Origin of the sequence: Cryobacterium sp. TMN-39-2 (genome assembly GCF_004402745.1) — a bacterium.
GTDB classification, from domain to species: Bacteria; Actinomycetota; Actinomycetes; order Actinomycetales; family Microbacteriaceae; genus Cryobacterium; species Cryobacterium zongtaii.
Genome location: NZ_SOFX01000042.1, coordinates 111503 through 166635, shown reverse-complemented (window position 1 = coordinate 166635; position 55133 = coordinate 111503). Strand labels below are relative to the sequence as shown.

The window sequence follows — 55133 nt, the reverse complement described above, 5'->3', positions numbered from 1 at the left end:
GGCGCGCAGACCCCGGTCAGCGTCGCCGCCGCGGCCCCGGCCTCGCCCACCGTCGCCGCGCCCGCAGAACCCGCCCCGTCCGCCCAGCCCGTTCCCCCATTCGCTCTGCCCGGTGTTTCTCCGGCGGCTCGCCCGGCCGCCCACACGCCGCCGACCCCGCCGAGCACCCCCGCACCGGCGACGCCGACGGGGCCGACCCCGCACAAGCGCTCGAGCGTGCAGGTCGTGCTGCTGCTCGTGGGTGTCACCCTCGTGTCGGTCGCGGCGATCGTCTTCCTCACCGTGGCCTTCGTCGTCGCCGGCCTGGCCGTACGCTCGGCCATCGTGGGGCTCTTCACCGTGGCCATGCTGATCACGGCGGGGCTGCTGCGGCGCAAGGGTCTGGTCAGCACGGCAGAGGGCATCGGCGCCCTCGCCGTGGTGCTGGTGCTCCTGGACGCCTGGGCGTTGCGGGAGAACAATCTGTTCGGCTTCGGCGCCGTCGACGGCCTCCTCTATTGGGGCGTGACGCTGACGGTGTGCACCGCGCTGTTCCTGTTCTGGCACGCGGTGTCGTCGTTGCGGGTGGCCAGCGTGGCCGGTTTCGCCGCGGCCGCACCGGCCGTGGGTCTTCTCGCGGCCGGGTTGGCCGCGGATGCCGAGCCGGTCACCCGGGTGTTCCTGGCCGCGCTGGGCGTCGCAGCCGGCGCGCTCCTGCACAGGTTCACCCGGCCGGGAACGGCCTCGTTCTGGCCCGCCGTGGACCGCACGGCCGAGAGGATCGCCCTGCTCGCGCTGGCCGCCCTCGCCCTGGCCACCGCCACGCTGACCGCCGGATTCGTGGCTCCCGCCGAGACGTTGATTCCCCTGCTCACCTTCGGCGCCGTCGCCGCCGGCGCTCTCGCTCACACCGTCGTCGCGTTGACCGGGCGCACACCGGGTGCCCTCTACCGGGCTTTCGCCTACGCATCCGCCAGCCTGGCCACGCTGGCGGTGGTCTTCGGCATCGAGGTGTTCGTCTGGCGCACCGACGACAACACCCTGCTCGTGACCCTGCCGTTGCTGGCCATCGCCGCTCTCGCTCTGGGCCTCGAACTCGCCTGGCGGCGCAGGGCGACCGGCCCCGCCCGCATCGCCCTGCTCACCGCCGCGCTCACCGCCGCGTCGTTCGTGGCCGCGATCGGTGCGGTTGCGCTGGCCACAGCCGCCGCACCACTGGCCTCCACCCTGCTCTCGACGTTCACGACGTCGGGCGATCCGCTCGTCTCGGTGAACGAGATGAGCGTCTGGGCACTGGCCACGCTGACCGGCGTCGCCGTGCTGGTGGCCGGGTTCTGGCGGGCCGGTGCGGTGCTCGCCCCACGCCTGCGGATACTCGCCTGGTTCGGTTTGGTCATGGTACTGCTGGCCATGCCGTTCACCGAGGCGCTCTGGCTGGTGCTTCCGCTGTATCTGCTGCTGGGCGCCGCCGCCCTCACCGTGCTCCTGCTCGCCCGCGCCGGGCGTCTGACACTGGGCGGCTACCGGCCGATTGTCGTGACATTCTTCATCGCCAGCGAAGCGCTCGGTTACACCGTGAGCTGGGCCAGTAGCGCCAGTTGGTGGCTCGGCACGCTGTCGGCGGTGCTGACAGTGTTCGTCGCCCGGCTTCTGTTGAACCGCGAGTCTCAGGCCGGCAGCCGCGGTGCTCTGCTCTCCGGAGCGATCGCGCTCACCCTCGTCGGCGCCGCCGCCGCTCCGGAAGCGCTCACCCTGGCCGCGCCGCCCACTCCGGCCGTGCTCTGGCTGCTGGTGGCCCTCGCCGTGGCGTCGGCCACCGGTCTGCTCCAGCTGTTCCTGGCCCAGGGCCGGATCGGCGGATTCACCGCCGTAGAACGCCGAGCAGGATTCTGGACCCTGCTCGCCCCGACTCTGTTGGGCCTCCTACTGCCCACCGGGCGCATCATCGACGGCCTGAGCGGTGCCGACCGGGCGACGATGCTGCCTGCCGCCCCCGTCGCCGGCATCCTGGCCGCCGCGCTGACAGCGGCCGCGATGCTGCTCTGGACCCTGACCCGCGGCGGCGGCCTGCGCTGGGAGCGGTTCACCGGCGCGCTGCTCGTGGCCCCCGCCGTGCTCGCACTCACGGTGAACCTCATCTCCCTCACCGAGGCGCCCGGCACGGTGTCGGTGCTCGCCGCGCCGATCGCCGCTCTGCTCACGGTGGCACTGGCCCTGGTCCTCCGCACTCTCGCACGCACCACCGGCGGCACCACCGGCAGCTGGGCGCGTTCGTCGGCCGGCCTGGAGATCGGCGCCGCCGTGGTGCTCGCCTCCGTCTTCCTGCGGCCCGGACTCGCCGAGCTGAGCTGGCTGGTGCTGCTGCTCACCGCGGTGGCCCTGCTGCTCACCGCGATCGACGCCGACGGTCTCTTCGCCTCTGCCTCCTGGCGCCGCCATGTCGGCTGGCTCTCGCTCGTCGCGGCCACCGCCGGGCTCTGGTGGGGCCTGGCCCGCGCCGGCACCACCCCGGTGGAGGCCTACGTGCTCCCCCTGGCCGGACTACTGTTGCTGCTGGCCGCGTTGCTCTGGCGTTACGGCCGCATCGACCGCGCCGTCACCGCCAGCCCGGGCGCCGCGCTGCTCACCCTGGCCGGGCTCTCGGTGGCCCTGCTGCCCCTGGCCCTCAGCGTGCAGACCGGGTCGCCGGTGCGTCCGGTCATCGTCGGCGCGGCATCCGCGGTACTGCTCATCGGCGCCACGCTCGTGCGCTGGGCGCCGCCGCGCTCGGCCTACCTGGCCGCGACCGCGCTGGCCGGCGCTCTCGGGCTGCTCAGCACCGGCATCGCCCGCTCGTTGCGCCTGCTCGACACCGCGGGCGCCACGGGACCGCTGCTCGAGGCGTGGCTGCTGCCCACCGTGGTCATCACGGCCACCGCGGCGTTCCTGCTGGTGCGCCACCCGGATGCCCGCACCCGCCTGGCCAGAGACCGCGCCGCCGTCGTGCTCCTGGTCGTGGCCCTCGGCACCCTCACCGTGCTGGAAACGGCCTCGTTCGACACCTCGGCTCTGGCGGCCGGCCGCGCGATCGCCCTCGTGGGCGTTCTGGCCATCGGGCATGTGCTGGCGCTCTGGCGGCCGCAGGTGCCACTGGGCACCATCGCGGCGTGGACCTGTGCCGCCCTGGCCGGCTTCGCTGCCGGCGCCGCGCTCGTCGCCGGCACTGTGGAGCCATTCGAGCTCGTGACGGTGCCCGTCGGACTCGCTCTGGTTGCCGGTCAGCTCGTCACGGCCCGCCTCCGGGCCACGGATGGCGCCCGGCCCGCCGGAGCGTGGGCCTGGACCGGCACCGGACTAGCGCTGGCGCTGCTGCCCAGCGCCGTCGTGGCGGCCACACCCGGCGCCACGACCCTCGGTACCGCCGGCCTCACCGACGACGCCGTGCGCCAACTGGTCACCCTGACCCTCGGCGGCCTGCTCGCCATCGCGGGCGCCGTACTACTGGGCCGCCCCCGGTGGAGCCTGCTCGCCTGGCCCGGCCTGCTCGTGGGAACCGCGGCCGTCGTGGTCACGGCGACCGGGCGCATCCTGGCGCTGGTGACGGCGCCGGCGGCCGGCGCCGACTGGCGCCTCGAGGCGTGGCTGCTGCCCGCGGCGCTGCTGCTGGTGGTCACCGGCGGCATCATCATCCGGCACACGCCGTTCATCGTCTCCGTTGCGACGGCTCCGACGGCGACCCGTACCCGCACCGTGCGTCGGGGCTTCGGCTACAGCCTCGTCGGCCTGGCACTGCTCGGCATCCTCGGCGCGGAAACTGCGGCACTGCCGTTCGGTCCGTACGCCGAGGGACGCGTGATCGCCCTGGTCGCTCTGTTCGCCGTGCTGCACGTGGCCCTTCGCTGGTTCGATCGCAGCCCCGCGGGTACCGTGCTCGCCTGGTTCAGCTGGGCCGCAGGCCTGGTCGCGCTCGTGGCCGGCCTCGGGTTCGGCCTGCCCACCCCGCTCGAACTCACCACCGGTCCGCTGGGGCTCTCCCTGATTCTCGGGCAGCTCCTGGCCGCCGGGCTTCTCGGTCCGGCGCGGAACCCGGCGTCCCTGCGGGAGTCTGCCGCCGGTCCGGTTCTGCAGGCCTGGCTGGCCGTGGGGCTCGGTCTGGTACTGCTGCCCAGTGCGGTCGAGGGTGCCCAGGGCGCCCTGCTGCGACCGGTACTGGTGCTCACCGTCGGCGGCATCCTCACGGTCGGCGGAGCCTTGCTGATCAGCCGGCCGCGCTGGCGGGTTGTGGCCTGGCCCGGCGTCCTGGTCGGTGCCGTGGCCGTCACCGTCGCCGCGTCGGGACGCATCCGGCCGCTGCTCGGCTCGCCGGCCGGCCCGGACGGCCGGCTCGAGGCCTGGCTGCTGCCGGCCGCCCTGCTGCTGATCGGCGCGGGCTACGCCATCATCGCCAGGTCCCCGGCGCTGGTACGGCCGGTTCATGCGGATGCTGCCGTGATGGATGCCGCTGTCGCGGTGACCGTGGACCCGGCCGGTCCGCGCCGTCTGCTCGGCTACGGCCTCGTCATCGTCGCCCTCACCGGCATCCTCGGGACCGAAACCGCCGCGTTGCCCTATACGGCCTTCGCCGCGGGCCGGGTGATCGCCCTGATCGCGCTGTTCGCCGTGCTACAGGTCGTCGTGCGCTGGTTCGACCGCAGCCGCGCGGGCGTCCTGCTGGCCTGGCTGCTCGTGGCCGCCGGCTTCCTGGTGCTGGTCGCCGGTCTCGGCCGGGACCTGCTCGACCCCGTCGAGGTGGGCACCGTGCCTCTGGGGATCGCCCTGGTCGTCGGTCAGCTGATCTCGGCGCGGGTCATCGGCCGGGCGCGGGGTACCGCGTTCCCGGTCCCCTCGGCCCGTCTGGTGCAGTCCGGTCTCGTCGTTGGCCTGGCGGTGCTAGTGCTGCCCAGCGCTCTCCTCGGCGCCGAAGGCACCCCGGTGCGTGCGGTGCTCAGCCTGGCGATCGGCGGTGCCCTGGCCATCCTGGGCGCCCTGCAGACAACCCACCCACGCTGGACCCTGCTCGCCTGGCCGGCCTGCCTGGTGGGCACCCTCACCGTCCTGACCGCCGCGGGCCTGCGGATCCTCACCCTGCCCGGAGCCTCGGCCGGACCGAGCGGCCAGCTGGAGGCATGGCTGCTGCCGGCCGCCGCCCTCCTGGTGGCCACCGGAACCTGCCTGGTCTGGGTGGCCCGCAGCACCGATTCCGCCGACGCCACCAGCCTGCCGCTTCGCAGTGGGTATGGCCTCGTCGTCGCAGCCCTGCTCGGCACCGTGCTCGCCGAAGTGGTCGCCCTGGGCTACCCACCGCTGGCCACGGTGCGGGTGGTGCTGGTGGTCTGGGTCTTCGCGGCGGTGTTCCTGGCCGCGTTCTGGGGCGACCGTAGCCCGCTGGGCCGGCTCATCGCCGGGGCGGCCCTCGCGGGTGCCGCCGGGATGCTCGTTGCCGGCCTGTTCCACGACGTGCCGGACCCCGTCGAGATCGTCACCGTGCCGCTGGCGCTGGCGCTCGTGGTGGCCGGGCTGGTGCACCTGCGGCGGGTGCCCGCTGCGGGCAGTTGGCCCGCGCTCGCCCCCGGCCTGCTCCTCCTGCTGGTGCCGTCGCTGCTGCTCGACCTGAGCTTCAGCCCGGTTTGGCGCGTGGTGGGCCTCGGCGTGGTCGCCATCGCGGTGCTGCTGCTCGGCACCGCGCGGCGGTTGCAGGCTCCGTTCGTGCTCGGCGCCACCGTGCTGTTGCTGCACGCGCTCGCCCAGCTCTGGCCGTGGATCGCCCTGCTCTACGTCTCGGTGCAGTGGTGGCTCTGGCTCGGTATCGGCGGCGTGCTGCTGATCGTGCTCGCCGCGCGGTACGAGCAGCGCATCCAGAACTTCAAGACGGCGGCGCTGAAGATCTCCGCGCTGCGCTAACCGCTCCCCAGAGCGCCCCGCGCCCAGCCCGTCACAACGGGTGCGGGGCGCGGGGTGCGGGGTGCACAACTCCTGCGGGATGACCGGCGCCGCGCATCATGGAAGCATGGGGAGGTGCCCGAATCCAGCGCCCCCGAGTTCCTCAGCACGACCCGCCTGCGACTGGCACCTCTCGCCGCGGCCGATGTGGCCGAGGTGCACGCCATCTACGCCGACCCGGGAACCTGGCTGCACCTGCCGACCGGCCGCCACACGGCCCTCGCACAGGCCGAGCGGATGGTCGACGAGAGCGAGCAGAGCTGGGCGGCATCCGGTTTGGGGCGCTGGGCGATTCGGTTGCGGCACGACCTGCCCGGCACTGCACTGCCCGGCACTGCACTGCCCGGCACTGCACTGCCCGGCACCACCCTGGCGGCGGGAATCCTCATCGGGGTGGCCTCGGCGACGCTGATGGACTGCGGGGCGCACAACTTCGGCTACCGGCTGACCCCGGCCAGCTGGGGAATCGGACTGGCCACCGAGGCCGCGACGGTGGCCCTCGCCGCGGCGCAGGCCTCGGCGTATCCGGTGACCGCCCGCGTTCTGGCCGGCAACCCCGCCTCGGTGCGGGTGCTCGAGCGCATCGGGCTCACCCTGGTGTGGCGCGGGCAGGGGGTGGCCGGCACGGCGTCCGACCAGCCCGCCACCGCGGCGCTCGAACGGCTCATCTTCGCGGACCGGCCCCTCAAGCCCGATCTGCTGGCCGCGATCATCAATCTCGGCTGACCTGCCGTCCGCGCCTGCGGTCCAGGCGGAGATCTTCCGACCTTGCGGCGTGTCGTGGTCGCCGGCCCGGCGAGTCCCGAAATTCTCCGCCTTTAGATAGTCGCTCGGCCGCGCCGGAACCCGCTCAGGGCTGTTCGCCGAGCTCGGTGACCTGTTGGCGGTACTGCTCGCCCGTGAGCTCGCCGCGTGCGTAGCGCTCGTCGAGGATCCGTCGGGCGTCGCTCCTGCGCGGGCCCACCGGGCCGGGCGAGTCGTCGCGGAACACCCGCACGGTCCACACAATGAGCAGCACGACCGCGCCCAGCGATAGCAACCCGTAGAGCCAGAGCCAGGCCGGGTTCATTCCGTATCCCCACATCATCCAGGTTCCTTTCCTGACGAGCACAAGTGATCGTGCCCCCCACGGTAGTCTCATTGCCCTTGCCTGGTACCCCTAGGGGGTATAACGTGAGGGCATGCCTTCCCACCCGGATCACCACATCGACCAGCCCACCGACGGCGCCTCTCCGGCAGATCAGGCCGCGATGAATCAGGCCGACACGGACCACGAATCGATGAACCACACCTCGATGGACCACGGAGCCATGGGACATGCCGGGCACGGCGATCACGTCGCCCGATTCCGCCAATTGTTCTGGCTGATGCTGGTGCTTGCCGTTCCCGTCGTGGTCTTCAGCGGCATGTTTTCCATGCTCCTGGGCTATGAGTTGCCCAACGCCGCGTGGGTCGTCTGGGTCTCGCCGCTGCTGGGCACGGTGATGTACGTCTGGGGCGGCCGCCCGTTCCTCACCGGCGCGGTGGCCGAGCTCAGGCAGCGCTCCCCCGGCATGATGCTGCTGATCGCACTGGCGATCACCGTGGCGTTCCTCTCCTCCTGGGGCGCGAGCCTGGGCATCCTGGCCATGGAGCTCGATTTCTGGTGGGAGCTCGCGCTGCTGATCGTGATCATGCTGCTCGGCCACTGGATCGAGATGCGCTCGCTGGCGCAGTCCTCGTCCGCGCTCGAATCGCTGGCGGCGCTGCTGCCCGACGAGGCCGAGCGGGTGGATGACGGCACCGTCACTCTTGTCGCTCCCGCCGACCTCGAGGTGGGCGACCTGGTCATCGTGCGACCGGGCGCCCGGATCCCCGCCGACGGGCAGGTCACCGAGGGCACCGCCGATGTGGACGAGTCGATGATCACGGGCGAATCCCGTCCGGTGCGCCGCGGCCCCGGCGCCGCGGTCGTGGCCGGCACCGTCGCCACCGACACGGCCCTGCGGCTGCGGGTGACCGCGGTCGGCGACGACACCGCGCTCGCGGGCATCCGCCGGCTCGTCGCCGAGGCGCAAGCCTCGTCGTCGCGGGCGCAGCGCCTGGCCGATCGGGCGGCCGGCTGGCTGTTCTGGTTCGCGCTCGGTGTCGGTCTGCTCACCGCGATCGCGTGGACCCTGCTCGGCAGCCCGGAGGATGCCGTGATGCGCACCATCACCGTTCTGGTGATCGCCTGCCCGCACGCGTTGGGCCTGGCGATTCCGCTGGTGGTGTCGATCGCGACCGAGCGGGCCGCCCGCGGCGGGGTGCTCGTGACCGACCGGCTCGCCCTGGAGAGCATGCGTACCGTCGACACCGTGCTGTTCGACAAAACCGGCACTCTCACCCGGGGCGAACCCGTGGTCAGTCACGTGCACGCCGCCGCCGGTCACACCGAGGAGGACGTGCTCGCCCTGGCGGCCGCCGTGGAGGCCGACAGCGAGCATCCGCTGGCCACGGCCATCGTCGCCGCGGCCCGCGGCCGATCCGTTCCAGCGGCCACCGGGTTCCGGGCGGCCACCGCCGTGGGGGTGAGCGCCACGGTCGCCGGCCACGAGGTGGCGGTGGGCGGGCCGAGCCTGCTCAGCCGCCATCACGCCGAGCCGCTCGAGCACACCGACGCCTGGGCCGCCGAGGGCGCCATCGTTCTGCACGTGCTGCAAGACGGCCGCGTGATCGGCGCCATCGGCCTCGCCGACGAGGTGCGGCCGGAATCGACGAAGGCCGTCGCCGCCCTGCACGCCCTGGGCATCGCGGTGGTGATGATCACCGGCGACGCCGAGGCCGTGGCGCACAATGTGGCCGCCCAGCTCGGCATCGACAGGGTCTTCGCCGGCGTGCACCCCGACCGAAAGGCCGCCGCCGTGGTGCAGCTGCAACAGGAAGGTCACCGGGTGGCCATGGTGGGCGACGGGGTCAACGACGCCCCGGCTCTGGCCCAAGCCGACGTGGGCATCGCCATCGGCGCCGGCACGGATGTCGCGATCGCCTCCGCCGGCGTCATCCTGGCCAGCGACGACCCCCGATCGGTGCTCTCGGTGATCGAGCTCTCCCGCGCCAGCTACCGCAAGATGACGCAGAACCTGTGGTGGGCCGCCGGCTACAACCTGCTCGCGGTGCCGCTGGCCGCCGGAGTCCTCGCCCCGATCGGCTTTGTGCTGCCGATGGAAGTGGGTGCGCTGCTGATGTCGGCCTCGACGGTGGTGGTGGCCGTGAACGCGCAGCTGCTTCGCCGCCTCGACCTGCGGCCCGAGGTGAGCACAGCCCGGGTGCTCGGCGCCCGCCACCCCGACGCCACGCCGACACCGGTGTCCTGATGCGGGCGCCTCCGGCAGCACCCCGGAATCAGGAACCGCCAGCCCTGGCCCGCCCCGTCAGCCGGCGCACCGTTCTGGCCCTGGGCGGGCTGGGCGTCATTGCCGTGGCGGGCGGAGCGGCCGCGCTCTGGGCGACCTGGCCGTCGGGCACAGCCGGGTTCGTCGGCGGTGACGACCTGCACCAGCCCGACGAGCTGACGAGCAGCGGCGGGCTGCTCGATGTCACCCTCTCCGCCACACCGGCCACGACCGTGATCGGCGGGCGCAGCGCGAGGGTGCTCGGTTACAACGGCGGCCTGCCCGGCCCCACGCTGCGGCTCGTTCCCGGCGACCGGCTGCGGGTCACGCTGGTCAACGGCCTGGCCGGCCCGACCAACCTGCACGTGCACGGCCTGCACGTGTCGCCGGAGGGAAACGGCGACAACATGGCCGTCATGGTGAAGACCGGTGAGTCCTTCCACTACGAGTACCGGCTCCCGGCCGACCACCCGCCCGGCGTGTACTGGTACCACCCGCACCACCACGGCACCGTCGCCGACCAGGTCTTCGGCGGCCTGTACGGCACCATCGTCATCGACGACCCGGTGCCCATCGAGAGCAGCCGGGAACGGGTCCTGGTGATCTCGGACGTCACGCTCGACGGCGTCGGTGCGGTCGCGGACGCATCCGCCGCGGACCGGATGCAGGGCCGGGAGGGCGAGCTAGTGCTGGTCAACGGTCAATTGGCGCCTGTCCTGGCGCTACGACCCGGCGAGCGCGAGAGGTGGCGGATCGTGAACGCCTGCGTCTCCAGATACCTCCGACTGCGCCTCGACGGTCAACGGTTGCAGCTGCTCGGCATCGACTCCGGTCGCCTCGAAAGACCGGCGGAGGTGGACGAGATCCTGCTCGCGCCGGGCAATCGGGCCGATATCCTCGTCACCGCGGTGGAGGGCGGAACCGAGTTGCGCACCCTGGCCTACGACCGAGGCACCGCGACCTCCGGCGGCATGATGGGCGGCTCCGGTCAGGCCGCGACGGGCACCGAGGTCGCCCTCGCGACTGTCACGGTGACCGGGGACCCGGTGGCGGCGCCGGGGGCCCTGCCACGCCAACCGGCACCGCTCGACCTGCGCGGTGCGACCGTGACGGCCCGGCGCGAACTCAGCTTCGACATGGGAATGGGTATGGGCGGCGGCTCGATGATGACTTTCACCATCAACGGGCAGGAGTTCGACCCGGAGCGCCTCGACACGACTGTGCTGGCCGGCAGCGTGGAGGAGTGGACGCTGCGCAACACGAGCGAGATGGACCATCCGGTGCACCTGCACGTGTGGCCGATGCAGATCGTCGACCGGGGCGGCACCGCCGAGGCTGCAGTCGTGTGGCGCGATGTGGTGAACGTGCCGGCCCGCGGGCAGACCACAGTGCGCATCAGTTTCGCCGACTTCGCCGGACGCGCCGTCTACCACTGCCACATCCTCGACCACGAGGACGCCGGGATGATGGGGACGATCCTGGTGCGGTAAGCGGGTCCATCAGGCACGAACCCTCGCCGACGATTCGGGCGCAGTCGGCCCGATTGACCCGTTGGTCAGAGAACACGACTAGCCTCCATGGATGGCCGAAACACGAACACCCGCCGCGCCCCGCGCTGTGGAGCTCTACTGTCCCACCGCTGACGACTGGGCAGGCCTGCGCGATATCCGTCTCCGGTCCATCGCGAACTTCCCGTTGGGCTTCTTCGAATCATTCGCCGCCGTCCTCGCGCTCACCGAAACTGACTGGCGCCAGCGCGGCGCCCGGAACACCGAACCCACCAGCTTCCAGGTTGTCGCCCGCACCCCCGGCGAACAGTGGGTCGGCACGATGGCCGCCTTTGTGTCCTCCGGTCCGCCGAGCTACCGGCCGGGCGAGCCGCCGATCGGCGGCCCGGTTCGCGCCAACCTGGTGGGCGTCTGGGTCGACCCCTCCTATCGCGGCCGCACCGGAGTGGCCACGCGACTGCTCGGCGCCGTCCGCACCTGGGTCGCCGACGAGCAGCACCTCGACCGGATCTACCTGCACGTGCACGAGAGTAATCACCGCGCCATCCGCTTCTACGAGAAGAACGGCGCCCGCCCCACCGGCGACTACATCACGGACCCGCACCGCACTTCGGAGCGGCACCTGGAAATGGTCCTGGCCGCGAAGGGCTGAGATGGACCTGCTCCTCGAATTCTGGACCCGCGTCTCGGCCACGAACGCTCCCCTGCCGGCTCTGACGGTGTGGGTGACCATCGCCGCGGCCGCCCTGCTCGTGCTGGTGCCGCCGGCCTGGAAACTGACCCGGCACGGCATCACGATCGTGCACGAGGGCGGCCACGGGCTCGTCGCGGCTCTCGGCGGCCGCCGGCTGCAGGGCATCCGGCTGCACTCCGACACCTCCGGCCTCACCGTGAGCCGCGGCAAGCCGCGCGGGCCCGGCATGGTCTTCACCCTGCTCGCCGGGTACACGGCGCCGGCCCTGCTCGGGCTCGGGGCGGCGTGGATGCTCAGCCGCGGCCATGACATCGGCCTGCTCTGGGCGCTGCTTGCGGCGCTGGCGCTGCTGCTGGTGCAGATCCGCAACTGGTTCGGGCTGTGGTCGGTGGCGGTCACCGCGGCGGTGGTCTTCGCGGTCACCTGGTTCGGCTCGCCCACCGTGCAGAGCATCTTCGCCGTGCTGGTCACCGCGTTCCTGCTGCTCGGTGCCCTGCGCACCGTCGTCGAGCTGCAGGTCACCCGGTCGCGCCGCGGCGGCAGCGCCTCGGACGCCGACCAGCTGGCCCGGCTCAGCCACCTGCCCGGCCCGTTCTGGGTGCTGGTGTTCTTCGCCGTCGCCGGCGCCTGCCTCGTCGGCGCGGCGAGACTGCTCGGCCTGGTCTAGCCGCAACGTCTCGACTTACCGCAAAACGCCCCCTCAGACGCCCGGAGGGGGCACTTTGCGGCAACTCACGAACGGGCACTCCCGGCCGCGCGCGTGCGCCGCTAGAAGACGCTGGTGCCGAGCAGGGTGCCGACCAGCCAGGTGACGAAGAGTGCCGCGGCACCGCCAGTGACCACGCGCACGGTGGCGCGGGCGAGGCGACTGCCGCCGAGTCGGGCGCCGAGCGCGCCGGTGAGGGCCAGGGCCACCAGCACGGCGAGGAACGTCACCGGGACCCGGACGTTCTCCGGCGGCAGCAGGATCGCCAGCAACGGCAGGATCGCTCCGAGCGTGAAGGCCAGGGCCGAGGCGGCGGCGGCGTGCCAGGCGCTGGCCACATCCTCTTCGACGATGTTGAGTTCGAGCGAGAGGTGCGCCTTGAGGGCATCCTTCTCGGTGAGCTCGAGCGCCACCTGGCGGGCGGTGGCCGGGGCCAGCCCGCGCTCCTCGTAAAGGGTGGTGAGCACGTCGAGTTCGCCGGCCGGGTCGTCGCGCAGCTCGCGCTTCTGCTTCTCGATCATGGCGCGCTGGCTGTCACTCTGGCTGCTCACCGAGACGTATTCGCCCAGCGCCATCGAGATGGCCCCGCCGACGAGCCCTGCCGCGCCGGCCGCCACGATGGCCGGCGTGGAGGCGCCGGCACCGGCGACGCCGACCACGATCGCGGCCACGGACACGATGCCGTCGTTGGCGCCGAGCACGCCGGCGCGCAGCCAGTTGAGCCGGGTGGCCAGGCTGCCGCCCAGCGAAGCGCCCTCTGTTTGGGCGCGCGGTGCGGCATCCGGGGCGGCGTGAAAGGGCCTGAACAGCGGGGGCGAGAGGATGGCCATAGAGTCACCATAGGCACCCCCCGCCGACTCCGCCAGCCTGGAAAGCCTTGCCTAATCCCCCTGATCAGAGGATGGAAAGGCTAACCTAATCGGCGGCAATGCCCAGCTGTGGTCTGCGGCTGCCGCCTAGAACGGCACTCCGCACACGAGCGCGGCATTGGCGAACGCGGTGGCTTCCCCGGTGCGCACGAACACCCGCGCAGACGCCGAGAGCACCTTGAGGTCACCGTGTCCGATGTACTCGATGTCGGTGAAGCGCCCGCTCAGCCAGTCCCCGGCCTCCGTGCCCTGTGCCTCCGACGCGGCCACGCAACGCTCGACGACGAGTTCGCCCAGCAGCGCGTCGAGAACCTGCTCGAAGCGCGGCACGCCGTGCACCAGGGCAAGGTCGATCACCGGCACGCCGGCGGGTGCGGGCATGCCGCAGTCCGCGACGAGGACGATGTCACCGTGACCCAGGCGGCTGAGGGCCGCGTTCAGGTCGGCGTTCAGGATGCCGGCGCGTTTCACGGGTGTGCCTCGTTCTTCTCGGTGGCGGAGTCGACCGCCGAATCGGCGGCTGCATCGGGACGGACCTCGGGAAGGCTGTCGCCCTCGTGCGGATAGGACGGCTGCGTTCCCCGGGACTGCACTGCGAACGCCCCCACCCGCACGGCCAGCCGGGCCGCCTCGCGCAGGGTGTCGCCGGCGGCGAGCCGGGCGCTCACAGCGCCCACGAAGGCGTCGCCAGCGCCGGAGCTGTCGACCGCCTCCACGACGGGGGACGCCACCGTTTCGGTGCCCTCGGCGTCGGAGACGATCGCGCCGAGCGCACCGCGGGTGAGCACAACAGAGGCCACCCCCCACTCGCGCAGCCGGGCCACCGCCTCGGCGTCCGTCGCGGGTGGCGCTGTGCCGGGCGTGAGCTGCGCCAGGAGCAGCGCGGCCTCGTGTTCGTTCACGATCAGGGGGTCGGCGGCCGCGATCGTGGCGGGGTCGAGCTCGATCACCGGGGCCAGGTTGAGCACCAGGCGCCCGCGGGTCAGCCGGGCGGCGGCGGCGCTTCCTGCTGCGGGGATCTCGCCCTGCAGCACCACCACGGCGGCCCCGGCGATGAGGCCGGCGCTCTGGCCGACGACACCGGCATCCACCGCGGCGTTGGCCCCGGGGATGACGACGATGGTGTTCTCACCGTCGGCGGCCACCGTGATCAGGGCCAGGCCGGTGGGCCCGTCCACGGCCCGCACGCTGGACAGGTCGACCTGCGCGGATTCGAGGATGGCCGTGGCCGAGGAGGCCAGGGCGTCCAGGCCGACCGCGCCGACCATGCTCACCCGGGCGCCGAGCTGGGCCGCGGCGACGGCCTGGTTGGCGCCCTTACCGCCGGGCAGAACGGTGATCGAGGTGCCGATCAGAGTCTCGCCCGGCAGCGGATGACGCGCGACGGTGGTGACCTGGTCGGCGTTGATCGAGCCGACCACGACAACCCCGGTCAGGGTCGCCGCGGAGTCTGGGTGCGGGGTTGGCGGGGTCACTTGGAGAAGTCGCCCACGTTCGTCTTCGTGACGGCAACGACGTCGACGGGGACTGTCGCTTCGACATCCTCACCGTTGATGGCCTTGACGGCCAGTTCGATGGCGAGCTTGCCGAGTTCGGCGGGCTGCTGGGCGACGGTGGCGTAGAGCGAGCCGTCCGAGATGGCGGTCAGGCCATCCGCGGTGCCGTCGAAGCCCACAACGGACACCTCGGAGCCGGCGCGAGCGCCGAGAGCCTGGATGGCGCCGAGGGCCATCTCGTCGTTTTCGGCGAAGATGCCGGTGACACCGGGGTTGGCCTGCAGCAGGTTGGTGGTGACGTCGAGTGCGGAGGCCCGGTCGAAGTTCGCGGTCTGCTCGGCGACGACGGTGATGTCGGGGTAGGCGGCGATGCCCTCGTCGAAGCCGGCGCCGCGGTCGCGGCTGGCGGAGGTGCCCGATACGCCCTGCAGGGAGATGACGGTGCCCTTCTCCCCCATGGCTGCGGCGAGCTCGTCGGCAGCCTGCTTGCCGCCGGCGACGTTGTCACTGGCGACGAGGGAAGTCAGGTCGGCGTCGTTGACCGTGCGGTCGACGCCGATGACCGGGATGTCGGCGGCGATCAGCGCGTTCACCGAGGCGCTGGCGGCGTCGGAGTCGACCGGGTTGACGATGACGGCCTTGGTGCTTCCGGCGGTGGCCGTGGCCAGCTGGTTGGCCTGGGTGGCGGAGTCGTTCTGGGCGTCGACGATGTAGAGGTCGACGCCGGCCTCGTCGGCGGCGGCCTGGGCGCCGTCGCGCAGCTCGACGAAGAACGGGTTGTTCAGGGTGGAGATCGCGAGCACGATCTTCGGCCCGCTGGCCTCGTCGCCGCCGCCGCGGCCGCAGGCGGTGGTGCCGGCGAGGATCAGTGCTGCCGTGGCGGTGACGGCGGCGATACGGCGAAAGGAGGATGACTTCATTGTGTTTCCTTTGTTGTGGTGGGTCGGTGTGAGGTAAGTAGGGAAAAGGCTCAGCTGTTACGGGTCTTGCGGCGCAGCACGTCGGCGCCCACCGCGAGGGCGATGACCAGCCCGATGACCACCTGCTGCCAGAACGACGACACGTTGAGCAGGTTGAGTCCGTTGCGGATGACGACGAGCACCAGGGCGCCGATGAAGGTGCCGGAGATCTTGCCGAGCCCGCCGGAGAGCGACGCTCCGCCGATGACGACGGCGGCGATGGCATCAAGTTCGTAGCCGGCGGCGGCCTGCGGCTGGGCGGAGTCGAGCCGGCCGGCCAGGAGCAGTCCGGCCAGCGCGGCGAAGAGGCCGGCGAGGGCGAAGACCGTGACGATGATGCGCTTCACCGGCAGGCCGGAGAGCCGGGCGGCCTCGGCGTTGCCGCCGACGGCGTACATGGAGCGCCCGAGCACGGTGCGGTTGAGGATGAAGGAGGCCACCAGCGCGGCCAGGACCAGGATCACGATGGGCATCGGCACCGGGCCGATGTTGCCGCCGAGGAACGACACCTCAGGGGCGGTCTTGATCGGCCGGCCGTCGGAGATCACCAGGGTGAGGCCGCGGGCCACGCTGAGCATGGCCAGGGTGGCGATGAAGGAGGGCAGCTTGCCGTAGGCGTTCGCGGCGCCGTTGATGACGCCGGCGAGCAGGCCCACGACGAGGCCGCCGACGAGCGCCATCCAGCCGGGCAGGCCGGCGCTGACGAAGAACCAGCCGGAGGCCATGGCCGAGAGGGCCGCGACGGCGCCGACAGACAGGTCGATGCCGCCGGCGACGATGACGAAGGTCATGCCGAAGGCGAGCACCGCCACTGTCGACACCTGGATGCCGATGTTGAGCAGGTTCTGGCCGGTCAGGAAGTCCGGCGTGGCGATGACCAGGGCGATGCAGAGCACCACCAGGCCGACCAGGGCGCCGTTGTTGGCCAGGAAGGTCTTGTAGTCGAAGGAGCGTCGGGTGGGCGCGAGCGTGGTCGTGGACATGGTTTCAGTTCCTTCGGTTTCAGCGCTGCGCGGCGACGTCGCGGGCAGCAAGAGTCATGACGGTGTCTTGGGTGGCATCCGCTGCGCTGAGTTCGCCGGCCAGCCGGCCGTCGCGCATGACGAGGATGCGGTCGCTCATGCCCAGGATCTCGGGCAGTTCGCTGGAAACCATGACGATGGCTCCACCGGCTGCGGTGATCGAGTTCATCAGTTCGTAGATTTCGACCTTGGCGCCCACGTCCACACCGCGGGTCGGTTCGTCCAGCAGCAGCACCGTCGAGGCGGCGATGATCCACCGGCCGAAGACGGCCTTCTGCTGGTTGCCGCCGGAGAGTGAGCGGATCGGCTGGTCGATGGTGTGCATCCGGATGCGCAGCTTCTCGGCCACGGCCTCGGCGCGGCGGCGCTGGCCGGTGAAGTCGGCCAGGCCGAGCTTGGCGCTGGAGGCCAGGGTGGCGTAGCCGAGGTTGTCGTTGACCGAGGCGTCCAGCACCAGGCCCTGGCCCTTGCGGTCTTCGGGCACGTGGCCGATGCCGGCCCGGATGGCCGCCTGGATGTCACCCTTGGGCAGCTGCGCACCGCGTACGGCGACGGAGCCGGTGTCGTATTTGTCGGCGCCGGCGATGGCGCGGATCAGTTCGGTGCGGCCGGCCCCGACGAGCCCCGCGATGCCGAGCACCTCGCCGGCGCGCACGGTGAAGCTGATGTCGTCGAAGTGGCCGACGCTGGTGAGGTTGGTCACCGTGAGCACCTCGGTGAGCGCGGGAGTCTCGTCGGCGCGGCGCGGGAACTGGTCCTCGATGCTGCGGCCGACCATGAGCTTGACCAGCTCGTCTTCGGGAGTGGAGGCGGGAACCTCGGCGATGAAGTGGCCGTCGCGGATGACGGTGACGGTGTCACCGACCTCGGCGATCTCGTCGAGGTGGTGGCTGATGAAGAGCATGCCGACGCCCCGCTGGCGGAGGTCGGCCATCACGGCGAACAGGGCCTGGGTCTCGTGCCGGGTGAGCGCGGCGGTGGGTTCGTCGAGGATCAGCACACGTGCGTTGATGCTCAGGGCCTTGGCGATCTCCACCAGCTGCTGCCGGGCGATGCCGAGCTGACCGACCGGGGTGTCCACGTCGATCTCGAGGCCGATCAGCGCCAGTGCCGCGCGGGCCTGCCGGCGGAGTTCCTTGCGGTCGACCATGCCGAGCTTGGTGGGCATCCGGCCGAGCATCACGTTCTCGGCCACGCTCATGGTGGCCACGAGGTTGAGTTCCTGGTGGATGGTGGCGATGCCGTGTTCTTCGGCGGCGCGGGTGCTGGGAAGGCTGGTCACGGCGCCGTCGACGAGGATCTGGCCGCCGTCGGGCTGGTAGACGCCGGCGACCATTTTGATCAGGGTGGACTTGCCGGCGCCGTTCTCGCCGAGCAGCACCTGCACCTGGCCGGGGTAGACACTCACGGTCACGTCCTGGATGACGGTGACCTGGCCGAAGGTCTTTGTCACGTTCTGTAAGGTGATCAGGGGTTTCACGGTCATTGCTGGCTCCTTTGCTCAGGCTGTGTCGTGGGGCGGATGGGCGTGGCCGAGGAGGCCCGCACAATCAGTTCGCTGGGTAGCACCACCGACTCCGGGGTGTGCCCGGCGATCACCTGCAACAAAAGGTCAACGGCGATCCGGCCCATGTCTTCGACGCTGTGCGCGATGACGCTCAGCGCCGGGTTGAGCAGCGCGAACCACTCGATGTCGTCGAAGGCGACGAGGGCGATGTCGGTGCCGATTCGCAGACCGAGCCTGTGCAGGATGCTGATGGCGCCGACGGCCATCAGGCTGTCGGCGGCGAGCAGAGCGGTGGGCGGGTTGGTGAGGTCCATCAGGGTGTGCACGCCGGCCGAGCCGCTGGCGGCCTGGTAGTCGCCGAAGTAGACCAGCTCCGGGTCCTGGCTGAGGCCGGCCTCGGCGACGGCGCGGGTGAAGGACGCGAAGCGGTCCCGGCCGGTAGAGGTGGCCTGTGGGCCCGAGATGTAGCCGATCCGGGTGTGGCCCTGTTCAGCGAGGTGCCGCACGGCCTGGCGGATGCCGGTCTCGCTGTCGGTGGTGACGCTGGGCAGGTCGAGGCCGGGAACGGTACGGTCCACGAGCACCGTGGGAATCTCGCGCTCGATCAGGGCGCGCAGCCGGCCGCCGTCGTCGCCGACGGGGGCGACGATCACTCCGTCGACCCGACGGGAGATGAGGGTGTCGAGGTAGCGGTCCTGCTGGTCGTTACGCTCGTTGGCGTTGCCGAGCAGGGTGACGTAGCCGGCCGAGAGGGCGGCCTGTTCGGCGGCGTGCGCGAGGTCGGCGAAGAAGGGGTTGCGCACATCCGGTACCAGCAGGCCGAGGGAGTTGGACCGGGTGGACCGTAGGGCCTGGGCCTGGGCGTTGGGCTGGTAGTCCAACTCGGCGGCCGCGGCGGCGACGCGTTCGCGGGTGTCGGCCGAGGTGGCCGGGTTGCCCGACAGGACCCTGGAGGCCGTGCCCACCGAGACGCCAGCGAGGGCGGCGACGTCCTTGATCGTTACGGCTTCCACAGCCACTCCCTTGTGTGTGCGTGCTTGGTATTGCTGATGACTCCGGCGACCCGTGGAATCGTTTCCATGGAATCGTTTCCATCGTACGTCGCGGAACAAGACGTGTCAACCGGGCCGGCTGATCCGACCCGGGTGGACTGCGCAGATCCGGTCAGCGGCGCCCGACGAAGGTGTCCATCGAGCTGTACACGCCGAAGACCCGGCCGGCCACGACATCCCAGGCCGCCAGCGGCAGCACGCCGCGCAGTTTCTTGGAGAAGCCGACGGTCCACGGCATCAGCAGCTGGGGCGAGCCTGCGAGCATCGCCCGCCAGACCCGGTTGACCACGTACTCCGGGGTCATCACGGGGGTCAACAACGGGCCGCGGGCGCCGTCGAACATGCCCGTGGAGATGTAGCTGGGCGCGATGGTGCTCACCCGCACGTGGTCGAAGCCCTGCTGGGCGAGCTCGAGGCGCAGCGAATCGCTCCAGGTGATCACGGCGGCCTTGGAGGCCGCGTAGACGCTCATTCGCGGGTTGGAGAGCATCCCGGCGGCGGAGGCGATGTTGACGATGCGCGATTCGCGGTACGGGTTGCGCATCATGGCGGGCAGGAACTCCCGGGTGATGTACATCGGGGCCAGGGCGTTCACCTGCATCGTGGCGCGGGTGTCGTCGCCGTTGTCGTGCTCCCAGAAGAACGACCCGCGCACGATGCCGGCGTTGTTGATCACGATGTCGGGGTTGCCCACCTCGGTGCGCACCCGCTGGGCGGTCTGCGCGATCGCGCCGAGGTCGGCGATGTCGACGACGTATGGGGCGATCTGGGTGCTGCCGCCGGCACGTTCGGTGAGGATGGCGGCGGTCGCCGTGAGCGCGGCGGCGTCCCGGTCCCACAGGATCACGGCCCGTGCGCCCTCGGCGACGGCCCGCTCGGCGTAGAGGCGGCCCATGCCCACGGCGGCGCCGGTGATCAGCACGCGGGCTCCGGAAACGGTTCGAGTCATGGGTCAATCATCCCAACTCCTGGGCGTGAAGGCCGGCGTCCTCGCCCGCGCGCCCGACACCCGATTACTACGTTGCGTTGCAGAGGGGCGTGCGCCGGCCCGGCCGGCTGGATAGCGTCGAGAAAACGTCGACCTCCCAACCGATCGGACGCCCATGTCTGCCAGCACCGCCACGAGCACCGCCGCCCGCCGCGCCGCGGGGCTCGGCGGCGTGTCGGAGCGCGACCGGACCGTCCGGCCGGCGACCACCAAGGCGGCCCTCGCCGTGGAGTTCGCCGGGCTGGGGCGCACCTTCGCGCCGAGCAGCGGCACCGTGGCATCCGGTGCCGCCCGCCCGGTGCTGCGCGACGTGTCGCTCACCGTGCGTCCCGGCGAGGTCCTCGCGATCCTCGGCACCAGCGGCTGCGGCAAGTCCACCCTGCTGCGCATCGCGGGCGGGCTGGACTCCCCCAGCACCGGCTCGGTGCAGATCGACGGCACGCCAAGCACCGCCTTCGACACCCGCTGCGCGGTGGGGTTCCAGGAGCCGCGCCTGCTGCCCTGGCGCACGGTGGCGGCCAATGTGTCCCTCGGCCTGCCGCGCGGCACCGCACGCGAGGCCGGCCGCGCCCGCGTCGCCGAGCTGCTCGAACTCGTGGGCCTCACGGCCTTCGCCGGGCACCGGCCCGCCGCGATCTCCGGCGGCATGGCGCAGCGCGCGTCGCTGGCCCGCGCCCTGGCCCGCAACCCCGGCGTACTGCTGCTCGACGAACCCTTCGGCGCACTGGATGCCCTCACCCGGCTCAAGATGCAGGACCTCCTACTCGACGTGCACGCCGCCGCCCCCACCACGGTGCTGCTCGTCACCCACGATGTCGACGAGGCTCTGCAGCTGGCCGACCGGATCATCCTGCTCGGCCAGGAGCCGGCCTCGACGGGTGCCGCACAGGCCGTCGGCGGCGCCACGACACCCGGTGCCACGATCGTGCAGGAACTCACCGTGCCCGGCAACCGGCCCCGCGACCGCGGCTCGGCGGAACTCGCCGAGCTGCGCGGGCGCCTCCTCGCGGGCCTCGGCATCGACCGGCACGGCGAGGCCCGAGGTGTCGCCTCGAACACCGGCATCCCGCACTTCCCCTACTGACCAGCCCGACCCCCTCCACGTTCCACCGCACCACATCCACAGCATGGATGCCCGTTCCCCGCCCGCACCCAACGAGAGACTCGCCATGAAGAAACGCTTCACCGCCACCGCCCTGATCGCCTCCGCCGCGGCCGCCGCCCTGCTGCTCACCGGCTGCGTCGCCGGTGAGAACCAGCCCGCCGCCGAGGCAGCCGTCAGCACCGACGACGACGCCGGCATCGTCACCCAGGGCGGCGAGCTCAACATCGACTTCGCCACCTACAACCCGCTCAGCCTGGTGATCAAGGAGAAGGGTTGGCTCGAAGAGGCCCTCGCCGACCAGGAGATCACCGTCAACTGGGTGCAGTCCGCCGGTTCGAACAAGGCCAACGAGGCCCTCCGCGCCAACGCCATCGACGTGGGCTCCACGGCCGGCTCCGCCGCGCTGCTGCACCGCTCGAACGGCTCGCCCATCCAGGTCATCGACATCTACTCGCAGCCCGAATGGGCCGCCCTCGTCGTCCCGGACGGCTCCGAGATCACCTCCGTCGCAGACCTCAAGGGCAAGCAGATCGCCGCCACCCAGGGCACCGACCCGTACTTCTTCCTGCTGCAGGCGCTCGAAGAGGCCGGCCTCGGCCTGGACGACGTCACCGTGCAGAACCTGCAGCACGCCGACGGCTGGGCCGCCCTGCAGAACGGCTCGGTCGACGCCTGGGCCGGACTCGACCCGATCATGGCCGGTGCCGAAGCCGCCGGTGCGGAGCTCATCTACCGCAACGTCGACTTCAACAGCTACGGCTTCCTCAACGCCACCGAGGCCTTCATCACCGAGAAGCCGGATGTGGCCCAGACCGTCGTCGACGTCTACGAGCACGCCCGCGCCTGGGCGCTGGCGAACGAGGAGGAGACCGCACAGATCCTCGCCGACGTCGCCGGACTCGACCTCGCGGTCGCCACGAAGGTCATCACCGAACGCTCCAACCTCGACGTCGACAACGTCCCCGGCGACGCCCAGATCGACGTCCTCACCACGATCGGCCCGATCTTCGTCGAGACCGGCGACGTGCTCGAGCAGAGCCAGGTCGACGACGCCCTCGACAGCATCGTGAACGACACCTTCGCCACGAAGGCCGACCCGACGATCATCGAGTAGCCCGGTGGATGCCGCGCCGGCCGCACGCAGGCCGCCGCGGCATCCGCCTCACCGCCTCGGTTTCACCGCCACACCCATCCCGCACGAAAGGCCACCGATGACCGAGACCCTCGCCCCGGACACGGCGCCCGTCGTGCGCCGGCCGTTGACGTCGCGGCGGAGCGCACGCATCCTCGGCGGGCTGCTCCTGCCGGTGCTGATCCTGATCCTGTGGCAACTCAGCACCGCCCTCGGCCTGGTCACGGTGTCCCAACTGCCATCTCCGGCCATGGTCTGGATCGCCACCGTCGACCTCTTCGACCGCGGCGAACTCACCCTCTACGTGGCCATCTCCACCCAGCGAGTCCTCATCGGGTTCGCCATCGGCGCCGCGCTGGGCCTGGCCGCCGGGTCGCTGGTGGGGCTCTCCCGCGCCGCCGATGTGCTCTTCGCGCCCACCCTCGGCGCCATCCGGGCCGTGCCGTCGCTGGCCTGGGTGCCGCTGCTGATCATCTGGCTGAAGTACGGCGAGGAATCCAAGATCGTTCTCGTCGCCATCGGCGCCTTCTTCCCGGTCTACACCACGGTCGCGCAGGCACTGCGGCACGTGGACCGCCAGCTCGTTGAGGCCGGCCGCGCCTTCGGGTTGCGCGGGGTGCGGCTGTTCACCGCCGTGCAGCTGCCCGCCGTGATCCCGTCGGTGATCTCCGGGCTGCGGCTCGCGCTGGCCCAGGCCTGGCTGTTCCTGGTGGCCGCCGAGTTGCTCGGCGCGTCGATGGGGCTGGGCTATCTGCTCTCCATCTCGGGCACGAACGGCCGCATCGACCGCATCCTGCTCGCCATCATCCTGCTCGCTCTGCTCGGCAAGCTCACCGACGCCATCCTGGGCGTGTTCGAAAAGTGGGCCATCACCAAGTGGGCCTGACCGGCGCCCGCGGCACGCGTCAGGCGCCGCGGCACGCGGCAGGCGCCGCGGCACGCATCAGGCGCCGCGGCACGCGGTAGAGCCTGTGCCGCCGCGACGAAGACCTGCCGCGAGCGGCCACCCGCCCGGCCGCGCAGGTTACGCCGCATTGCGCCGCTGCCTGCAATGGATGCCCGCGCTGCGTAGCGTCGAAAGCGCCCGATAGTCCGCCATCAGAACCAGCCGCCGGAGTGTGCCCATGCCGAACCTCGACACCAGCACCAGCACCAGCACTCACGCCAACACGGACACCCACCCCCCGGCCACCCGCGCTGCCACCGCGGACTGGACCGACACCAGCGCCACCATCCGCAACCTCTCCACCGAGCACCGCCGCTACCCGGCGCCGGCCGCGTTCGCCGCGCGGGCCAATGTCGACGCCTCCTGGTACGAAAAAGCCGCAGCCGACCCGGTCGCCTTCTGGACCGAGCAGGCCAAGCGCCTGGACTGGGCCGAGCCCTGGCACACCGACCACACCTGGCAGCCGCCCGCCCCGGATGCCGACGGCGTCTTGAGCGTGCCGCGAGCGGAGTGGTTCGCCGGCGGAAAACTGAACGTGGCGGTGAACTGCGTCGACCGGCACGTGGCCGCCGGCCGCGGCGACAAGGTCGCGTTCCACTTCGAGGGCGAACCCGGCGACCGGCGCACCCTCACCTACGCCGACCTCGAAAGAGAGGTCGCCCGCGCCGCGAACGCGCTCACCGCCCTCGGCATCGAAAAGGGCGACAGGGTCGTCATCTACCTTCCGGTGATCCCCGAGACGATCATCATCACCCTCGCGGTCGCCCGCCTCGGCGCCATCCACTCCCTGGTGTTCGGCGGCTTTTCGGCCGAGGCACTGCGCTTCCGGGTGGAGGACACCGGCGCCAAGCTGCTCGTCACCACCGACGGCCAGTTCCGCCGCGGCCAGGCCGTGCCGGTGAAGGAAGCCGCCGACGAAGCCGTGTCGGGCACAAACCAGATCGAGCACGTGCTCGTGGTGCGCCGCACCGGCGACCTGACCCCGGACATCCCCTGGACGACCGGTCGCGACGTGTGGTGGCACGACACCGTCGACACGGCGTCCGCCACCCATGAGCCGGAGTTCTTCGACGCCGAGACGCCGCTGTTCATCATCTACACCTCGGGCACCACCGGCAAGCCGAAGGGCCTGGTGCACACCAGCGGCGGTTACCTCACCCACGCGTCCTGGAGCCACTGGGCCGTCTTCGACGCCAAGGACGACGACGTGCACTGGTGCACCGCCGACCTCGCCTGGGTCACCGCGCACAGCTACGTGCACTACGGCCCGCTCTCCAACGGCACCACCTCGGTGATCTACGAGGGCACCCCGAACACTCCGCACCCTGGCCGGCACTTCGAGATCATCCAGCGCTACGGCGTCACCACCTATTACACGGCGCCCACTCTGATCCGCACGTTCATGACCTGGTTCCCCACTGGATTGCCGAGCGAACACGATCTGTCCAGCATCCGTCTGCTCGGCTCGGTCGGCGAGGCGATCAACCCCGAGGCCTGGGTGTGGTTCCGGGAGAACATCGGCGCCGGCCACGCCCCGATCGTGGACACCTGGTGGCAGTCAGAGACCGGCGCCGCCGTGATGGCGCCGCTGCCCGGAGTGAGCACGCTCAAGCCAGGTTCGGCCCTGCGCGCCCTGCCGGGCCTGAGCGCCCTGGTGGTGGATGACGCGGGTCAGCCGGTTCCGCACGGCACCGGCGGCTATCTGGTGCTGGCCGGCACCTGGCCGGGCATGGCCCGCACGGTGTGGGGCAACCCGGAGCGCTACCGCGACTCCTACTGGGCACGGTTCGCCGAGCAGGGCTACTTCTTCTCCGGCGACGGCGCGAAGTACGACGATGACGGCGACATCTGGCTGCTCGGCCGGGTCGACGACGTGATCAACGTGTCCGGGCACCGGCTGTCCACCATCGAGATCGAGTCGGCACTGGTGTCGCACCCGGCGGTCGGCGAGTCCGGCGTGGTGGGCGTAGCCGATGCCACCACCGGCGAGGGCATCGCCGCGTTCGTGATTCCCGCGGTGGCCCCGGCAACGGATGACCCGGCCGCCTGGCTGGCGCTGGCGGCCGAGCTGGCCCCGCAGTTGCGGGCGCACATCACCCACGAGATCGGCGCGGTGGCCAAGCCCCGGGACGTGTTCCTGGTGCCCGACCTGCCCAAGACCCGCTCCGGCAAGATCATGCGCCGGCTGCTCGGCGACATCGTCGACGGCCGCCCGCTCGGCGACGTCACCTCGCTGCAGGACGACACCGTGCCCGGCCGCATCCAGTCGATCGTGGCCGCCGCCCGCGCCGAGCCATCACCCCGCGAAAGCGGTCGTGTGGCTGCCACCCCGCGCTGAGGCAGCACCACGGCCGCTCTCGCGGGCACCACCGCTCGCGCGGGTCAGGGGCGGGCGGCCGCCGCGAGCACCTGGCGAACGGTGTCGGGGTGGCTGAGGATGCGGAAGTGCCCGCCGGTGTCGATTCGCACGTTCTCGGCGCCCGTCAGGATGCTGCCATCCGGGATGTGCGGATCGAACCGCCCGAACACCGACACGATCCGGTCGTTCAGCCGGGCATCGGCGCCGAGGGCGGCGAGCTGCGGGTCGGTGCCGGCGAACGCGCGCAGGCTGGGAGTGGGCATGTACCTGGCGTATCGCGAGCCGGAGAACGGGGTGCTCACCGCCACCATCCGCTCGACACGATCGTCGGGGTCAAGCTGCGTCATCAGGTACTTGCCGATCAGGCCGCCCTTGCTGTGCGCCACGATGACCAGGCGGTTCAGCTCGCGATCACGCAGGTACTCGGCCACGATCTCGGCCGACGGCACCACCGGCCGCCGGTTGGTGTGCAGCGGCGTCACCACGTGCACCGGATGCCCGGCGTCATGCAGCGCCTGGATCAGCGGCCGCATGAAGTGCCAGCTCTCGTAGATCCCTGGGATGATCAGCACCGGCGCCGCCTCGCCCGAGGCGTAGTCGTCGGGGTGCGTGCGGGCGAGGGCACCACTCACCTGGGCGAGAACGGCGTACCGGTAGTCCAGCAGCCAGGAGCCGGCGTTCCGCAGGCCGACGCAGAGCAGGCCCCGCGCCGACCGACCAGGCTTGCGGGTCATGGCGTGACTGGCTCACCATCAGGAGCGGCCGTGCGGGCGTACTCCCGGATGCCGGCCGCCGTGTCGACCGCGGCGCTGAAGTGCACGAGGTGGCGGCCGGGCAGCTCGAGCAGCTTCCCGCGTGTAGCCTGCGCGGCGAGGTGCACGCCCCAGTCGTGGCGTGACACCGGGTCGTCCTCTCCCCGGATCACCAGGGTCGGCGCGTACACCTCCCGCAGCCGCAGGTCGGTGCGGTAGGCGAGCATCGGCCGCAGGGTGGCGAGGTACCAGCGCGGACCGCACAGAAGGTAGTCGCGCACCACGATCATGGTGCCGTTGACAGGTTCCTTCAGGGTGTCCCGGCCGAGGGCAAGAGCCTGGCGCAGCGCCGAAGATCGGGTGGGGTCGGTGACACCACCGATCAAGACGAGGTGGGCGACCACTGTCGGGTGGCGCACGGCCGTCTCGGTCACGAACTGGGCGCCCATCGAATGCCCGACCAGTACGACGGGCCGCCCGCTCAGCATCGGCAGCAACTCGCCGAGGTAGTCGGCGTACTGCTCGATCGACACCCCGTCCGCGGGCTTGGGCGAGCGGCCGAAGCCCGGCAGGTCCACCGAGTGCACCGCGCCCGTGGCGGCCAGCTCGGCGTGCATCCGGTCGAAGTAACGGTGCGACATGCCGATGCCGTGCACCAGGACGAACACCGGCGCATCCGGCGCTTCCGGACCCGGTGTCGAGCGCACAGTGACGGATGCGCCGCTCTCCGGCAGCAGCAGCTCACGCACGCGACCGTCTCCGCTTGCTCGACGTGGTCGTCGTGGGGACCTGCGGGTCATCGGGAGCATCGGTCACTCCTGCGGAACGCGCACGCGCAGGCCGCCGGGCAGCACCCGCGCCTTGAACGCCGTGGCGGTGCCGAAACCGTCGCCGTCGAGTTCGATCTCCTCGGGGTGGCTGAGCTTCACGGTGATCTGGCGGCCCTTGACGTAGTTGAGGGCCTCGACCTCCTTGGTCATCATGCGCCGGCCGAGCGGCGTGCGGCGCAGCACGCCGTTCTCCCACAAGACCTTGACGACGATCTGCACCCAGTGTACGAAGCCCTCCGGGCGCAGCATCAGCATCTCGAACTGCCCGTCGTCGATGACGGCCTCCGGCAGCAGCAGCACGTTGGCGGTGAGGGTACCGGTGTTGCCCACGATCACGGTGTGCGCGCGCACCGACTTGGTGGGGCCGCCGTCGAGGCTGTAGCGCAGGCGCAACTGGTTGCGGTCACGCAGGGCCGTGATGATCGCGCCCACATAGGCGAGCCAGCCGATCTTGGCCTTGAGCTCGTCGTTGGTGCTGGCGAGCATCTTGGCGTCCAGGCCCAGGCCGGCCATCACGAGGAACGCGTGCTTGCTGACGCTGTCGTCCTCGTGCCGGATCTCGATCCGGGCGATGTCGACCTTGCGGTCCTTGCCGCTGAAGGCCGTGCCGATCGAGTGTTCGAGGTCGTCGAGCGTGAGGTTGAGGTTGCGGGCCAGGAGGTTACCGGTGCCGGACGGCAGCAGGGCCAACGCCGCGTCACTGCCGTGCACGACCTCGGCCACCGCACGCACGGTGCCGTCGCCGCCGGCGGCGATCACCATGGTGGCGCCGGCATCGATCGCGGCCTGGGCTGCGCCCTGCCCCGGGTCTTCCTTGGAGGTTTCGAACCAGAGGGTCTCCCCCCAGCCGGCCTTGGCCTCTTCGGCGGCGACGGCGCGTTTGATGTCGTCGAGGTTCACCTTGATGGGGTTGTAAACCACGGCGGCCAGTCCGGCTGCGCTCTCCCGGGCGGGCGCGGCATCCGCGGTCGCGGTCTTGTCGTCGATCGGGTCGTCGGTCGGAATGTCGGTCGGGATGTCGGACGGTGTCGACATGCGCGCTCTCCTCAGGCAGATGAGCGGATGATTCCGCTCGGGTGAATCCCGCGGCAGCCGGCAGGCTCAGCGTGCGGGTGCACCAACGCTACACGCCTCGCTTGGGAAGGGTTCTGTGAGCCGCGCCGCGCCTGGCACCCGATCGCTGGGATGATGGAGGGGTGACTGCTGCCTCCCAGACTCCGCTGCCGGCCTCTACCCGCTCGCGGCGGGCCTCCCGGTTGGCCTGGCCCGCCTTCGGCATCGCCCTGCTGGTGATCCTCATCGACCAGGCCTCCAAGTGGTGGGCCGAGGCCGAACTCGCCGATGGCAGGGTCATTCCGGTGATCGGGGACATCATCCGTTTTGTGCTCGTCTACAACCCCGGCGCCGCATTCTCGATCGGCTCCGACTTCACCTGGGTGTTCGCGGTGCTCGCCGCCGGCGCCGTGGTGTGGATCACCATGCTCACCTGGCGGGTCGAGTCCCGCGGCTGGATGGTCGCCCTCGGCCTGCTGCTCGGCGGTGCCACCACCCACCTCGGTGACCGGCTCTTCCGCGAGCCCGGCTTCGCCCGCGGCCACGTGGTGGACTTCATCGGCTACGGCAACCTGTTCATCGGCAACGTCGCCGACATCGCGATCTTCGCCGGCGCAATCATGCTGGCGATCCTCACCGTGATGGGCGTGCACCTGCGCCGCCCGGATGCGGAGCCCGCCGAGGCCGGCGCCGCTGCCTCCACCAGTTCCTCCACACCGGAGGACCCCGACACCAGGCTGTAAGTCGACCCGGGCGATGCTACCGTCTGAGGCATGGACACGATGATGCTCGAAGGGGTGACCTTGCTGGCCGACGACGTGGCCGGCATGGCCGACTTCTACGAGCATGCGCTCGGGTTCGAGGTGACCGTGCGAGAGCCGGACTACGTGGCGCTCGGCGGCCCCATCGGGGTGCGGCTCGCCATCTTCCGGCGCGCCGGCATGGGAGCGCACACCCACGACCATCCGTCGTTCGTGGCGCCGCGAAGCGGCCAGGCCGTGGAGCTGAACTTCCAGTGCGGCACCCCGAACCAGGTGCGCACCCGGTTCGCCGAGCTCGTCGAGCGTGGAGCGGTGGCCATCGCCGCACCAGCGGAGCGCGACTGGGGGCACCTGACCGGCTTCTTCGCCGACCCCGAGGGCAACATCCATTCACTGTTCGCGGTGCTGCCAGCCTGACGCCGTTTCCGCGGCCGCGCCGCCGCCACCCCTAGGCTGGGCCCATGCGCTTCGGACTCTTCATTCCCCAAGGCTGGCGTCACGACCTCGTCGGCATCGACCCCGCCCAGCAGTGGGCCACCATGAGCGGCCTCGCCGCGCACGCGGATGCCGGCGCTTGGGAATCGATCTGGGTGTACGACCACTTCCACACGGTTCCGGTGCCCAGCGAGGAGGCCACCCACGAGGCGTGGACCCTGATGAGCGCCTTCGCCGCCACCACCAGTCGGGTGCGGCTCGGCCAGATGTGCACCTGCATGAGCTACCGCAACCCCGCGTACCTGGCCAAGGTGGCCTCCACGATCGACATCATCTCCGGCGGCCGCGTCGAGATGGGCATCGGCGCCGGCTGGTACGAGCACGAGTGGCGTGCATACGGTTACGGCTTCCCGCGTGCCGGCGAACGCCTCTCCCGTCTCGATGAGGGTGTGCAGATCATGCAGCAGGCCTGGACCACCGGCACCGCCACCCTCGACGGCGAGCACTACCAGGTGGACGGCGCCATCGTGCGGCCGTTGCCGCTGCAGGAGGGCGGCATCCCGATCTGGATCGCCGGCGGCGGCGAGAAGGTCACCCTGCGCATCGCGGCGCAGTACGCGAACTACACCAACTTCGACGGCACCCCAGAGGGCTTCACGCACAAGAGCGACCTGCTGCGCGAGCACTGCGCCACCCTCGGCACCGACTTCGACGCCATCGTGCGCTCGGCCAACTACAACACCGTGATCGGCCGCGACGAGGCCGAGGTCACCGAACGGCTGGATGCCATCGAGGCCCGGGTCACCCCGTATCTCGGCGTCGACGGCGCGGCGAGCTTCATGGCCGAGTACCGCAGCGGCGAGGCGCAGGGCGTGGGCACGCCCGAGCAGATCGTGGAGCGCCTGAACGACATGAAGCAGCGCGGCCTCGGCTACGCGATCCACTACTTCCCCGAGGCGGCCTACGACAGGTCCGGCCTGGAGCTGTTCGAGCGCGAGGTCATGCCGGCCCTGCTGTAGCGCTCGCCCGTCGCCCGCCCGCCCCTTCTCGGTGTCGGGCGGCGACGGATGCGATAATCGAACAGGTCGCGACAGCCTGCCAGGGCTGGTTCCGACCGAGAGTCCCGCGTGCACGACTCGGGCGGATACGAAACCCAGCGGCACAAGATCGGACACCATGTCCAGCACGAACACCCCCGACGGCGCCCAGAGCACCGAATCGGGAAGCATCAACACCCCCGCAGACATCCACTGGCGTGACGGCGACACCGAGCACACCGCCCGCTGGCACTCCGAGGGCGGCTGGCCGGCCCCCAAGCGTGTGGTCGTCGTCGACGACACCCTCACCGCGGATGCCGCGTACAGGCTGGCGAAGTCCGGCACCGGCCTGCTCTGGCAGGGCGACTTCCAGAACGCCCGGCAGTTGCTCACGGCGATGGCCCGTCGCGTTGACCGGCACCGACGCACTCCCAGCGACTCGCTCAAGGCCGCGTTCGAGGTGGGCCGCACCGAGGCCATGCGCCGCGCCCGGCTGTTGGGCCTGGTGCTCGTCTCCCTCGACGCCGACCACACCCTGAGCCTCCGCCGCGCCCCCGACGTGCGTCAGGCCTGCGATGAGGCGTACGGCCCCAGCACCACCGCGTCGGTCACCTCGCTCCGCGAACTGCTCGGCGTGATCGGCGCGCACGAGTGGCGCGTCAAGGGTGTGCCGGTCGCGGCGCTCGGCGCGAGCATCCACCCGCACTACGGCGTCTTCTCGCCGGTCCGCGGCGAATACCTCGACCTCGTCGCCACCGCTCCGCTGCCCGCGACAGGGTCGGCGTTCGACATCGGCACCGGCTCCGGCGTCATCGCCGCGATCCTGGCCCGCCGCGGCATCGACAAAGTGGTGGCCACCGACACGTCGGCGCGCGCGCTGGCCTGCGCCGGAGAGAACCTGAAACGCCTGGGCCTGGGCGACCGGGTCGACGTTCTCGACGCCGATCTGTTCCCGGCGGGTCGGGCCGACCTTGTGGTCTGCAACCCGCCCTGGCTGCCGGCCTCGGCCGCGACGAGCACCGACGCCGCCGTCTACGACCCCGACAGCAGCATGTTGCGCGGTTTCCTGGCCGGGCTCGCCGGGCACCTCACCGATGGCGGCGAGGGCTGGCTGATCCTCTCCAACCTGGCCGAGCTGCTCGGGTTGCGCTCCCGCGGCGCGCTGCTCGACCTCATCGACGACGCCGGCCTCACGGTGATCGCGCGCCTCGACACCCGCCCCACCCATCACAAGGTCGCCGACACGACCGACCCCCTGCATGCGGCCAGGGCCGCCGAGGTCACCTCGCTCTGGCGGTTGCGCCGGGCCTGATCCGCTCAACCCCACCGGCCGCCGGGCCCGACCGCGTCCTAGCCTGGCGGGCTCGACGTCTCAGTTTTTCCCATCATCCGCCACCTGGCCCACGGCCAGACGCCGTCCATCTCCACCTCGAGCGAGAAGCTCAGCAGCACCCGGATGATCACAATCGCCCCGAGCACCAGCACGCTCTCCACCGTGGGTTCCACCACGATGGTGCGGATGATGTCGGCCACGATCAGCACCTCCAGGCCCAGCAGAATGGCCCGGCCAAGCTCCCGGCGCATGGTCTGGTACGCCGTCGCCCGGGTGTCCGCGCGCAGCATCCGCGGGATGCCGGCTACCAGCGCCGCCAGCCCGCCGAACACCATGATGGCCGCACCCACCACCTCGACCACTCGCACGGCCGCCTCGACCACTGCCTCGAACGTCATCCGCGCATCTCCCGCCGTCACCGTTGGCGCGAAGATACTCCCTCAACAGGCTCGACCGGCAGCAGCACAGGCGGAGAAAGTCCCGAAACGCCGTCTGCGCGGGGAGCTCGGCCGGCGTTTCGGCGAAAAATTCCGCCTTTACGTCACCGGCCGTAGGCTGATCGACACCGCAGCGCACCACACAGTCAACCAGCAGGGATCCCGATGACCACACCCCGCCGTCCCGCCGGAACGGATGCGAGCGCGCACCCCCGCCTGCAGCGGAAGGTCGTTCGGGTGCTCATCCTCGGCCAGATCCTCGGTGGCATCGGCATGGGTGCCACGCTCTCGCTCGGCGCCCTGCTCGCCGCCCAGCTCTCCGGCTCGAACGCCTGGTCGGGCATGGCCGCCACGATGAGCACGCTGGGCGCGGCCCTGGTGGCCGTGCCGCTTGCCCGACTGGCCCAGGCCAGCGGCCGGCGCCGGTCCCTCGCCACCGGCGCCGGGATCGCCGGCGTCGGTGCCATCCTGGCCATCACATCCGTCGCGCTGGACACCTTCCCGCTGCTGCTGCTCGCCCTGATGCTGCTGGGCGCGGGCTCGGCCACCAACCTGCAGGCCCGGTTCGCCGCCACCGACCTGGCCGGCGCCACCACTCGCGCCCGCGACCTCTCGATCGTGGTGTGGTCGACCACCATCGGCGCGGTCCTCGGCCCCAACCTGTTCGGTCCCGGCGAGGTCGTCGGCGCGCAGCTCGGCCTGCCGCCGCTGACCGGGGCATTCGCCTTCTCCCTCGCCGCTCAGGTCGGTGCCGCCCTGGTCTACACGATCGGGCTCCGCCCCGACCCGCTGCTCACCGCCCTGTCGGTGCGCGAGGCGCGGCCGACAAGCACCCGGCAGCACGGCGGCCTGGCCATCGTGCGCTCCAACCCGCTGGCCCGTTATGCCGTGGTGGTCATCGCCCTCAGCCACGCCACCATGGTGGCGCTGATGTCGATGGCCCCGGTGCATCTCTCCGAGCATGGCGCCTCACTCACCATCGTGGGCCTCACCATCAGCCTGCACGTGGCCGGTATGTACGCGCTGTCGCCGCTGTTCGGCGCCCTGGCCGACCGGCTGGGCCGGGTGCCGGTGATCCTGGCCGGCCAGGCCCTGCTGTTGGCCGCGCTCGTGCTGTTCTGGCTCGCCGGCGAGAACGCCACCGCCATGACAGTCGGGCTGATCCTGCTCGGGCTCGGCTGGTCGGCATCCGTCGTGGCCGGCTCGGCGCTGATCACGGAGGCCGTGGGGGTGCACGACAGGTCGGCGCTACAGGGTTTCTCCGACCTGTCGATGAACGCCGCCGGCGCCCTCGGCGGGGCGCTCGCCGGTCCGGTCCTGCTGCTGGTGGGCTACTCGGGCCTCGGCGTCGCCGCCATGGCCCTTGTCGCGGTGGTGGTGGCCTGGTCGCTGCTGCGTCGCCCGGCACTCACGCTCAGTTGAGGCACTCACCGGTCGCTTACTAGGACAAAGTTCGTTTAATAGGATGCTTTGCCCGATTCGGTCCTAATAGACGCACTACTTCCTAATAAAACGGTGCGATTGCCTCCTGGGCACCCACCACGCCGGCTACACGCTGGTGACGTCCTCCACCTCACCGACGAGCTCCTCGATGATGTCCTCGAGGAACAGCACCCCGGTGGCGACCCCGCTCGTGTCGAACGAACACGCCACGTGCGAGCCGGTGCGGCGCATGGCCGCGAGGGCGTCCTCGAGGTCGCTGTCTCGCAGCACTGTCACCAGCTTGCGCACCCGCTTGACGGGCACCGGCTGCGCGAAGGCGTCCGGTCCGGTGAGGTCCATCACGTCCTTGAGGTGCAGGTAGCCGGCGGGCAACCCGGCCCCGTCGGTGAGGATGTAGCGGGAGAAACCGTGCTCGGCCACCGCCCGTTGCAGGTCCGCCGGCGACGCATGCTCGGGCAGGAATACGATGCCGGACAGTGGCACCTCCACGTCCAGGACCCGCTTGGTGGTGAACTCGAACGCCGCCGAGAGCGTGCCGGAGGCATCCATCAGCATGCCCTCACGGGTGGACTGCCGCACGATGCCGGCGACCTCGTCGAGGGTGAACGCGCTGGTGGCTTCGTCCTTGGGGGTCACCCTGAACAGCCGCAGCACCCCGTTCGCCAGCCAGTTCAGGCTGAAGATCACCGGTTTGAACACCGTGGCCACGAACACCAGCGGCGGCGCCAGGATCAGCGCGGCACGGTCGGGCACCGAGAACGAGATGTTCTTGGGCACCATCTCGCCCAGCACCACGTGCAGGAAGGTGACCAGGCCCAGCGCCACCGCGAACGCGATCACACCGATGGCCTCCGCGGGGAGCGACGTGAGGCCCAGCGGGATCTCGAGCAGGTGGTGGATCGCCGGTTCGGACACGTTGAGGATCACCAGCGAGCACACCGTGATGCCCAACTGTGAGGTCGCCAGCATGAGCGTGGCGTGTTCCATGGCCCACAGGGTGGTCTTGGCGGCCTTGCTGCCCTGCGCGGCCAACGGCTCGATCTGCGAGCGTCGGGCCGAGATCACGGCGAACTCGGCGCCGACGAAGAAGGCGTTGACGGCCAGCAGCACAACGAGCCAGAGCAGCCCGGGAAGGTACTCACTCATGGGTCGGCCTCCCTCCACTAACAGCGGTCACCGGGTCGAGGTCCGCCGTGGTTGCGGTGGGGGTGAGACGGATGCGCGAGACGCGGGCACCGTCCATCCGCTCGACCCGCAGGGTGCCCACGTCGATGGGCACGGTGTCGCCCAGCTCGGGCATCCGGTCGAGCCGGTCGGTCACGAATCCGGCGATGGTGTCGTAGTCGCCGTCCTCGGGCACGGCGACGCCGATCCGCTCGAGCAGTTCGTCGGGGCGGAGGCCCGCGTCGAAGACGATGGAGCGGCCGGTGCGCACGATGCCGGGCTTGGCCCTGTCGTGCTCATCCTCGAGTTCGCCGACGAGTTCCTCCACGAGGTCCTCCAGAGTGACGATGCCGGCGGTGCCGCCGTACTCGTCGGACACCACGGCGATCTGCAGGCCCTGCTGGCGCAGGGTGCCGAGCAGCCGGTCGACGCCCATCGACTCCGGTACCCGCAGGGCGGGCAGCATGAGCTCGTCGGCGCGCACCAGGGTGCGGCGACCCAGAGCCACCGCGAATGCCTGCTTGACGTGCAGCACGCCCAAGATGTCGTCGGTGTCCCGGCCGATCACCGGAAACCTGGAGAAGCCGGTGGCGCTGGCCAAGGTCACGACGTTCTCGGCGGTGTCGCCGGCCTGCACCGACGACATCTGCACCCGCGGGGTCATCACGTCGGCGGCCGAGAGCTCGGAGAACCGCAGCGTGCGGCCCAGCATTTCGGCGTGGTCGGCGTCCAGCAGCCCCTCCAGGGCCGACCGGCGCACCAGGAAGCCGAGCTCCTCGGCGCTGCGCGCGCCGGAGAGTTCCTCCTTGGGCTCGATGCCGACCAGGCGGATGAGGGCGTTGGCGGTGTTGTTGAACAGCAGGATCACGGGCTTGAACACCGCCGTGAACGCGGCCTGCATCGGCACGACGAACTTGGCCGTGGCCAGGGGAACGGCCAGGGCGAAGTTCTTGGGCACGAGCTCGCCGATCACCATGGAGAACAGGGTGGCCAGCGAGATGCCGATCACGGTGCCGAGCACGGGCACGACGCCCTCCGGCACCCCGAGGTCCGTCATCGGGCCGTGTAACAGCGAGCTGATGGCCGGCTCGAAGGTGTATCCGGTGAGCAGGGTCGTCAGCGTGATGCCCAGCTGTGCGCTGGAGAGGTGCGTCGAGGTGATCCGCAAGGCCTTGATGGTGGGGCCGAGACGTCTCTCGCCGCGGGCCGCTCGGGCCTCGAGCTCATTGCGGTCGAGTGTGACGAGGGCGAACTCGGCGGCGACGAACACGCCGGTGCCGAACGTCAGGATGAGCCCGAGGCCCAGCATGATCCATTCGTTCACGAGGTGGCTCCCTGTGCCCGGAAGTTCTGTGTCCGAAAAGCTTCGGGGCGGGCAGGGAGCAAGGGTTTATGCGTGGGAGGGTCATCCATAGTCACCCGAGCCTAGGGCCGCTCCCTGTACAAACGCACAGGATCACCCCACCGGCAGCCAGCCCTCCATCCGCTTCTGCGCCAGGGACGTGCCCAGCTCGCTCCTGCTCTCGGGGTTCTTCCAGTAATAGGTCAACGCCGAGTAGAGCAGGCGCGGGTTGGCGCCGAGAATCCCGGTGTTCAGATCGACCGTCGAGCCGTCGAACTCGACCCGCAGCACGGGGATGTGCGGTTTGCGTGGATCGTCCGCGTTCGTGAACACCGCCCGGATCGAGGTGACCGAGTCCCACGGAACGTCGGCGTCGCCGCCGGCGAAGCGGAAGGCTATGCCGGATTCTCCGATGCCCGCACCGTGCAGGTGCGGCCAGCCGGTGCGTTTGCTGTACGAGAGAACCGACATGATCGCGATCCAGCCGAAGTACAGCGCGCCCACCAGCAAACCGGCCAGCGGAATGAGGGTGTAGACGACCTCATCCCCGGCCAGCTCGAGGGTGCCGAAGAATCCCCAGACGCAGACCAGGGCTATGGCGGCGCAGCCGGCCACCGGCCGCCACGGCACGGGCCGGAGCTTGGCGAAGTAGGTCCACTGGTCCGGCGGCGGGGTCGACGACGTGGCGAACGCGAACGCATTGACGAGTTGCAGAGGTTTGCGGGAGGCGGCGCCGGTCAGCCAGTCCGCGGGCACCTCGTAGGTCTGGGTCACATCTGCGACGCTATCGAGTTCTCGGTTCGAGTGTGCGGATGCCGAATCACCGGCCGGGTCTGGTGGATAAAACCTTGCACCGTTAGGTTTGTTCCTGCAGAAGAATCACGCACTTACTTCCAAAGGAGCACGTATGTCCAGCACACCCTCGGTCCAGCTCTACACCGTGAGGGATGCCATCTCCGCAGACCTCCAGGGGGCCATCGCCCGCGTCGCCGACATCGGCTTCACCAAGGTGGAGCCGTACGCGTTCGTCGATCGCGCGGATGAGTTCGAGAAGGCGTTCGCGGCATCCGGCATCTCGGCGCCGTCCGGACACGCACCCGTCATCGATTCCGACGACCCGGCCCGCACCTTCGACGCCGCCGCACAGCTCGGCATCGGCACGGTCATCGACCCGTTCATCCCGAGCGATCGGTGGCAGACCGCTGACGACGCCGCCAGGATCGCCGACCGGGTGAACGAGCTCCAGGTGCAGGCGGCCGCTGTCGGCCTGGGCTTCGGCTACCACAACCACCAGTGGGAGTTCGCGAACAAGGTCGACGGCCGCAGCATCTACGAGCTGTTCCTCGACGGCCTCTCCCCCGACGTGGTCCTCGAACTCGACACCTACTGGTCGACCGTCGGAGGCGCGGACACCCCGGAGCTGCTACGCCGCCTGGGCGACCGGGTGCAGTTCCTGCACATCAAGGACGGCCCGGTCCAGGGCGACATCGTCACGACGCTGCCCGGCAGCGACAGTGCCCTGAACGTGTCCGATGCGCTCGTCACCGCCTTCAGCAGCCAGCTGCCGGCCGGCAGCGGCGACGTCGGAGTCGCCGCCATCCTCGAGGCCGCGCCGCACGCCCTGCGCGTGGTGGAGTTCGACGGCTACGCGGGTGATGTCTTCGAGGGCATCGCGGCGTCGTTCGCCTGGCTCGCGGAGAACGACAAGTGAGCCGCACCGGACGCGTCGGCGTCGGTGTCATCGGCGCCGGCGTCATCAGCGGCACCTACCTGGAGAACATGACGGCGTTCGCCGACCTCGACGTGCTGTTTGTCGCTGACCTCGACCTCGATCGCGCCCAGGCTCAGGCCGAGGCCTACGGGGTGCCCGGACACGGGTCCGTCGAGGACCTGCTGGCCAGGGACGACATCGAAATCGTCGTGAACCTCACCATCCCCGCCGTGCACACCGCGGTGGGTGAGCGCATCATCGCCGCCGGCAAGCACGCCTGGAGCGAGAAGCCTCTCGCCCTTGACCACGACTCCGGCGCGGCACTGCTCGCCGCGGCGGACGCCGCGGGACTCCGCGTCGCCTGCGCGCCGGACACCGTGCTGGGTGCGGGCATCCAGACCGCCATGCGGGCCATCAACCGCGGCGACATCGGCGAGCCGCTGACGGCAACCACGATGTTCCACGTTCCCGGCCCCGACGCCTGGCACCCGAACCCCGAGTTCCTGTTCGCGTACGGCGCCGGGCCGCTCTTCGACATGGGTCCGTACTACGTCACGACGCTGGTGCATGCGTTCGGCGCCGCCAGCCGGGTCGGCGCGGTGTCGTCCAAGTCCAGTGCGGTCCGCACCATCGGCAGCGGGCCCCGCGCGGGCACCGAGTTCCCGGTGGAAGTGCCGACCCATCACGCGGCGGTCATCTCGTTCGCGGGCGGCCAGTCCGCGCAGTCCACCTTCAGCTTCCAGAACGCCCTGCCGCGGATGGGTTTCGTAGAAATCAGCGGCACCGAGGGCACCCTGGTGCTGCCGGACCCGAACACCTTCGAGGGTGATTCCACGCTGTGGCGGTTCGGCCACGAGGAGCCGAGCATTGTCCCGGCGGTGGGCTCCACCTACGGTCGCGGCTCTGGCGTGCTCGACCTGGCCCGCTCCATCCGTGCCGGTGTGCCCGAGCGCGCCAGCGGTGCTGTCGCCGCGCACGTCCTCGATGTGCTGCTGGCCGTCTCCGACGCCGCCGAGACCGGTCAGAGCGTCGACGTGGCGTCGAGCGTTGCCCGGCCGACGCCGCTGCCCGAGGACTGGGATCCCGCGGCGGCCACCCTGTAGCCGCTCCTCCCTCAGGCCGGGGAACCGTTCGCCGCCGGCGGGCGGTTCCCCGTGCGGGCCAGGGCTATCACGGCCTCGACGTGTGCGCCCATGTCGCGGCTGTCGTCGAACATCCACTGCACCTGCATACCGTCGCTGACCGCCATCAGGATCGACGCCAACATCTCAGGGTCGACCGAGTCGTCGAGCCGCCCGGATGCCTGCATGCGGCGCAGCCCGGCCGTGATCGTGCTGCGCGAGTGCGCGTAGCGTTCCCGAAAGTACTCGTGCGCCGGATGCTCTGGGTCGGTCGCCGCCGCGGCGGACAGGTTGGCGAACATCTGCACGAGCCCGGGCACCTCGGCGTTGTGCCGGATCAGGGCCGCGAAGGTGGCCGCCGGGTCCGGGTCCTCGGGATCCTTCGACGCGTCGATCTCGTCCCTGGTGCGGAGGATGGCCACCCAAAGGTCATCCTTCGACTCGAAGTAGTGCAACAGGCCGGCCTGGGTGAGCCCGACCGCGGCGGCGATGTCCCGTACCGAGGTCTGACGGAAGCCCTGCCGCGCCACGAGCGCCAGGGCGGTCTCCAGGATCTCGGCGCGCTTCGCAACGCCTTTCGGGTATCTGCCCAGGGTGGCCATGGTGCAAGGCTAGCGAGGTTCCGCGAACCGTGAGATAAGCACCGAAAATCCCCGGATTCCGGGGCTGAAGCCCGCCGCCGCCAGGATGGCCGCCTCGACCCAGAGCGCCCACCAGTAGGCCCCTTGGCCGCCGTGCCGGAGAATGGGAGGACCACGAGAGGGGCGGCATGTCGAAGAAGAAGCGAGCAGAACAACTTCGGGCGATCGCAGCGCACGTCCTGACGGCTCCGATCCTGCTCGAGGGGGATGCCGACGAGCTCCTCACCGTGCTGCGCGCCGGCGCGCGAGCGGCGGGAATCCCGGTGACCGACCACGCACTGGCGGCGCGCCCGGCCCGCGTGGTCGTGCTGGCCATCGACCGGGACGCCCGGCGATCCTCGCTCGTGAAGGCCGCCACGCTGCTTCGCGAGCTGGAGGACCACATCGCACCGGACGCCGTGCGGATCGTCGTGGTGCAGAGCGCCAGATCCAGGCTCGCTCCCCCGAAGCTGCAGCGCCTGGTCGCTTCGGAAATCCTGTTCCATGTCGCCCTCGCGCTCTCGAATGTCGTGCCGGGCCAGAAGGAGCGCACCCTCCGGCAGCGGTTCGGCCTCACCACCCTGGACGCGGCAGGCTTCCGGATCCTGCGCTTCGGCTAGCCGCCCCCGGGATATTGCCAAGTGAGGGTTACCTAACTTAGAGTGAGTCGGGATGACTACTCTCACCGCCAGTCCGGCCCGTCCCGTGCGTCCCCAGATCACTCTTCACGTTGTGCGCCGCGAACAACTGAGCCCTCATCTGGTGCGCATCGTCCTCTCCGGCGAGCAGTTCGACAGGTTCGTGACCAACGACTCGACCGACAAATACGTGAAGATCCACTTCGCAAAGCGGGAGCTCGGTCTCACGCCGCCTTTCGATATCACGGCCCTGCGGGAGATCCTCCCTCCGGAAGACCTTCCGGTGACCCGCACCTACACAGTGCGCCAGGTGGACCTCGACGCACGCACTCTCGCGATCGACTTCGTCGTGCACGGCACCGAGGGTCTGGCCGGTCCGTGGGCCGACGCGGCGCAACCGGGTGACCTGCTCTCGTTCTCCGGCCCCGGCGGCGGCTACGCCCCCGACCCCGGTTCGGCCTGGCACCTGTTCGCCGGCGACCAGTCCGCGCTGCCCGCCATCGCGGCCGCGCTGGAGTCGTTGCCGGCCACGGCAGCGGGACTGGCCTTCATCCAAGTGGCCAGCGCGAGCGAAATCCTGGAGCTGACCGCGCCCGGTGCGGTGCAGATCCGATGGCTGTTCGGCACCGACCCGGCGCAGCTGTCTGCCGCGGTGGACGCAGCCAGCTGGCTGCCCGGCCGGCCGCAGATCTTCGCGCACGGCGAGCGCTCGGCGATGAAGGCACTGCGCGATGTCTTCACGGCGCGTGGCGTGCAGAGATCCGAGCTCTCCCTATCGGGGTATTGGGCGCAGGGCCGCACCGAAGACAGGTTCCAGGCCGAGAAGCGTGAACCCATCGGCGTGATCCTGCCCGTCTCCTAGCGACACCCGCCGGCGAAACGGGGCTTGCACCACGACGTCCTCGAACATATGCTGTCTTGAAGACAGTAAAAGCTTGAGGATGTGAAAGGACGTGCCACTGTGCCCCCCGAGGCCGACGCCGCATCACGAGGAACGTCCGCTCAGCCGTACCGTCATGAACAACTCGGGGCACTGCTCGAGGTCTTCTCGGTCTGGTCCTCCGCAACCTTCATCCGGGGACTGGCGGTCGAGGCCGGCGTTGATCTGGACGCCACCTCGATCGTGGCCGTCACGGTTCTGGCCCGCGACGGCGAACAGCGCGCATCCGCCCTCGCCTCCCGCCTGCGCGTGGGTGCCTCCGCGATCTCCAAGCTCAGCAACCGGCTCACCGCGCACGGCCTGATCGAGAAGCGTCAGGACCCCGACGATTCCCGGGCCACGCTGGTGCGGCTGACGCCCGCAGGAACAGCCGCCACGACGGCGCTGACCCGGGCCTGCGACGCGATGATGGCCGACCTGATGCGTCAGTGGTCAGACGACGACCGCGACGACTTCGACCGACTCCTCCGCCGATTCCGAGATGACGCGCTCGCGTACGCCATCAGTGTTGAGGCACCGACACCTGAACCCACCACCGACCAGAAAGTAGATCAATCATGACCCGCACCTACCTCGTGACCGGCGCCGCCAGCGGCATCGGCAAGGCCACCGCCGCGCTCCTTCGCTCCAGGGGCCACAACGTCATCGGCGCCGACCTCAAGGACTCCGACATCAACGCCGACCTGTCCACGGTGCAGGGACGCGAGCACCTGATCCACGCTGCCGAGGAACTCTCCGGCGGCGTGCTGGACGGCGTCATCGCCGTCGCCGGTCTCAGCCACCCGATCCCGGTCACCGCCGCGGTCAACTACTACGGCACCGTCGCAACCCTGGAGGGCCTCCGTCCGCTGCTGACCCGGTCCCCCGCCCCGCGCGCCGTGGCCGTCGCCTCGATGGCATCGCTGCAACCCTTCGATGAGGAGCTGGTGCGACTCCTGCTGGAAGGCACCGAACAGGATGCCCTGGCCCGCGCCGCCGAACTCGCCACGACCCCGGCGACCGGGCACCAGATCTACTCGTCCAGCAAGCGGGCCCTGGCCCGGTGGCTGCGCACGACCGCACCCACCGCCGAGTGGGCGGGCGCCGGGATTCCACTCAACGCGATCGCGCCGGGTGTCGTTCTCACCCCGATGACGACCGAGTTGGTCGCCACCCCCGAGGGCCGGGCAAAGCTGAACGAACAGGTGCCGATGCCGCTCAACGGGCCCTTTGACGCCGACGTCGCCGCGAAGCTGCTCGTCTGGCTCGCCGACGAGGAGAACTCGCACCTGTGCGGCCAGGTCATCTTCATCGACGGCGGCTACGACGCCGTCCTGCGCGGCGACAGCACCTGGTAACCCCGATGCAACTCGACAAGAAGAGCGTCATCGTCACCGGTGGGGCCTCCGGCATCGGCGGCGCCATCACCCGCACCTTCGTGGAACGGTGCCAGCGTCGTCGTGGTGGATCTCGCCCGGGAGGCCGGGGAAGCCCTGGCCGCCGAGCTCGGCGACACCGTGGTGTTCCTGCAGGGCGACGTGTCCGATCCTGCCGTTGCCGAGCGGGCCGTCGGCGCAGCCGTGGATCGCTTCGGCGGGCTGCACGGACTGGTGAACAACGCGCACGCCTCGCGCCAGGCGCCCTTCCTCGAGCTCACCGAGCAGATGTGGGACCTCTCCTTTTCCACCGGGCTGCGCGCCACCATCAACTTCATGCGCGCCGCCTACCCGGAACTGAAGAAGACCACGGGATCGGTGGTGAACTTCGGCTCCGGCGCCGGCCTGGACGGTCAGCCCACCCAGGCCGCGTACGCGGCGGCGAAGGAAGCCATCCGGGGCCTCAGCCGCGTCGTCTCGAACGAATGGGCACCAGACGGCATCCGGGTCAACGTGGTGTGCCCCATGGCGATGACCGAGGGTGTGCAGGCCTGGTCACAGGCGTTCCCCGAGCTGTACCAGTCGACCCTGGCCAAGATCCCCCTCGGTCGTTTCGGGGACCCGGGTACCGATGTCGCCCCCGCGGTCGCCTTCCTGGTTTCTGACGACTCGAATTACATCACCGGGCAGACGCTCATGGTCGACGGTGGGACCATCAAGCTGCACTGAGGCGACAGTGCTGCGTCGACGCGGACGGCGTCAATGGCACGGCGGCGCCGTCCTGGCTAGGGGCCTACCGCGGTGCGGGGTCTTCTGTCACTCTGGGCGCCATGAGCATCCGAGCCCGAGTGGTGGTGGGGGTCTATCCAGGTCAGGCCGACGGCGTCGTGCTGCAGGCCGCGGTGTTCGCCGCGCGGTTCGACGCCGAGCTGGTGTGCGCCTGGGTGGACCCCGGCCGGCATCCGCGGGCCGACCACGCCGACGCGCCCACGCCGGGTAACGGCGCGGGCGTCGACCCGTACCTCACCGCCCACCTGACCCGGATCCTGGGCGGCCACGACATCGAGTGGAGCACCCGCCAGCTCTCCGGCGACCCGGCCAGGGCGCTCGGGCAGCTCGCCGAGACGCTCCGGGCCGTGATGATCGTGGTCGGCACCAGGGACGGCACCGTGCGCGGCAGCCTGCAGGAGTTCTTCGCGGGTTCGATCGCGATGCACCTGGCGCACCGGCAGCACCGTCCCGTCGTCGTCGTCCCCCTGTCGCCGGTGTCGTTCGACGATGACGTGCCGTGGGAGTCCGAGTGAGCGGTGTACCCTTTTGCGTGGTGATGGATCCCACCTGAGCACCCGCTCGAACCGCCGACTGCGCTGATGGTTCCGGCCGACGAGACTGGTGGGTGACGGTGACGAGCTGGCCGAGCGGTGCTTCACTCGTCCTGCTCCGCCACGGCCAGAGCACCGCGAACGCCGCCGGCCTCTTCACCGGCATCCTCGACCCCGAGCTGTCACCGTCCGGCGCCGACGAGGCGCTGGCCGCCGCCGACCTGCTCACGGCGCACGACCTGGTCCCGGATGCCGTCCTCGTCTCCCCGCTGCAGCGCGCCAGGCAGACCAGTGCCATCGTGGCCACCGCGCTGGATTTGCCGGCCGACGCTGTCCACACCGACTGGCGTTTGAACGAACGCAACTACGGCGCCCTCACCGGACGGTACAAGGACGATGTGCGCGCCGAGGTCGGCGAGGCCCAGTTCCTGGCCTGGCGCCGCTCGGTCGACACCGCGCCGCCGGCCATGTCCGACGAGCAGCTTGGCGGCTTCGCCGACACGGCCCTGTTCCGTGGCCTGCCCGCCCGGGCGCTCACCCGCAGCGAGTCGTTACGTGACGTGATGGCCCGGGTGGCCGAGATCCATACCGAGCGGGTGCTGCCGCTCCTGGCGGATGAGCGCACCGTGCTGGTCGTGGCGCACGGCAACTCCCTCCGCGCGTATTGCGCCGTGCTCGAGACCCTCGACAAATCGGCCATCCACCGACTCAATCTGCCCACCGGGCATCCGCTGGTCTACCAGGCCGGCGGCCGGCGGTACCTCGACGCCCCACGTGCCGAGGCGGCCGCGCTCGCCCTCACCCTCGACGGCGGCACCTGATGGCAGTCCCGACCGGCGCGTCGCGCCCCGTACACCTGCGCTGGCCGCACCTCGCCCTCGTCTTCGCCGGCGGCACCGTCGGCACCGCGCTGCGCGAGCTCTTGGCGATCTCGGTGCCGCCGGTCGCGGGGGTGGCTGTCGTGATCGTGGGCATCAACATCGTCGGCGCCTTCGTGCTCGGGCTGCTGCTGGAGACCCTGGCCCGCCGCGGCCCAGACGAAGGCCGACGCCGGCAGCTGCGGCTGCTGCTGGGCACCGGCGTGCTCGGCGGCTTCACCACCTACAGCGCCCTGGCCACCGACACCGGCCTGTTGCTGGCCGACAGTCGACTCGGCGCCGCCCTACTCTACGCGCTGGGCACGGTTCTGATCGGCGCGGTCGCCTCGTGGGCCGGGATCGGCGCGGCCGGGGCGCTGCACGGCCGGCGGCCGAATCGTAGCGGGACGGCGGCCCGATGACCCCGCTGCTCTTTGTCGCCGTGGCGCTGGCCGGCGGTCTCGGCGCGACCCTGCGGCTGGTCCTCGACGGCGTCGTGAAGTCCAGGGTGCGCACCACGCTGCCGGTCGGCACCCTGCTCATCAACGTGGTCGGCTCCCTGCTGCTGGGACTCATCACCGGCCTCACCCTGGCGCTGTGGTTGCCGGAGGCCTGGCACCTGGTACTCGGCGGCGGCCTGCTGGGCGGTTTCACCACCTTCAGCACCGCCAGCTACGAGACCGTGCGGCTGGCGCAGGACCGGCGGTCCCTTCCGGCGCTCGTCAACGGGCTCGGGATGCTCGCGCTCGCGGTGGGCTGCGCCTTCCTGGGCCTCTGGCTGGGCCTGGGCGGGTAGCCCAGCGCGAGGTCAGATCGACTCGTTGTGCCTGGCCACCGCATCGGTCACCCAGGAGAGCTCGTCGACGAAACGACCGAGCAACCGGGCCAACTCGGTGCGGTCCTCTTCAGTCCACTTGCCGACCAGGGTTCCGTACACGTCCTGGGCGAGCTGGCGGTGCCGGGCGATAGCGGTACGCCCCTCTTCCGTCGCGGTGATGAGCACGCCCCGCCGATCGGTCGGATCGGATCGCCGACTCACCAGTCCGGATTTCTCCAGCCGCCGGATCTCGGTGGTCATGGTGGACTTGTCCACCGCCATCCAGCCCGCGAGCTTCGACATCCGCAGCGGCCCGGCGACGACGACGCGTTCCAGCAACCAGGAGTCCGTGCTGGAGAGGGCGGCACCGCTCGAATCGTGCAGCATCCGTTTATTGTCGGCGCGCGTCGACCAGCGAAGGATGGTCGACAGGGCCGATTCCAGAGCCTCACCGACCGTTGGAGCGGTTTCCCGGCTGTACACCATGGCTGAAAGTTTCCTGACTTTTCGGAGGCTGTGCGAATAGTTGGACGGATCCAACTAACATAGTGGAGCTACCTTACCTTTCGGTTGGGATGCGAATGGTTGGGCGACCCCAACTTAATCACACCACTACCCCCGCGGAGAACACCACCCATGGACATACCCGGCTACGTCTGGCTCCTCACGATCCTCGGCATCGTCGCCCTGCTCACCTTCGACTTCTTCTTCCACGTGCGCAAGGCTCACGAGCCGACCCTCCCCGAGGCCGCCAAGTGGTCCGCCATCTATGTGGGCATCGCGATCGCCTTCGGACTCGGTGTTCTCTTCTTCGGCGGCGGCACGCTCGGTACCGAGTACTTCGCGGGCTACATCACCGAGAAGGCGCTGTCGGTCGACAACCTCTTCGTCTTCCTCATCATCATGGCCAGCTTCAAGGTGCCTCGCGCCGACCAGCAGAAGGTGCTCCTCTTCGGCATCGTCTTCGCGCTGATCGCCCGCACCGGGTTCATCTTCCTCGGCGCGGCGCTGATCAACTCGTTCGCCTGGCTGTTCTACCTGTTCGGCGCATTCCTCATCTACACCGCGGTCAAGCTGCTGAAGCCCGAAGCCGAGAGCGACGAGGCCGACAACTTCATCATCCGGCTGGCGAAGCGCCTGTTCCACACCACCGAGCGGTACGACGGCGACAAGCTCTTCACCAGGGAGAACGGCAAGAAGGTCATGACGCCGATGCTTCTCGTCATGGTCGCCATCGGTGGCACCGACCTCCTGTTCGCGCTGGACTCCGTGCCCGCGATCTTCGGCCTCACCCAGAACGTCTACATCGTCTTCACCGCGACGGCGTTCTCGCTCATGGGCCTCCGCCAGCTCTACTTCCTCATCGACGGCCTGCTCGACCGCCTGATCTACCTCAGCTACGGCCTGGCCGCGATCCTCGGCTTCATCGGCATCAAGCTCGTGCTGCACGCCCTGCACGAGAACACGCTGCCGTTCATCAACGGCGGCGAGCACGTCCCGGTCTTCGAGATCAGCACCGGCGTCTCGCTCGCCGTGATCATCGGTGTTCTCACGGTCACAGTCATCGCTTCGCTCGTCAGCCCGGCCGGCCGCGCGCACAGCGCGATCGCGCTCAGCAAGGCTTCGGCCAAGAAGTACCTGACCGGCGACTTCAGCGGCAAGGGTGAGACGCGCGACGAAACCTACGCTCTCGTCGTCGCCCACGAACGCGCCCTGGGCCTGCTCACCCCCAAGCACCGGGCTCGTGCCGCCGAAGACGAAGAGCTGCAGGCGCTGCTGGCCGAGGCGCACAACGCCCACGCCGGCGTCGCGAAGTAGCACCACCCACGGAGCGGGCGGCGATGCGCGCGGCTGTCGCCGCTTCGCCGCCCGCTCCGTACAGGATTTTCCGTGCCGGTGGCCTCTAGACTGGGCGCGCACTGGCGCTGACCAACACAAAACGTCATACGAAGGAGTACACAATGGGTTTGAGCTTGTCAAAGGGCCAGTCGCTCTCGCTGACCAAGGCGGATGGCGGCAGCCTCTCGAAGGTCCGCATGGGCCTCGGCTGGGACAGCGCCGCCCCCGTCAAGCGCGGCCTGTTCGGTCGCGGCAAGGCCGCAGAGGTCGACCTCGACGCCTCGGCGATCTTCTTCGACGCCGCCGGCAAGGTCCTCGACACCGTCTGGTTCCAGCAGCTCAGCAGCAAGGACGGCTCGACCCGCCACACCGGCGACAACCTGACCGGGGCCGGCGATGGCGATGACGAAACCATCCTCGTCGACCTCGCCCAGGTGTCCGCGGCGGTCTCGCAGATCGTGTTCGTCATCAGCAGCTACAGCCAGCAGACCTTCGACCTCGTCGAGAACGCGTTCAGCCGCCTCGTCGACGACTCGTCCGCCGGCACCCCTGAGGTCGCCCGCTACCAGCTGACCGACAGCGGCCCGCACACCGCCATGATCATGTCGAAGGTCTCCCGCGACGGCACCGGCTGGACCTTCAAGGCCATCGGCGAGCGCGCCACCGGCCGTTCGGCCATGGACCTGCTCACCGCGGCAGCGAAGGTCCTCTAACCGCGCCACCGCACGGCCGTTCACCCACCCCATACACACAAGGAGAAAATTCCCATGGCAGGTCTGACACTCGCAAAAGGCAACAACCTCTCGCTGACCAAGGTCAGCCCCGGACTCACCGTCGCGACTGTCGGCCTGGGTTGGGACCCGCGCACCACCAGCGGCGAAGCCTTCGACCTGGACGCCTCCGCGCTCCTCATCGGCGACAACGGCAAGGTGCGTTCCTCCGCCGACTTCATCTTCTACAACCAGCCTTCCTCGGCAGACAAGTCGGTTGTGCACCTCGGTGACAACCGGTCGGGAGCCGGGGACGGCGACGACGAGCAGATCAACATCGACCTGCGTCAGGTGGCCAGCGACGTCTCCCGCGTGGTGATCGTGGTCTCGATCGACCAGGCCGACGCACGCCGCCAGAACTTCGGCCAGGTGCGCGGGGCGTACTGCCGCATCGTCGACCAGGACGATCAGGAGATCGTGCGGTTCGACCTGAGCGAGGACGCGGCACCCGAGACCGCCATGCTGTTCGCCGAGGTCTACCGCAACGGCACCGACTGGAAGTTCAAGGCCGTCGGCCAGGGCTACACCACCGGACTCGCGGGCATCGCCACCGACTTCGGCATCTCCCTCGACTAACCGGCCCACGCTCGTCGCCGCCCGCCGCACCAGAATCAGACAGGACCACGCATGAGTTCACCCCTCTCTCCCCCGGACGCCTCCGAGCTGGCCCTGGTGCTGAAAGCGCCGGATGCACCGGACATCGTGGTGGCGGACGACGCGCCCGGGATGGTGCCGGTTCCGGCCGAGCGGCAGCAGGAGATCGCCCGTCAGGCGCGGGAGTTCGTGGCGGATGTCTCGTCCCTGGATCCGCGGACCCCCGAGTTCAGCGCGAAGATCGAGGGCATCTCCGGCCTCGCGAGCGCCGAGATGGTGCAGTCCAGCGGCTACTCCACCCGCATGCTCGAGCGCTCGTCGACTTCGGTCGCCGGCGCCAAGCGCACCGGCAACAGCGCGCAGATCACCGTGGCGAACACTCTCGGTGAGCTGCGCTCGACCGTTGAGGACCTCACGCCCAACGACGCCGACCTCGGAATGGGACGCAAGATCCTGGGCTTCATCCCCGGCGGGAACAAGCTGGCGAAGTACTTCCAGAAGTACGAGTCAGCCCAGACCCAGCTCGACGCGATCATCAAGTCGCTGATGAGCGGGCAGGACGAACTCCTCAAGGACAACGCGTCGCTGGCCGGTGAGAAGGTGCAGCTCTGGGAGACCATGCAGACGCTGAGCGAGTACGCGGTCTTCGCCAAGGCCCTGGACAACGCCACCGTCGAGAAGATCGACGCCTCGCGGTCGGCCGGTCGCATCGACGAAGCACAGAAGCTCGAAGCCGACGTGCTCTTCCCGATCCGCCAGCGGCACCAGGACATCCTCACCCAGCTCGCCGTGTCGGTGCAGGGCTACCTGGCGATGGATCTGATCCGCAAGAACAACCTGGAACTCATCAAGGGTGTCGACCGGGCGCGCACGACGACCATCGCGGCGCTCCGCACGGCCGTCATCGTGGCGCAGGCCCTGGCCAACCAGAAGATGGTGCTCGACCAGATCGACGCGATCAACACCACCACCAACAACATGATCCTCAAGACCAGCGAGATGCTCAAGGACCAGACCGTGCGCATCCACGAGCAGGCGTCGAACTCCGGAGTGAGCGTCGAGACGCTGCAGAAGGCCTTCGACAACGTGTTCGCCACCATGGACGCGATCGACACCTTCCGCGCCGCTGCCGCCAAAAACATGGAGGGCACGGTCTCGGCCCTCGAAACCGGACTGCAGAAGGCGAAGCCCTACCTGGAACGCAGCAAGCAGGGGGAACAGCGCGAGCTACGCTAGACAATCGGGCAACGTAACGAGGACGGTGAGGGCATGGCGTTCGGCAAGTTCGTAGACTCTCTGTTCAAGGGTCCGGCGACGACGGATGCCCACTCCGCGGCCGTGGAGCCGGCTGCCGTCGTGGAATCCGAGGATGAAGCGACACGGCGCGCCCTCGACCAGCTGCGCGCAGCCGTTCGGAGCTCCGGGGGCGAACTGCCCACCCTGCTCACCTCCAGGCTCGCCCAGATCGACGACCTGCTCCGTCGCGTCATCGAAATGGTCGCCGCCCAGAACGCCTCGACCGAGCAGCGGGTGTTGCTCGATGCGATGATCCGGGACTACCTGCCGACCCCGCTGCGGGCCTACCTCGCTCTGCCAGAGGCCGAACGCACCAACACCTCCGCTGCCACCCTGCAGTTCTCGGCCCAACTCGGGATCCTCGAGGAAACCATCGGCGACCTGCTCAACCAGATTCGCATCGGCGCCATCGCGGAGCTCTCCACCCACGGGCGTTTCCTGGCCGACAAGTTCGCGGCTCCTACCCTCACGTTGGACGGACGATGACCTCACTGATCCCGGGGGCCAACGCCGCCCTGACCGCCGAGAACCCGGGGCTCACCGAGCTGATGATCGGCTTCGGATGGGAGATCATCCCCAGCCGCGGTCCGCAGTCCGAGCTCGTGCCCCTGGCCATCCTGTGTGACGCCCAGGGCAAGTCGCTCTCCAACGACCATCTCGTGTTCTTCAACCAGATCGTCAGCCAGGACGGCTCCGTCGGTTTCCGCGACGACCTGGACACCGAAGAGATCGACGTCGACCTCGCCAGGGTGCCCGCCGAGGTCGCGAAGATCGTGTTCGTCGTCTACGTGGACCCCGACGTGCGGGGCGCCGGCAACTTCTCCTCGGTCCGATCCGCGTACGTCCGGGTGGCCACCCGCGACAACCGCGAGCTGGTGCGTTTTGTTCTCCCGTCCGGCGAGTACCGCACCGTGGACGTGCTGATGTTCGGCGAGCTCTACCGCCACCGTGACGACTGGAAGTTCCGTGCCCTCGGCCAGGGCTATTCGACGGGCCTGCGCGGGGTCGCCGCCGACTTCCGGATCGACCTCTGACCGGTGGCACTGAACAGCTCCCCGGTCCGCACCGACATTGGGTTCCTGCGCCGCCGCGTCAAGCCCGCAGCGCCGGCCGCCGTCGCGCGCGATGCCGCCGCCACCGAGCCGGAACCTCGTCGGGCCGCATCCGCCGGGTTGTCTCTCGCCCCCGCGACGACGGGCACAGCAGCATCACCGGCCCGCCCGGCATCCGTCGCGACGGCGCCGGCCACCGTCTCGCCGGATTCGCTTCCCTTCCCGGCCCCCACGATCGACGAGGTTCGCGAACTGGGCGAGAACGAGCCGGTACTCCGGCTCAACGCCCGCGAGTCCGCTGTGGGCAGCCTCATCGTGAGCGGCGCCGACCTCGCCGTGTGGGAGGACGCCGACCGGGTGACCGGCTCGGAGAGCGCTGCAGGCGACACCGCCGGCACTCCCGTGACGACAGCCGGCAATCGGCCGCTGGTGGGATTCGACGAGGCCGATGCGATCGTCTCCCTGCGCCACCTGCAGAGGCTGCGACGCGCCCTGTTCATCGCACGCGGACCGCACACCCTCGGCGTGCAGATCTTCGACGGCTCCACGGTCACGACGGCACGGGGTGACGACTCACGGATGTTCATCCTCTGTTTGCTGAGGGTCGGTAACCTCGTCGAATTGCGGGCGGAACCCGTGGACCGCACGGCGTCTGACGAAGCGATTCTGAGCCAGTTCGGTTTCACCCTCACCCCCCACGTCGCTACTCGAGAGTCCCGGAGCCGATAATCCCCCATGCGCCACTTCGCCTTCCTCGATGACTCCCAGACCGACCAGCTCTTCCACCGGCGGCCCCAGGAAATCTCGGTCGACTCGCCCGCCCCGCTGCTCGCCGCGTTCCTCGGCGCCACGCTCTACTGCCCCGGCGACCGTCCCGCTATCGCCGACGACGTCATCAAACAGGCCTCGCGCGGCTGCGTCAGCATGGTGCTCTGCCTCGAGGACTCGATCGCCGACAGCGCAGTGGATGCCGCGGAGATCAACGTCGCCGAAGCGATCAGAGCCCTGCACCGCACCGCGACGGACAAGCCTGACACCGCCCTCCCCCTGCTCTTCGTGCGGGTGCGCACCCCGGAACAGATGTTGCGGGTGGCCGAGTCCTGCGGTGCGGGCCTGGCTCTGCTCAGCGGATTCGTGGTCCCCAAGTTCGAGAACGAAACCGGCTATGCCGAGGGGTTCTTCGTTGCGCTCCGCGAGATCCAGCGGCAGAGCGGCGCCGACGGCTCACGGGGCGGCCAACGGCTGCGGCTGATGCCCATTCTCGAGTCTCCGAACATGATCCACAGCGAGACGCGCACCTCGGCGCTCGCGTCGATCCGCACGATTCTGCACGACAACCGCGAGGACGTGCTGGCCGCGCGCATCGGCGCGACCGACCTGTCCAGCGCCTTCGGACTGCGCCGCTCGCGCGACCTCACGGTGTACGACGTCAAGGTGGTCGCCTCGATGATCTCCGACATCGTGAACGTGCTGGGCCGGTCAGACGACAGTTTTGTGATCACCGGCACGGTGTGGGAGCACTACGAGACCGAGCGCATCCTCCGTCCGCAGTTGCGTATGACCCCGTTCGTCGAAGCCAACGAGAGAGAACTCCGGCACCGGCTGATGCTGGGCGGCCTGGACGGGCTGATCCGCGAGATCTCCCTCGACCAGGCCAACGGGCTCCTCGGTAAAACCGTGATCCACCCCACCCACGTGTCGGTGGTGCACGCCCTGTCTGTCGTGAGCCACGAGGAGTTCCTCGACGCTGCGGTCATTCTCGACAACGTGGGCGGCGGAGCCAGCGCGTCCCCGTACGGCAACAAGATGAACGAGGCCAAGCCGCACTCCGCGTGGGCGCACAAGACGATGCTGCGCGCCGACGCCTTCGGGGTGGCCTCGGAGTCCACCACCTTCGTCGACCTCCTCGAAGCGAGCATGCGGTGACGGTGGCAACGGCCCTCGACATTCACGTGGCCACCGACCACACCCGGAGCATCCTCGGCGTCGACGAACTCGTCGGCATCGCCCTCCGCCACAACCCCAAGCGCGCCCATCTGCTCGTCTCCACGGTGCTCGCCAAACACGTGCCGACGGTGCCCGGCATCGCCCTGGCGGCCGGGGAACTGCTCGGGTTGCTCGTCTCCGCGGTCGTCAGCGGCGGCCCTCCGGCCGCGAACGAGTTGGGCGACCGATTCGCTGTTCTGGTGGCCCGGCTGGCCGAGAAGGCCGAGTCCACGGATGCGGAATCCCTGGCCCAGGCCCACCGCGATCTGACAGACCTCCGCCGCGACATCCGCGCCGCGACGGCGCCGCAACCGGACGTCGTGACGTTCGGCTACGCCGAGACGGCCACCGGCCTCGGCCAGCTCGTCGCGGACGCCCTCGGCGCCTACTACCTGCACTCGACCCGGCACGCGCCGGCCGGGGCGACCCCGTTCGCCGGCTTCGCCGAGGAACACTCCCACGCCACCGAGCATGCCCTGCTGCCGACAGACCCGCACTGGCTGCGCGCGGGCGGCACGACGATTCTGGTCGACGACGAGCTGAGCACCGGCACCACGGTGATCAACACGATCACGGCGCTGCATGCCCTCATCCCGCAATCGCACTGGGTGATCGCCTCGCTGATCGACCTGCGGTCCCCCGCCGACCTCGGCCGTTTCGACGAGCTGGCGGCCACGCTCGGCACCCGCATCTCCGTGGTCTGCCTGGCCGCCGGCTCGATCGGGCTCCCCGCCGACGTGCTTCCCCGTGCCGGCCGGATGATCGAGTCGATGCCCGTCATTACCCCGGCGCCCGCCGCTGCCGGCGAGGTGCACCTGCTCGACTGCACCGACCTCGCCCCGCTGCGAAGCGCCCGATTCGGCACCACGGCACCCGCGGACGCCGCCCTCGCCGCGGCGGTCGCCAATCGTGTGGCCGCCCTGCTCCCCGCCGGGGAGGCGACCGTGGACGACCGCGGGGTCCTGGTCCTGGGCTCGGAAGAGTTCATCGCCCTGCCGATGCTGACCGCGGACGAGCTCGGACGCGCCGCCGCGCCGCTGTTCGTCAGGTTCTCCACCAGCACCCGATCGCCGATCGCCGCCCTCGATGCGGCCGACTACCCGATCAGAAGCGCCATCAGTTTCCGCAGCCACGACACCACCTCCGACGGCGCCGGCGTGCGATTCGCCTACAACCTCACCGCCGGCCATCACCGGTTCGGCACCGTGGTGTTCATGCCGGAACCCGGCACCGACCCCGCCCGGCTGACCGGTGCCGACGGCGTGATCGATGCCCTCCGCCGCGTGAGCGACCGCATCGTGGTCGTGCTCCTGACCGCTTCAGCCCCCACCGATGGGATACCCACCCCGTGACCACCAGCCCTCTCCCGCCGGCGGCCCTGCTGCCGCATCCGCTCAGCGGCCCCGCCTTCGGCTCATACGCCGCCGAGGACGTGAGCTGGCTGCTGCAGGACCTGCAGGGCGTTGCCCTCGAGGCACCGGCCGAGGAACGCGAGCACGCCATCCAGACCGGGGCGGCGAACTACGCCGAGTCGTTACCCATCGAGTACCTGCCGTCGCCGGAATACGAGGCGCTCTACCGGGAGGCGCTTCAGCGTTCCGGCCGCCGGCTCGCTGTGGCCGTCGGCGTCGTCACCGACCTGGCCCTCGCCGCCCGCGGTGACCGGCCGGTGTTCGTCTCCCTCGCCCGGGCCGGCACCCCGATAGGCATCCTGATGCGGCGCTGGGCCCAGCAGGCGCGCGGGATCGACGTGCCGCACTACACGATGAGCATCGTGCGCGGCGTGGGGCTGGACCAGACCGCCCTGCGCTACCTCGCCGCCCACCACGATCCCGAGCAGATCATCTTCGTCGACGGCTGGACCGGCAAGGGCGCCATCGCGCGGGAGCTGTCCGCGGCGATCGCCCTGTTCGGCCGGACCGACGGCGTGTTCTTCAGGGACGACCTGGCAGTGCTGGCCGACCCAGGACACTGCGTCACCATCCACGGCACCCG

Annotated in this window: 54 protein-coding genes and 1 pseudogene (1 of these 55 cut by a window edge); 36 read left to right on the top strand and 19 right to left on the bottom strand. The window is 70.2% G+C overall.

Annotated features, from left to right (window positions below; translation table 11 throughout):
• A pseudogene (locus E3O57_RS18975) lies at positions 1-248 on the bottom strand (hypothetical protein); the annotation flags it as partial.
• Here E3O57_RS18975 and E3O57_RS18790 point away from each other — a divergent pair.
• A complete protein-coding gene (locus E3O57_RS18790) occupies positions 226-5898 on the top strand; it encodes an SCO7613 C-terminal domain-containing membrane protein (protein ID WP_206750293.1) in 5673 nt (1890 codons plus the stop codon). The pseudogene E3O57_RS18975 and the gene E3O57_RS18790 sit on opposite strands and share 23 nt — an antisense overlap.
• 114 nt (positions 5899-6012) lie before the next feature.
• A complete protein-coding gene (locus E3O57_RS16390) occupies positions 6013-6663 on the top strand; it encodes a GNAT family N-acetyltransferase (RefSeq protein ID WP_165787990.1) in 651 nt (216 codons plus the stop codon).
• 124 nt (positions 6664-6787) lie between these two features.
• Here E3O57_RS16390 and E3O57_RS16385 read toward each other — a convergent pair whose 3' ends face one another.
• Positions 6788-7024 (bottom strand): SHOCT domain-containing protein, encoded by a 237-nt coding sequence (locus tag E3O57_RS16385; protein WP_103479869.1) that lies wholly within the window; start codon positions 7022-7024, stop codon positions 6788-6790.
• 193 nt (positions 7025-7217) lie between these two features.
• Here E3O57_RS16385 and E3O57_RS16380 point away from each other — a divergent pair, with 193 nt between their 5' ends.
• The 4 genes from E3O57_RS16380 to E3O57_RS16365 all read left to right on the top strand — a co-directional run bounded on the left by E3O57_RS16380 (position 7218) and on the right by E3O57_RS16365 (position 12159).
• A complete protein-coding gene (locus E3O57_RS16380; RefSeq protein WP_241990470.1) occupies positions 7218-9272 on the top strand; it encodes a copper-translocating P-type ATPase in 2055 nt (684 codons plus the stop codon).
• Complete coding sequence (locus E3O57_RS16375) at positions 9272-10780, top strand: multicopper oxidase family protein (protein ID WP_103479871.1); 1509 nt, start codon at positions 9272-9274, stop codon at positions 10778-10780. The genes E3O57_RS16380 and E3O57_RS16375 overlap by 1 nt, the downstream gene beginning before the upstream one ends.
• Positions 10781-10871: 91 nt before the next feature.
• Positions 10872-11450 (top strand): GNAT family N-acetyltransferase, encoded by a 579-nt coding sequence (locus E3O57_RS16370; RefSeq protein WP_103461224.1) that lies wholly within the window; start codon positions 10872-10874, stop codon positions 11448-11450.
• A 1-nt stretch (position 11451) separates the two neighbouring features.
• Positions 11452-12159: a M50 family metallopeptidase gene (locus E3O57_RS16365; RefSeq protein ID WP_103461225.1), complete on the top strand. Its 708-nt coding sequence runs from the start codon at positions 11452-11454 to the stop codon at positions 12157-12159.
• A gap of 101 nt (positions 12160-12260) precedes the next feature.
• Here the strand turns inward: E3O57_RS16365 and E3O57_RS16360 are convergent, their stop codons facing one another.
• The 8 genes from E3O57_RS16360 to E3O57_RS16325 form a co-directional block, all read right to left on the bottom strand.
• Complete coding sequence (locus E3O57_RS16360) at positions 12261-13028, bottom strand: VIT1/CCC1 transporter family protein (protein ID WP_088457489.1); 768 nt, start codon at positions 13026-13028, stop codon at positions 12261-12263.
• 126 nt (positions 13029-13154) lie between these two features.
• Positions 13155-13538: a D-ribose pyranase gene (rbsD, locus tag E3O57_RS16355; protein ID WP_088457490.1), complete on the bottom strand. Its 384-nt coding sequence runs from the start codon at positions 13536-13538 to the stop codon at positions 13155-13157.
• Complete coding sequence (locus E3O57_RS16350; protein WP_241980077.1) at positions 13535-14542, bottom strand: ribokinase; 1008 nt, start codon at positions 14540-14542, stop codon at positions 13535-13537. The genes rbsD and E3O57_RS16350 overlap by 4 nt, the downstream gene beginning before the upstream one ends.
• A complete protein-coding gene (locus tag E3O57_RS16345) occupies positions 14539-15483 on the bottom strand; it encodes a substrate-binding domain-containing protein (protein ID WP_088457491.1) in 945 nt (314 codons plus the stop codon). Before E3O57_RS16345 ends, E3O57_RS16350 begins: the two co-directional genes overlap by 4 nt.
• Before the next feature lie 50 nt (positions 15484-15533).
• Positions 15534-16505: an ABC transporter permease gene (locus E3O57_RS16340; protein WP_088457492.1), complete on the bottom strand. Its 972-nt coding sequence runs from the start codon at positions 16503-16505 to the stop codon at positions 15534-15536.
• 19 nt (positions 16506-16524) lie between these two features.
• Positions 16525-18030, bottom strand: a complete 1506-nt coding sequence (locus E3O57_RS16335) for a sugar ABC transporter ATP-binding protein (protein WP_103479872.1) — start codon at positions 18028-18030, stop codon at positions 16525-16527.
• Positions 18027-19064 carry a LacI family DNA-binding transcriptional regulator gene (locus E3O57_RS16330; protein WP_088458152.1) on the bottom strand — a complete coding sequence of 346 codons (1038 nt, stop codon included), beginning with the start codon at positions 19062-19064 and terminating at the stop codon, positions 18027-18029. The genes E3O57_RS16335 and E3O57_RS16330 overlap by 4 nt, the downstream gene beginning before the upstream one ends.
• 151 nt (positions 19065-19215) lie before the next feature.
• The gene (locus tag E3O57_RS16325; protein WP_103479873.1) at positions 19216-20052 is read right to left on the bottom strand and encodes an SDR family NAD(P)-dependent oxidoreductase; all 837 of its coding nucleotides are present in this window, start codon (positions 20050-20052) and stop codon (positions 19216-19218) included.
• Between the two features lie 154 nt (positions 20053-20206).
• Here E3O57_RS16325 and E3O57_RS16320 point away from each other — a divergent pair, with 154 nt between their 5' ends.
• The 4 genes from E3O57_RS16320 to acs all read left to right on the top strand — a co-directional run bounded on the left by E3O57_RS16320 (position 20207) and on the right by acs (position 25612).
• The gene (locus E3O57_RS16320; protein WP_103479874.1) at positions 20207-21175 is read left to right on the top strand and encodes an ABC transporter ATP-binding protein; all 969 of its coding nucleotides are present in this window, start codon (positions 20207-20209) and stop codon (positions 21173-21175) included.
• Between the two features lie 85 nt (positions 21176-21260).
• Positions 21261-22310 (top strand): aliphatic sulfonate ABC transporter substrate-binding protein, encoded by a 1050-nt coding sequence (locus E3O57_RS16315; protein WP_103461232.1) that lies wholly within the window; start codon positions 21261-21263, stop codon positions 22308-22310.
• 97 nt (positions 22311-22407) lie between these two features.
• Positions 22408-23214 (top strand): ABC transporter permease, encoded by an 807-nt coding sequence (locus tag E3O57_RS16310; RefSeq protein WP_088457497.1) that lies wholly within the window; start codon positions 22408-22410, stop codon positions 23212-23214.
• Between the two features lie 238 nt (positions 23215-23452).
• Positions 23453-25612 (top strand): acetate--CoA ligase, encoded by a 2160-nt coding sequence (gene acs / locus E3O57_RS16305; RefSeq protein ID WP_103479875.1) that lies wholly within the window; start codon positions 23453-23455, stop codon positions 25610-25612.
• Between the two features lie 44 nt (positions 25613-25656).
• Here the strand turns inward: acs and E3O57_RS16300 are convergent, their stop codons facing one another.
• The 3 genes from E3O57_RS16300 to E3O57_RS16290 all read right to left on the bottom strand — a co-directional run bounded on the left by E3O57_RS16300 (position 25657) and on the right by E3O57_RS16290 (position 28250).
• A complete protein-coding gene (locus E3O57_RS16300; RefSeq protein WP_103479876.1) occupies positions 25657-26367 on the bottom strand; it encodes a triacylglycerol lipase in 711 nt (236 codons plus the stop codon).
• A complete protein-coding gene (locus E3O57_RS16295; protein ID WP_165787991.1) occupies positions 26364-27134 on the bottom strand; it encodes an alpha/beta fold hydrolase in 771 nt (256 codons plus the stop codon). The genes E3O57_RS16300 and E3O57_RS16295 overlap by 4 nt, the downstream gene beginning before the upstream one ends.
• 63 nt (positions 27135-27197) lie before the next feature.
• A complete protein-coding gene (locus tag E3O57_RS16290; RefSeq protein ID WP_103479877.1) occupies positions 27198-28250 on the bottom strand; it encodes a diacylglycerol kinase family protein in 1053 nt (350 codons plus the stop codon).
• A gap of 161 nt (positions 28251-28411) precedes the next feature.
• Between E3O57_RS16290 and E3O57_RS16285 the strand changes: the two genes are divergently transcribed.
• The 4 genes from E3O57_RS16285 (at position 28412) to E3O57_RS16270 (ending at position 31813) form a co-directional block, all read left to right on the top strand.
• Positions 28412-29011, top strand: coding sequence for a signal peptidase II (locus E3O57_RS16285; protein ID WP_240632286.1), 600 nt, complete (start codon positions 28412-28414; stop codon positions 29009-29011).
• Between the two features lie 30 nt (positions 29012-29041).
• Positions 29042-29446: a VOC family protein gene (locus E3O57_RS16280; RefSeq protein WP_088457502.1), complete on the top strand. Its 405-nt coding sequence runs from the start codon at positions 29042-29044 to the stop codon at positions 29444-29446.
• Positions 29447-29490: 44 nt separating this feature from the next.
• Positions 29491-30483: an LLM class F420-dependent oxidoreductase gene (locus tag E3O57_RS16275; RefSeq protein WP_103479878.1), complete on the top strand. Its 993-nt coding sequence runs from the start codon at positions 29491-29493 to the stop codon at positions 30481-30483.
• A gap of 157 nt (positions 30484-30640) precedes the next feature.
• Positions 30641-31813 (top strand): class I SAM-dependent methyltransferase, encoded by a 1173-nt coding sequence (locus E3O57_RS16270; protein WP_088457504.1) that lies wholly within the window; start codon positions 30641-30643, stop codon positions 31811-31813.
• A 38-nt stretch (positions 31814-31851) separates the two neighbouring features.
• Here the strand turns inward: E3O57_RS16270 and E3O57_RS16265 are convergent, their stop codons facing one another.
• The gene (locus tag E3O57_RS16265; protein ID WP_088457505.1) at positions 31852-32232 is read right to left on the bottom strand and encodes a DUF1622 domain-containing protein; all 381 of its coding nucleotides are present in this window, start codon (positions 32230-32232) and stop codon (positions 31852-31854) included.
• A 204-nt stretch (positions 32233-32436) separates the two neighbouring features.
• Between E3O57_RS16265 and E3O57_RS16260 the strand changes: the two genes are divergently transcribed.
• On the top strand, positions 32437-33693 hold the full coding sequence (locus E3O57_RS16260) for an MFS transporter (RefSeq protein ID WP_103479879.1): 1257 nt from the start codon (positions 32437-32439) through the stop codon (positions 33691-33693).
• Between the two features lie 126 nt (positions 33694-33819).
• Here the strand turns inward: E3O57_RS16260 and E3O57_RS16255 are convergent, their stop codons facing one another.
• From E3O57_RS16255 to E3O57_RS16245, 3 genes are all read right to left on the bottom strand, one after another.
• Complete coding sequence (locus E3O57_RS16255) at positions 33820-34860, bottom strand: hemolysin family protein (RefSeq protein WP_103461239.1); 1041 nt, start codon at positions 34858-34860, stop codon at positions 33820-33822.
• Positions 34853-36202, bottom strand: a complete 1350-nt coding sequence (locus E3O57_RS16250; RefSeq protein ID WP_103479880.1) for a hemolysin family protein — start codon at positions 36200-36202, stop codon at positions 34853-34855. Before E3O57_RS16250 ends, E3O57_RS16255 begins: the two co-directional genes overlap by 8 nt.
• Before the next feature lie 132 nt (positions 36203-36334).
• Positions 36335-36994, bottom strand: a complete 660-nt coding sequence (locus E3O57_RS16245; RefSeq protein ID WP_103479881.1) for a hypothetical protein — start codon at positions 36992-36994, stop codon at positions 36335-36337.
• A gap of 133 nt (positions 36995-37127) precedes the next feature.
• Here E3O57_RS16245 and E3O57_RS16240 point away from each other — a divergent pair, with 133 nt between their 5' ends.
• Both E3O57_RS16240 and E3O57_RS16235 read left to right on the top strand, forming a co-directional pair.
• The gene (locus E3O57_RS16240) at positions 37128-37931 is read left to right on the top strand and encodes a sugar phosphate isomerase/epimerase (protein ID WP_088457511.1); all 804 of its coding nucleotides are present in this window, start codon (positions 37128-37130) and stop codon (positions 37929-37931) included.
• On the top strand, positions 37928-39034 hold the full coding sequence (locus E3O57_RS16235; RefSeq protein ID WP_103479882.1) for a Gfo/Idh/MocA family protein: 1107 nt from the start codon (positions 37928-37930) through the stop codon (positions 39032-39034). The genes E3O57_RS16240 and E3O57_RS16235 overlap by 4 nt, the downstream gene beginning before the upstream one ends.
• 11 nt (positions 39035-39045) lie before the next feature.
• On the opposite strand, the gene E3O57_RS16230 is transcribed toward E3O57_RS16235, so the two are convergent.
• Positions 39046-39654: a TetR/AcrR family transcriptional regulator gene (locus tag E3O57_RS16230; protein WP_103461243.1), complete on the bottom strand. Its 609-nt coding sequence runs from the start codon at positions 39652-39654 to the stop codon at positions 39046-39048.
• 167 nt (positions 39655-39821) lie between these two features.
• Here E3O57_RS16230 and E3O57_RS16225 point away from each other — a divergent pair, with 167 nt between their 5' ends.
• From E3O57_RS16225 to E3O57_RS16185, 9 genes are all read left to right on the top strand, one after another.
• Positions 39822-40292: a hypothetical protein gene (locus tag E3O57_RS16225; protein ID WP_103461244.1), complete on the top strand. Its 471-nt coding sequence runs from the start codon at positions 39822-39824 to the stop codon at positions 40290-40292.
• Between the two features lie 52 nt (positions 40293-40344).
• Positions 40345-41172, top strand: coding sequence for a siderophore-interacting protein (locus tag E3O57_RS16220; RefSeq protein WP_103461245.1), 828 nt, complete (start codon positions 40345-40347; stop codon positions 41170-41172).
• A 99-nt stretch (positions 41173-41271) separates the two neighbouring features.
• Positions 41272-41811: a MarR family winged helix-turn-helix transcriptional regulator gene (locus tag E3O57_RS16215; RefSeq protein WP_165787992.1), complete on the top strand. Its 540-nt coding sequence runs from the start codon at positions 41272-41274 to the stop codon at positions 41809-41811.
• Positions 41808-42587, top strand: coding sequence for an SDR family oxidoreductase (locus E3O57_RS16210; protein ID WP_103461247.1), 780 nt, complete (start codon positions 41808-41810; stop codon positions 42585-42587). Before E3O57_RS16215 ends, E3O57_RS16210 begins: the two co-directional genes overlap by 4 nt.
• Before the next feature lie 102 nt (positions 42588-42689).
• Positions 42690-43334, top strand: coding sequence for an SDR family NAD(P)-dependent oxidoreductase (locus tag E3O57_RS16205; RefSeq protein ID WP_241990469.1), 645 nt, complete (start codon positions 42690-42692; stop codon positions 43332-43334).
• 101 nt (positions 43335-43435) lie between these two features.
• The gene (locus E3O57_RS16200) at positions 43436-43909 is read left to right on the top strand and encodes a universal stress protein (RefSeq protein WP_103479883.1); all 474 of its coding nucleotides are present in this window, start codon (positions 43436-43438) and stop codon (positions 43907-43909) included.
• Between the two features lie 92 nt (positions 43910-44001).
• Positions 44002-44748: a 2,3-bisphosphoglycerate-dependent phosphoglycerate mutase gene (locus tag E3O57_RS16195; protein WP_103479884.1), complete on the top strand. Its 747-nt coding sequence runs from the start codon at positions 44002-44004 to the stop codon at positions 44746-44748.
• A complete protein-coding gene (locus tag E3O57_RS16190) occupies positions 44748-45206 on the top strand; it encodes a CrcB family protein (protein ID WP_103461250.1) in 459 nt (152 codons plus the stop codon). The genes E3O57_RS16195 and E3O57_RS16190 overlap by 1 nt, the downstream gene beginning before the upstream one ends.
• Complete coding sequence (locus E3O57_RS16185) at positions 45203-45580, top strand: CrcB family protein (RefSeq protein WP_103461251.1); 378 nt, start codon at positions 45203-45205, stop codon at positions 45578-45580. Before E3O57_RS16190 ends, E3O57_RS16185 begins: the two co-directional genes overlap by 4 nt.
• 12 nt (positions 45581-45592) lie before the next feature.
• On the opposite strand, the gene E3O57_RS16180 is transcribed toward E3O57_RS16185, so the two are convergent.
• Positions 45593-46087 (bottom strand): MarR family winged helix-turn-helix transcriptional regulator, encoded by a 495-nt coding sequence (locus tag E3O57_RS16180; protein ID WP_103431394.1) that lies wholly within the window; start codon positions 46085-46087, stop codon positions 45593-45595.
• 150 nt (positions 46088-46237) lie between these two features.
• On the opposite strand from E3O57_RS16180, the gene E3O57_RS16175 reads away from it, so the two are divergent.
• The 10 genes from E3O57_RS16175 to E3O57_RS16130 form a co-directional block, all read left to right on the top strand.
• Positions 46238-47419 carry a TerC family protein gene (locus E3O57_RS16175; RefSeq protein ID WP_103461253.1) on the top strand — a complete coding sequence of 394 codons (1182 nt, stop codon included), beginning with the start codon at positions 46238-46240 and terminating at the stop codon, positions 47417-47419.
• Between the two features lie 143 nt (positions 47420-47562).
• On the top strand, positions 47563-48153 hold the full coding sequence (locus E3O57_RS16170; protein WP_088457524.1) for a TerD family protein: 591 nt from the start codon (positions 47563-47565) through the stop codon (positions 48151-48153).
• A 54-nt stretch (positions 48154-48207) separates the two neighbouring features.
• On the top strand, positions 48208-48786 hold the full coding sequence (locus E3O57_RS16165; protein WP_103461254.1) for a TerD family protein: 579 nt from the start codon (positions 48208-48210) through the stop codon (positions 48784-48786).
• Positions 48787-48837: 51 nt separating this feature from the next.
• The gene (locus tag E3O57_RS16160; protein WP_088457526.1) at positions 48838-50040 is read left to right on the top strand and encodes a toxic anion resistance protein; all 1203 of its coding nucleotides are present in this window, start codon (positions 48838-48840) and stop codon (positions 50038-50040) included.
• Positions 50041-50073: 33 nt separating this feature from the next.
• Entirely contained in the window at positions 50074-50586 is a 513-nt protein-coding gene (locus E3O57_RS16155; RefSeq protein WP_103461255.1) for a hypothetical protein, read from the top strand.
• The gene (locus E3O57_RS16150) at positions 50583-51134 is read left to right on the top strand and encodes a TerD family protein (RefSeq protein WP_103461256.1); all 552 of its coding nucleotides are present in this window, start codon (positions 50583-50585) and stop codon (positions 51132-51134) included. The genes E3O57_RS16155 and E3O57_RS16150 overlap by 4 nt, the downstream gene beginning before the upstream one ends.
• A gap of 3 nt (positions 51135-51137) precedes the next feature.
• A complete protein-coding gene (locus tag E3O57_RS16145) occupies positions 51138-51881 on the top strand; it encodes a hypothetical protein (RefSeq protein ID WP_103461257.1) in 744 nt (247 codons plus the stop codon).
• A 6-nt stretch (positions 51882-51887) separates the two neighbouring features.
• Positions 51888-53078: an HpcH/HpaI aldolase/citrate lyase family protein gene (locus E3O57_RS16140; RefSeq protein ID WP_088457530.1), complete on the top strand. Its 1191-nt coding sequence runs from the start codon at positions 51888-51890 to the stop codon at positions 53076-53078.
• Positions 53075-54490, top strand: coding sequence for a phosphoribosyltransferase domain-containing protein (locus tag E3O57_RS16135; protein WP_174776353.1), 1416 nt, complete (start codon positions 53075-53077; stop codon positions 54488-54490). Before E3O57_RS16140 ends, E3O57_RS16135 begins: the two co-directional genes overlap by 4 nt.
• On the top strand, positions 54487-55133 hold the 5' portion of the coding sequence (locus tag E3O57_RS16130; protein WP_103461259.1) for a cysteine protease StiP family protein. It continues 514 nt past the right edge of the window; only the first 647 of its 1161 coding nucleotides appear in the window; its start codon is at positions 54487-54489; its stop codon lies off the right edge, out of view. The genes E3O57_RS16135 and E3O57_RS16130 overlap by 4 nt, the downstream gene beginning before the upstream one ends.

Coding starts and splice junctions, on each gene's coding strand:
- E3O57_RS16225 (WP_103461244.1), top strand. CDS start 39,822: ATGTCGAAGAAGAAGCGAGCAGAACAACTTCGGGCGATCGCAGCGCAC.
- E3O57_RS16230 (WP_103461243.1), bottom strand. CDS start 39,654: ATGGCCACCCTGGGCAGATACCCGAAAGGCGTTGCGAAGCGCGCCGAG.
- E3O57_RS16375 (WP_103479871.1), top strand. CDS start 9,272: ATGCGGGCGCCTCCGGCAGCACCCCGGAATCAGGAACCGCCAGCCCTG.
- E3O57_RS16360 (WP_088457489.1), bottom strand. CDS start 13,028: ATGGCCATCCTCTCGCCCCCGCTGTTCAGGCCCTTTCACGCCGCCCCG.
- acs (WP_103479875.1), top strand. CDS start 23,453: ATGCCGAACCTCGACACCAGCACCAGCACCAGCACTCACGCCAACACG.
- E3O57_RS16140 (WP_088457530.1), top strand. CDS start 51,888: ATGCGCCACTTCGCCTTCCTCGATGACTCCCAGACCGACCAGCTCTTC.
- E3O57_RS16185 (WP_103461251.1), top strand. CDS start 45,203: ATGACCCCGCTGCTCTTTGTCGCCGTGGCGCTGGCCGGCGGTCTCGGC.
- E3O57_RS16150 (WP_103461256.1), top strand. CDS start 50,583: ATGACCTCACTGATCCCGGGGGCCAACGCCGCCCTGACCGCCGAGAAC.
- E3O57_RS16325 (WP_103479873.1), bottom strand. CDS start 20,052: ATGACTCGAACCGTTTCCGGAGCCCGCGTGCTGATCACCGGCGCCGCC.
- E3O57_RS16275 (WP_103479878.1), top strand. CDS start 29,491: ATGCGCTTCGGACTCTTCATTCCCCAAGGCTGGCGTCACGACCTCGTC.
- E3O57_RS16365 (WP_103461225.1), top strand. CDS start 11,452: ATGGACCTGCTCCTCGAATTCTGGACCCGCGTCTCGGCCACGAACGCT.
- E3O57_RS16335 (WP_103479872.1), bottom strand. CDS start 18,030: ATGACCGTGAAACCCCTGATCACCTTACAGAACGTGACAAAGACCTTC.
- E3O57_RS16220 (WP_103461245.1), top strand. CDS start 40,345: ATGACTACTCTCACCGCCAGTCCGGCCCGTCCCGTGCGTCCCCAGATC.
- E3O57_RS16255 (WP_103461239.1), bottom strand. CDS start 34,860: ATGAGTGAGTACCTTCCCGGGCTGCTCTGGCTCGTTGTGCTGCTGGCC.
- E3O57_RS16190 (WP_103461250.1), top strand. CDS start 44,748: ATGGCAGTCCCGACCGGCGCGTCGCGCCCCGTACACCTGCGCTGGCCG.
- E3O57_RS16180 (WP_103431394.1), bottom strand. CDS start 46,087: ATGGTGTACAGCCGGGAAACCGCTCCAACGGTCGGTGAGGCTCTGGAA.
- E3O57_RS16210 (WP_103461247.1), top strand. CDS start 41,808: ATGACCCGCACCTACCTCGTGACCGGCGCCGCCAGCGGCATCGGCAAG.
- E3O57_RS16165 (WP_103461254.1), top strand. CDS start 48,208: ATGGCAGGTCTGACACTCGCAAAAGGCAACAACCTCTCGCTGACCAAG.
- E3O57_RS16310 (WP_088457497.1), top strand. CDS start 22,408: ATGACCGAGACCCTCGCCCCGGACACGGCGCCCGTCGTGCGCCGGCCG.
- E3O57_RS16385 (WP_103479869.1), bottom strand. CDS start 7,024: ATGATGTGGGGATACGGAATGAACCCGGCCTGGCTCTGGCTCTACGGG.
- E3O57_RS16315 (WP_103461232.1), top strand. CDS start 21,261: ATGAAGAAACGCTTCACCGCCACCGCCCTGATCGCCTCCGCCGCGGCC.
- E3O57_RS16170 (WP_088457524.1), top strand. CDS start 47,563: ATGGGTTTGAGCTTGTCAAAGGGCCAGTCGCTCTCGCTGACCAAGGCG.
- E3O57_RS16265 (WP_088457505.1), bottom strand. CDS start 32,232: ATGACGTTCGAGGCAGTGGTCGAGGCGGCCGTGCGAGTGGTCGAGGTG.
- E3O57_RS16160 (WP_088457526.1), top strand. CDS start 48,838: ATGAGTTCACCCCTCTCTCCCCCGGACGCCTCCGAGCTGGCCCTGGTG.
- E3O57_RS16270 (WP_088457504.1), top strand. CDS start 30,641: ATGTCCAGCACGAACACCCCCGACGGCGCCCAGAGCACCGAATCGGGA.
- E3O57_RS16340 (WP_088457492.1), bottom strand. CDS start 16,505: ATGTCCACGACCACGCTCGCGCCCACCCGACGCTCCTTCGACTACAAG.
- E3O57_RS16155 (WP_103461255.1), top strand. CDS start 50,074: ATGGCGTTCGGCAAGTTCGTAGACTCTCTGTTCAAGGGTCCGGCGACG.
- E3O57_RS16175 (WP_103461253.1), top strand. CDS start 46,238: ATGGACATACCCGGCTACGTCTGGCTCCTCACGATCCTCGGCATCGTC.
- E3O57_RS16280 (WP_088457502.1), top strand. CDS start 29,042: ATGGACACGATGATGCTCGAAGGGGTGACCTTGCTGGCCGACGACGTG.
- E3O57_RS16320 (WP_103479874.1), top strand. CDS start 20,207: ATGTCTGCCAGCACCGCCACGAGCACCGCCGCCCGCCGCGCCGCGGGG.
- E3O57_RS16240 (WP_088457511.1), top strand. CDS start 37,128: ATGTCCAGCACACCCTCGGTCCAGCTCTACACCGTGAGGGATGCCATC.
- E3O57_RS16290 (WP_103479877.1), bottom strand. CDS start 28,250: ATGTCGACACCGTCCGACATCCCGACCGACATTCCGACCGACGACCCG.
- E3O57_RS16260 (WP_103479879.1), top strand. CDS start 32,437: ATGACCACACCCCGCCGTCCCGCCGGAACGGATGCGAGCGCGCACCCC.
- E3O57_RS16345 (WP_088457491.1), bottom strand. CDS start 15,483: ATGAAGTCATCCTCCTTTCGCCGTATCGCCGCCGTCACCGCCACGGCA.
- E3O57_RS16380 (WP_241990470.1), top strand. CDS start 7,218: ATGAACCACACCTCGATGGACCACGGAGCCATGGGACATGCCGGGCAC.
- E3O57_RS16200 (WP_103479883.1), top strand. CDS start 43,436: ATGAGCATCCGAGCCCGAGTGGTGGTGGGGGTCTATCCAGGTCAGGCC.
- E3O57_RS16300 (WP_103479876.1), bottom strand. CDS start 26,367: ATGACCCGCAAGCCTGGTCGGTCGGCGCGGGGCCTGCTCTGCGTCGGC.
- E3O57_RS16370 (WP_103461224.1), top strand. CDS start 10,872: ATGGCCGAAACACGAACACCCGCCGCGCCCCGCGCTGTGGAGCTCTAC.